Raw genomic sequence first — 56229 nt, 5'->3', positions numbered from 1 at the left:
TTACCTGGGAATTGACGGATCGTTTGGAAGTGAGCGGTCGTTTCAATTATGCATGGTCAAGCCGCAATAACGATCCGGCCTCGGTACTGGAGGCGAACAGTGTTCAGCCAGGCGAGGCCTTGCATAGCAATCTGGCGGTCTCTTACGCCGTCTCTGAGCGCTGGCGGGTAGGCGTGGCGGGGTATCAACTCAAACAGATCAGCGATGACCGGATCGATGGCCACCGCCAAGATGACTCCAGGGAGCAGGTGCTGGGCATCGGTCCCGGCGTGATGTACCAGCAGGGGAAGCAGACATTCTTCGCCAATCTTTACTTTGAAAGCGGTGCTGAAAACCGCTCCCAGGGCACCCAGTTGACGCTACGTTACCTTCATGGGTTTTAGTGCTTGCCGGCTTGTTGACTGCCGATCATTTCTGAACCACGACCCAGGGGAACACTCAAGTTATGTACCGCCCAGTCTCAGTGCCTTTTGCGTTTATAGCGATGACGATGCTCTCTGCGTGCTCAACCCAGTTGACCGAGCAGGGCCAGGGCGTCAACTTGGTCACGGCATCATCGTCGAGTCAATGCGACCTGATCAAAATGTTCTCCGTGCAGGGCTCTGGCCCGGACGAAACGTTACGCCTGGCGTTCAACGCGGCGGGAGCCCTGGGGGCTGACAGCATGGCGGTGGCCGATGGCAAGGAAACTCCCGATGGCGCCCAGATAACAGGAGCCGCCTTGCTTTGCCACAAGTCAGCGCCTGCTGAGTTCTAAACCCCGGATGACAAGCCGTTGATAAAGATCGATGTGGTTTCGTTGATAAGGTGCTCGCGTGCGGCTTTTCCAGGGCTTTTGCAAAGCCCGAGCAGGCAGCGCAACTGCATGTCGCCGGTCAGGGCATCGAGGAAGATCTTCGCACGGGTCTGCGGATCGCCCGGGATAATCAGCGAGGCTTCCTCGGCCCAGGTGAAGTACTCGGCCAGGCAGGCGTAGGCCGTGGCGGGCGCCGCCTCGAAGAACGACTTTGCAGCCTCCGGTGCCCGCGGGGCCTCGGCCACAATCAGGCGATGCAGGGCAAGGGTGCGGGACGACAGCACCACGTCGAGAAAGACCCGGGCAATACTCGTCAGCGCTTCCTGTAGCGGCTTGTGGGTGAGATCGATGTGGGTCAGCGGGCTGACGTTCTCTGCACAGAGCTCCTCGATAATCGCGGAGAACAGGCCTTCCTTGCCGCCGAAATAGGCGTAGATCGTGCGCTTGGAGCCGCCAATGTTGGCAATGATCCCGTCAACGCTGACCCCGGAATAGCCTTCTGCGAGAAACATCTCGGTTGCCGCCTGGAGAATACTTTGACGTTTTGCTGCTTGCCTCGGGGTAGGGGTTTGCATGTGGCTCGGCTATTCCTGAAAAGAACAATTCGACAGTCCGCCTAGCCTACGCGGCTCTGCATCAGCCTTCCAGCCACACAGTGGGACGAGTCAGACATTTGTCCCGGGAATTTTTTTGTAAAAAACACTTCGATCACCCTTGACGAGTTTTTGATTTGGGTGCATTTTCGGCAAAAGGGTACGGTAACGTACCGTACCATTTCATAAAAACAATAGAGGTACTGATCATGCGTTTCGTGCATTTTCTGGAAGGCTCCAGCAAAGGCCTGGCTGTCGAGCAAGCAGGCGTCCTGCGGGGCTTGAACGAACAGGAAAACGGCTATCCAGGCACCCTGGAGAGCCTGCTCAACGCCGGCCCCGCAGCGCTGCAAGCGGCTCATCAGCGCTTGAGCGACGCTCGCTTGCTGGACACCTCGACGCTGCGCTACCTGCCACCACTGGAGCGTCCGGGCAAGATCGTGTGTGTCGGCTTGAACTACGCCGATCACACCAAAGAGAGCCCCTACGAACAGCCGGCCTATCCGACCTTCTTCCCGCGTTTTTCCACCAGCCTGATCGGCCATGGCGAGCCCATCCTGCGCCCGCGTGTGTCCGAGCAACTGGATTACGAAGGGGAGCTGGCGGTGGTGATCGGCACCGGTGGCCGGCATATCGCCCGTGCGCAGGCCCTGGCGCATGTCGCAGGCTACGCGGTCTTCAATGAGGCGTCGGTGCGTGATTACCAGTTCAAATCGCCGCAATGGACCATCGGCAAGAACTTCGACGCCACCGGCGCATTTGGCCCGACCTTTGTCAGCGCCGATGAGTTGCCACCGGGGGCCGCCGGCCTGAACCTGGTGACACGCCTCAACGGCACGGTGGTGCAGCAGGGCAATACCGCCGACATGATCTTTGGCGTCGCCGAACTGATTGCGGTGCTCAGTGAAGCGGTGACCCTGGAGCCCGGTGACGTGATTGTCACCGGCACCCCGGCCGGGATTGGCTGGGCGCGGCGCCCGCCACTGTTCATGAAGCCCGGCGACCTCTGCACCGTAGAGATCGAAGGCCTTGGCACCTTGAGCAACCTGATCGCCGACGAGCCGCCTGCGGCCTGAGTTCACGCGTCAGTTTTTCACGAGTGCGGAACAACCGACCGTCACCACGGTGGGCAGCGATCCCGGCTGCCCTGGTTTCGACTACCGGTTGTCCTGCCCATTGAATGCCGAGGAGTCACTACCGTGCTGCAGATCAAAGACATCAACCATGTGCTCTACCGTCATCCCGACCTTGGGGTGGTCGAACGCTTCCTGAGCGATTTCGGCCTGGTGGTCATGCACCGTACCGAGCAACGCCTGTATTTTCGCGGCACCTGCTCGCTGCCCTATGTGTATATCGCCGAGAAGGCCGCAAAAGCCAGCTTTGGCAGCATCGCGTTCGCCGTCGAAAGCCTCGACGACCTGCACCAGGCCTGCCGTCTGCCGGGGGCCTCGGCTATCCAGCCGATGGAAGGTCCGGGAGGAGGGCAGTACGTTGCCTTGCATGATCCCTCGGGACGGCGGATTGAGTTGGTACATGGCATCCAAGCCGTGGGCGCGCTGCCCCATCGCCCTGCGCTGACCCTCAACTCGGCCCAACACAAGCAGCGCTTCGGCGATGTGCAGCGCCCCGGCAAGGGCCCGGCACAGGTCCTGCGCCTGGGCCATGCGGCGATTGGTGTACAGGACATGGCCCTGCACCTGGCCTGGTACCAGCACATGCTCGGCATGTTGCCTTCAGACCTGGTGGTCGAGGAACCGCATCGCGACCGCCCAAGTGCGGCTTTCCTGCGTTTGAACCGTGGCAGCGCCTGGACCGACCATCACACCATCGCGCTGTTCCAGGCGCCACGGGACTTCGTTCATCACGTGTCCTTCGAGGTCCAGGATTTTGATGCGCAGTGCCTGGGCCACGAGTGGATGACCCTGCAAGGCTGGTCGCCGTTCTGGGGGGTTGGCCGGCACATGCTGGGCAGCCAGATCTTCGATTACTGGCGCGACCCGTCCGGCAACCTGATCGAGCACTTCACCGATGGCGACCTGTTCAACCAGGAGTCGCCCTCGGGCTACACCCAGGCGTGCGACGCCAGCCTCTACCAATGGGGCCCGCCGATGTCGGTGGAGTTTTTCCTGGGCGGGGAGTGTGCCGCGGAACAGACCGCGCCCCGGTCGACTTCAGACCGTCAGCGACGCAGTTGAGGACAAATGCTATGAGTCAGGTAATCAGCGAGCAGGTGCTCGATAGGTTGTTTCGCCAGGCCCGCAGCCAGAATGGCTGGCTGGACAAACCGGTGGCTGAGCACACCTTGAGGGCGCTATACGATCTGGTGCGTTGGGGCCCGACCAGCGCCAACGGCTGCCCGGCGCGCATTGTGTTCTTGCGCAGTGCCCAAGCCCGGCAACGCTTACTGCCGGCCTTGAGCGCGGGCAATGTCGAAAAGACCCTGAGCGCCCCGGTGACGGCGATCATCGGCTACGACACGCAGTTCCATACGCAGTTGCCCAGGTTGTTTGCACACAACCCCACGGTAAGTGACTGGTTTGCCGGCCAGCCGGAGTTGCTCGAATCCACCGCCTTTCGCAACAGCTCGCTGCAGGGCGGCTACTTGATCCTCGCGGCCCGGGCCCTGGGCCTGGACTGCGGACCGATGTCCGGGTTTGACCACGCACAGGTCGACCAGGCGTTTTTCGCCCCCGGGGCCGATGGCATGCAGGCGTTTGCCGGTATGCACATCAAGTCGAACTTCCTGTGCAACCTCGGCTATGGCGACCCCGAGAAACTCTTTGCCCGTAACCCGCGCCTGGACTTCGACGAGGCCTGCGCGCTGTTGTAACTGACTGCACCTGTACGTAAATCCTCCAGACCGATCGGGCGTGCTGCGACGCATCACGCCTGTCTGTCAGCCTGGCAAAACAACAACAATAAGGAAAATCCAGCAATGAGACCTCTTTCCAAGTGGCATGTGCTTGTCGGCGGTTTTCTCGCGTACCTGTTTGACGCGATGGAAATTATCTTGCTCACCCTCGCACTCCCGGTAATCCGCCAGGACCTGGGCCTGACATTCAATGAAGCCGGCATGCTCGCCTCGGCGACCCTGCTGGGTATCGGTTTTAGCAGCATCACCACGGGCTGGTACTCCGACAACTACGGTCGCCGCAAAGCTTTACTGATTTCGTTGAGCGTATTCGGCCTGTTGACCACGCTGGTGGCTGTCACGCACAACTGGGCCTTGCTCCTGCTGCTGCGGTTTCTATCCGGGCTGGGCTTGGGCGGGGTGTGGGGGATTGTCTCGGCCTATGTGACGGAAACCTGGCCGGCCCACCAGCGGGCGCGAGCGATCGGGTTTGTGCTCAGTTCATTCCCGATTGGCGCGGCCATTGCCGCCATGGCGGCGGCCCGCTATCTGCCAGACTGGCCGACCTTGTTCATGGTGGCCGGGATCTCCACCCTGATTCCACTGGCGTACCTGTTTTTCTTCGTGCCCGAGTCGCCGGAATGGACCGCGCAGAGAGCCCTTTGCGGAGGGCACAAGCATGTTTCGGTGCGCGAAATATTTTCCCCCGAACTGCTGCGCCTGACCCTGTTGGGCACCCTGGCGGCGAGTTTTGCGGTGATTGGTTTCTGGGGTGCAAGCACCTGGTTGCCCACTTACTTGATCCAGGAGCGTGGCCTGGGCCTCGACACGATGGCCAACTTCATGGCGATCCTCAACGTCGGCGCCTTTATCGGCATCAATGCCTTCGGTTTTATCGCCGACCGCATCGGCAAGCGCAACGCCACGCTCCTGTCATTGCTCGGCAGTGCGGTGATGTTGTCGATTTATGCACTCACCACGCAGAACGCCATCCTGTTCTGGCTGGGGCCGATCTACGCCTTCTTCTATGCCTTTGCCAGCCTGTTTGCCTCCTACTTCAGTGCGCTGTACCCCACCCGGGTGCGCACCCTCGGCGCGGGTTTTTGCTTCAACTTTGGTCGCGGGCTGGCGGCCTTTGCGCCGCTGCTGTTGAGCGCAATCGCCACTCACTACAGCCTGGCGTGGGGCCTGTTGGTGTGCGCCGGGTTCTTTGCCCTGGCCACCCTTACCCTGTGGTTCATGCCCCAGGCGGAATCGGACCGGCCCGCGATGGCGGGCATACCACTCAACACCATGGATTCCCGATAGTCGAGACCCACCTGGAGCTTCAAGACATGTCACAGCAAACCGTAGAACAACAGATCCAGGCCCTGGAAATGCGCCGCCGCCAGGCCATGGTCGAAGGCGATCTGGACTTCCTGGAAAGCCTCTATCCCCGCGACTTGACCTACAGCCACTCGGACGGCAAGAGCGACAGCAAGCGCAGTTACCTGCAAGGCATGCGCGAGGGCGTCTGGCGCTACCGGGGGTTCGCCAGCCGCGACGAGCAGATGCGCAGGGCCGGGGACTGTGTGGTCGTCACCGGGTTGATCGACATGGACGTGGTGATCCGTGGCGAGCCCATGCTGCTGAACTCGCGCTACATCAGCGTGTGGAAAGCCGGCAATAACGGCTGGCAAATGATGGCCTGGCAATCGACGCGTTACACGCCGCACCCCTGAATCCCGGTAAGACCCTCAACAACCGGCAACTGGAACCCGGCCCTCGTGGTTGTCCGGGCAGGGCGTGCGCATGCCTGGAAACCGCGATGGCTGGAACTTTGACTTGATGGAAACCTGAACATGTACGTACAACAATTACAAAAAACGTATTGCAAGGCCCTTCTGATAACTGCAGGTGCGATAAGCCTGGGCTCAAGCCCGCTGCAGGCCAAGGATTGGAGCGACACCTTTATCGGGTTTCGCTACGGCACCGACTTCACCGAACCCAGTGTCCACGGCAAGGTGCAGAAGGAGATCTATCAACTGGGCCATGCCAGCGGCAATCAGGCGGGGTCCAATTTCTTTAACCTGGATGTGCTCAAGTCCGACAGCAACGACCCGAAGAAAGACAGCGACTCGGGCGCGACCGAGGCCTACCTGGTCTATCGCCATCAACTGTTCCTCAGCCAGGTGTTCGAGCGCTCGATGGCGTTCGGTCCGGTCAAGGAAGTGGCCCTGAGCAGCGGGGTTGAACTCAACTACAAAAACACCGAGTTTGCCACCCGCAAACGCATGCTGGTGGCCGGGCCGACGCTCAAGTTCGACGTGCCCGGTTACCTGGATATCAGCCTGCTGTATGCCATGGAGTGGAACCACTGCGGGCTGAATGCGTGCCACACCGAAAACATCCAGTTCGACCCGTACTACGTGTTGCACATGGTCTGGGGCATTCCGTTCCAGGTGGGCAGCGTGCCCCTCAAGTTCCAGGGTTTTGCCAGCTACAAGACTGCGAAGGGCAAGGATTACTTCAAGCAGGACACGGCCGAGGAAAGCCTGGTTCGCGCCTCATTGATGGTCGATGTCGGGCAACTGGCGTTTGCTCGCAAAAACACCCTGCTGATCGGCCCGGGCTATGAGTACTGGAAGCACAAGTACGGCGCGATCCATAAACCCGGCACCGACACCTATGCCCCCACTGTGCACCTTGAGTGGCATTTCTAAAGCCCCTGGGTGAGCCGCATCAGCGGCTCACCGCTGCAGCCGGCGTTTATTTCACCGCCGGTTGGCCCACCGGCACGCGCCGCTCCTCGCTCGTCAGCAGGCGGATCAGCGGCGAGGCGATAAAGGTACTGATAATGGCCATGATCACCAGCATGGTGAAGTACTCCTTGGGCAGCACGCCCAGGTCATAGCCCACGTTAAGCACTACCAGTTCCATCAGCGCCCGGGTGTTCATGCACACGCCGATCAACGCGCTGTTGCGCGGTGTCTCGCCCAGCCAGCGGCTGGCGCCATAGGCCCCGAAGAATTTACTGGCGAACGCCACCAGGCACACCAAAAAGCAATTGAGCAGCGCCGTGTCGCCATTGAGCGAGCCGATATCGGTGCGCAGCCCGGTGTAGGCAAAGAACACCGGCAGGAAAAACGCATTGACCAGGCCGCTGACCTTGGCATTCCACTGGGTGACAAAAGGCCGGTGGGTGTGCAGGGCGACGCCGATGATAAAGCCGCCAATAATCGAAAAAACGCCGATCAGGTTGGTGATCACCGCGCTGCCAAACAGCACGATCAGCATCAGGGAAATGCCCTGGGCCGACAGGGGTTTGCGCGCAAGGTCGCCGATGATCCAGCGCAGCACCAACGGCCGCACCACCCACAGCACCAGCACGATAAACAGCGCCAGGGCGAGGATCCTGCCGAGGGAGGCCCATACGCTGAAGTTGGAGGCGATGATCGAGGTCACGCCGCCGAGGATCAGCCAGCCGCACACATCATCGATGGCCGCCGCGCCAATCGTCAGGGTGGCTACGCGAGAGCGGGACAGCCCCAGCTCCATGAAGATCCGCCCGAGGATCGGCAGGGCGGTGATCGACAGCGCCGTGGCAAAAAACAGCTGGAAGGCCAGCAGCGGTGGCTTGTCGCCGGCGATCTGTTGCCAGAAATACTCGGCCACCAGGAAGCCACTGGCAAACGGCACCAGCAACCCGCCCAGGCTGATCGCCATGATCGAGCGTTTACGCCCCTTGAGGTGGGCGCCGAATTCAAATTCCAGGCCCACCTGGAACATCAACAGAATCAGGCCGACCTGGGCCGTGGCGACAAAGGCGGTGGAGGTTTGCGGCACAAAGATACTGCTGAGCAGTTCCGGGAAAAAATAGCCCAGCAGGCTCGGCCCCAGGACCAGCCCGGCGAGAATTTCCCCGGCCACCGGGGTTTGCCCCAGGCAGCGGGTGCTGAGCCAGGAGATCAGGCGGCTGGCGCTGAAAATCACGATCAGTTGGATCAGGAACAACAGGGTCAAATGCTCGGCCTGGGAACCCACGGCCGATTGCCCGCCCGCAGGCGCAGGGGGTTGTAGCGTGATAGCGCTGGTGTTGGTTTGCATGGGGGTGTCCTAGTACTTGAGGTGTCAGAGCGGGGGCTTGCGCCAGCCGCCGAATTCCATTTCCAGAAAGCGCGCGGCTTCCAGTAACAACGCGTCCTGTCCCAGCCCGGCCACCAGTTGCACGGCCACCGGGCAGCCCTGGTCGAGGCGCCCCATGGGCACGCAAAGGGCCGGGAAGCCGAGCACATTGAACAGCGCGCAATAGCCGATATCGAACGGGTGCTTCAGGGCGCTGCCATGGGCCGGCGCCACGCCCGGCGTGGCCGGCAGCACCAGAATGCTCTGGCCGTCGAACAGCCCGGCCAGGGCCTGCTGCATGTGATCGCGTTGCTTGAGGAAGCGCGAGAGCCCCGGGTTGCCCAGCCGATCACCGCCGCTGTCCATCAGGCTGGCGAGCAGCGGCCCCCGGGAAAACTGCGGCTTGCCGGCCAGGGCGGCATACAACGCCCGTGGATAATTGAGCGGCTGCCCATCCCCGAGGTAGTCGGCCAGGTGCAGGTGGGTCTCGCACTTGAGCACGGCCAGCCAGATAAAAAACGCGTTGGCAAAGCCGCCGTCATTCCAGGCTTGCACGTCCACGCCCCGGTCTGCATAGCGCTGGCCGGTCTCGATCACCGCCGCTGTCACGGCAGGCGAGAGTGGCGTGCCCCACTTGAGTGGCGTTGGCACGCATACCAAGACACGCTTGAGCGCCGGCGCCCGGGCCGGCTGTTGGTAGCCTGAGTGGATATTGCGGTCGATCCCGTCGCTGCCGGCGATGATCTCCAGCACGGCGCCCAGGTCCTCGGCATGCCGGCACAAGGGGCCGGCCGCAAAGTGGCTGGCGACGGCTTGGGAGGCCGGCAGCGATACACGCTGTTCGTCCAGCGGCAGATGCCCGCTCAGCGGCACCAGCCCCCGCGACGGCTTCAAGCCAAAGATGCCATTGAACGCCGCCGGAATACGGATCGAACCACCGCCGTCGGTGCCCAGGGCAAAGGGCACGCAGCCACTGGCGACCATCACCGAATCACCGCCACTGCTGCCGCCGGCGGTGCGTGAGGCGTCGTAGGGGTTGAGTGTGCGGCCATACACCAGGTTGTCTGTCTCGGGCCACAGGGCCATTTCAGCCTGATTGCCCAGCGCCAGCGGAATGGCCCCGGCCGCCAGCAGCCGCGTGGCCACCGTGGCGGTGCTCAGCGCCCGGGTATTGCTGCGCAGGCGCGACCCACAGGTCTTGGGCTGCCCCGCCAGGCCCAGGCCTTCCTTCATGGAGAACGGCACACCGTGCAGGCGTCCCAGGGGCCGGCCCTTGAGCACCGCCTCTTCGGCATGGCGCGCGGCGCGCCGGGCATCGTCGAACAGGTCGACCGCCATCGCGTTGCAGAGCGGCTGGACGACCTCCAGGCGCGCAATGCACTGCTCGATCAGCTCCACCGGGGAGATCTGCTTGTCACGGATCAACCGCGCCAGGTGGACGGCACTCAGGGCCAGCAGGTCTGTATGGACCTGCGCCATGCCGTTCATCCGCGACGTACCAGGTCGAGAAAGCCACCTTCCTTGCCAAACGGCGATTTAAGCAGCTCCGGCGACTCGCCATATTTGTAGAACAACGAAGGCCGCAGGCGCAGGACCGCCGCCCGTGCCAGGTCCTGCACGGCGCCACAGCCATGGCGCAGCAGCAACGTGAGGTGACGTGCCGACAGCGACCATTTGACCATCTTCATCAGCCGCACCCGCAGCAGGGCCGAGCGCAGGTAATAGTTGGAGGCGTAGATCGGTCGTGCGCGGTTTTCGGCCTTGTACAAGTCGAAGTTGATGGTGCGCGAGTAGAGGTTGGGCATCATCGTCGGGCTCAAGCCCGGGTTGGAGCGGCGGATCTCTTGCAGCAGGCAGGCAAACGGCAGCGGCGACGGTTGCATCTCGCGGGTGTAGCGTGGCAGCAGGTCGGCAAATTGCTGGGCCTGGTGACCATCGAGAAAATCCCCGGTCATGTACATCGGCAGCACCACATGGAAGTACGCCATATTGGCGAACAGCAACGTCCAGCCCATCATGAACGGGTCGTCCATCACCTCGTACCACTTGCTCCAGGTGTCCTGCAGGGCCAGTTGCGCCTGGATATGCGACTCCAGGCAATTGACGTAGGCGGGTGTCAGGCTGCCATGGATGTCTTTCTCGATCATCGCCGCGACCTGCGGGATCTGCTGCGCCACATAGGCCAGCCCGGCGCTGTTGGCCGGGTCGAAGGTAAAGGCCGCGTCGCCCAGCAGGAACCAGCCTTCGGTCGAGTAGTACTGCCGCGCCTCGTACATGTAGTTGTGCATGGCTTGGGTATCGACCAACTGGCCCGACTCGATCAGCTCGGTGATCACCGGGTGGTCGGCCATGACCTTGTCCTTGAAGGCGTCCAAGGTGCTGATTTTCTCCTCGATCATGTCCGGCCGGTAGGTGATGCCGATGCTGATCATCTCGTTACCGTCATCGCTGCGCATCGGGATCATCCAGATCCAGTAGCCCTTGCCGTAGAAATGGTGGGTCACGTAGTACGGGTCGTAGCAGTGATGCTTGTCCTTGTGTGCCGTGATGCTGGACAAGATGCCGCGGTCGAAGTCCTTGAGCCGCAGCCAGAAGGTGCTGCGCTGGTAGGTCGCTTCTTTGTGCAGCTTGAGCTTCTTGGCCATGAAGCGATTGCGGCCGGTGGCGTCCACCACCCAGTCGGCGGTCAGTTGCTGTGGCTCATCGGCGGCGTTGCGCAGGGTCAGCAGATGGGTGGCGTGCTCGCCGGCATGGAGGTCGACGGCGGTGACGTCAGCCTCGATCATGTGCACCTGGTGATCGCCCACGATCTGGCGCAGGTCCTTGTCGAAACTGAAGCGGTTGAGGTTGTAGGCGGGCATGCGGATTACGCCGGGCGCCTCGTGGACCACGTAGTTGCGGCACTCGGGGTTGTTGCGCAGTTTCAGGTAATAGGTCAGGCCGTACTTGTGGTAGTGCTTTTCTTCCAGCAGGCGCCCCAGGCCCAGGCCCTTGAAGAAGTGGGTGGTCAACTCGACCGTGGACTCGCCGACAATCGGGCGCTTGCGGTCCGGGCGCCCGATCAGGATGACGTCGACCCCCGGTAACCTTTTTTTGAAGTACAGCGCGGCCAGGTGACCGGCGACGCCGGCCCCCATGATTGCGATTCGTTTCATGTCGTCAGTCCCTGAACAAGTGGGTTCGCCGAAGGCAGGCGTGCCTTCGGCGAGAGTTGTCGGTTATGCGCCGCTGGCGGCGGCGATCAAATCCTGTGGTTCTACCCGTTGCGAGTAGTCCACGTTGACGAAGGCGGCGCGGATCAGCCCGTCCTGGCCGATCACAAAGGCGCTGGCCATGGGCAGGGTCAGGGCGTCGGAGCCGTTGAACTGCTTGAGATCGGCGCCCAGTGAGCGGTAGACCTCATCCAGTTCGTCTTCGAGCTTGAACACGATGCCGTACTGGCGCGCCAGCTGGTTGTCGGTATCGCTGAGCAACAGGTACTTGATGCCGAGGGCTTCGCGGGTCTTGCGCGAGTACTCCGGGGTTTGCGCCGACACCGCCACCAGGGTGGCGCCCGAGGCCGCCAGGTCCGCGACCATCTGCTGGTAGGCCGTCAATGCCTGGCCGCAGAAGGGGCACCACAGGCCTCGGTAGAACACCAGCACCAACGGGCCTTTTTTCAGCAGTTGACTGAGGTCCACCGCCTGATCGTCAGCATCCTTGAGCACCGCCAGGGGCGCCTTGTCGTTGGCCTTCAGGGCCTTGTCGCCCAGATGGCTGTCGATCAGTGTCTGCAACGAGGCCTGGAACTTGTGCTGGATCTCGGCCGGCAACTGGGCCATCTGGTCCTTGACGGTTTGAAGCTTTTCCTTGAGCGACATGGGTGACTCCTGTTCACTTCTGTTGAGAAAGGCTGCGGGTAGCCCGGGTAAAAATCCTGGTGGCGGCCTTGCCGTTGGGTGGGTAGCGCTCGAACAAATCCAGCACCCAGTCTGGCCGGGTCTTGCTGGCGTCGTTGATCCAGTTGGCCACCGAGTCCTGGGCGTATTTGTCGCTTTCATCGAGCCTGGCAATCAGCAGGGGTTCGGCGATTTGCGGCTCGGCCTTGAGTCGGGCGATGTGTTCGCACCAGACCCCGCGCGGGCGCAGGATTTCAACGCAGAAACGGCGGATCAGCGGGTCTGCGCTACCGGCATGGCTGCACAGCAGCGCCAGGGCGGCCGTCAGGTCCTGGGCCAGCAGGGGGCGCAAGGCAATCCAGGCCCATTCACGCACGCCAAAGTGGCTGTCGGTGGCGAACTTGAACTGGCTCACCAGCGCGGTTTCCAGGGCGCTGTCGCGTTGACAGTAGGCATTGGCGAAGGCCGCCCAACTGCGCACGGTGTCCGAAGGATGCTCCAGCAGTCGCTGCCAGGTCTGCTCGCGCAGGGGCTGGGCGGCGGCTTCCAGCCATTGCCCCAGCGCGAGGCCCAGGCCGGCGACTTTCTTCGAGATGCCCAGCGCCTGGCCGGCCTGGGCTGCGTTCAACAGGGCCTGGGCCAGGGACGGCTCCCACTGCGGGGCGATGGCCGTCGCCAGCGCCACCGGGTCGACTGCCAGGCACTCCGCCAGGTTGCGGGTGGCGAGGCGGCCCTGGTCAATCAGGTGTTTGCGTTCTTCACTCATCTCGATACCACCGATGCGGTCATGGGCTGCTCAGGCATTGGGCTGGCGATGCAGTAGCGCCCGGGTGAAAGCAGGTTGTCGGGATCCAGTGCCGCCTTGAGCCGCGCCCCGAGCTGCCAGGCCGGCCCCTGGGCGTCGGTCAACAGGTGCATGAAGCGGGCGGGCACACGGTAGGGCAAGACGCCCAGCGCCTTGCCTTGGGCGAACAGCTGGCGATAGCACTCATGGGCCCGGTTCGAGGCCGGGGCATCCGTGCGATCGAACAGCAGGGGTACGGTGCAGTCGATGGCACGGCTTGACAGGCTGGTCAGCGTGACCGGGCACGGCAGTTGCTGCTGGCGGCAACGACGCTCCATGGCCCGCACAAAGTCGGCCACGGGCTGGGTCTTGAGCGGCAGGATCGGCGCGTACCAGATCAGCCCGCAGTTATCCCGCGCCGGGTCCAGGGGCGCGCCGGGCAGCGGCTTGGCGCCGGCGGTGTAGGCCAGCGGCAACGCCACTTCGCTGGGCTGGCCTTCCATCAGGGCGATGCCTTGCAGCATCTTGTCCAGGGTGCGCTGCCAGCGCCGGGACCAGCCGCCGGGCAGATACCCCAGCAGGCGGCGGGCGCTCGTCAATTGGCCACCGGTCTTGAACAGCGATTTACTGGCGAAGGCTTCAAGCTCAAGGCTGATCATGCGCTTGAGCGAGGCGTGCTGTGCCTTCTGGCAATAGATCGAGCCTACGCCCATCCACGCGGGCAGCCCCAGGGCATCGGCGGCGGCCCGTTGCTGCGCCTCGTTCATGCCCACCACCTGGGTGTCTTCGCTGGCCATGGTCAACAGCCGTGTGCGATTCATCAGGTTGATGCCGCCGATCTGCCCGGGGGCCAGGTCGAGCATGCGCTTGATGCCCGCCAGGGCCGCTTCCAGCCCTTGTTCCTCCTCCACCCAGAAGTAAAACGGCTGGATAACCTCGGGCTTGCGCACCAGGGCAATCGACATCTGCGTCACCACCCCCAGCCCGCTCTGGCTGAACAGACCGTCCAGGTACGGCCCCACCCCCCATTTGAAACAGGGCGCGCTGACCCCCAGGGACATCGGCGAGCGGTACAGCGTACCGTCAGCCAGCACCGCTTCGAGGCCGAGCACCGCCTGGAAGTGGTCGGTATGGGGGGTGATGCCAAAACCACGCTCCAGGGCATTGCCCAGCACGCTGCAGGTCGGGCCCGCGCCGGTGACCGGGGTCAAGAAGGCCAGGTTGTGCTCCTGCAGATAGCGGGCGAGGGCGCCCTGGGTCACCCCCGGTTCCAGGGTGACCACCGACAGCTCTTCATCGAACGACAGGATCCGGTCCATCCCCGACAGGTCCATCAGCACACAATGGGCGCCAGGGGTCGAGGCCGTGCCGTAGCCCCAGTTGTGCCCGGTGCTGATCGGCTGCACGGCAACCCCATAGCGCCGCGCAATGACCATGCACGCCGAGACGTGTTCGGTGCAGCGCGGTGCAATCACCACCCTGGCATACGCGGGGGAGCACATGGTGTCTTGCTGGAAACGTTCGAGGGTGGCCGGGTCGATGCGCACCCCCGCATCGCCGAGCACCTCACGCCATTGTTGCTGGGCGAGCATCAGGTTGGCGGGTTCAAAAGGCACTGGCCAGGCCTCCCAGGCGCAGGAACAGACGCAACTGGTTCACATCCGCCTGGCGGCTGGCGGGCAGGGCGTTGTAGCGGCGGCGGAATTCGGGCTTCATCACGTTCACGCAACGCCGCTTGGGGGTGCGGATGACCATCATCAACGGGCTGAACGCCGTGCTGTAGACCTTGGCACACGGCCCCAGGTAACTGGCCGCGAGGGTCTGGAATTCTTCCAGGGAGAATGCCGCCAGCAGGGAGTTGCGGTAGTCCAACAGGGTTTCCGCGTCGGCCCCGTCGCTGGCGCGCTCGACAAAATAGTCGACCGACTCGATGGTTTTCAGGCGCCCGAAATCATTCAGGTAAATCGCCCGGTCATTGCGCAGCACCCGCGAGATATTGCGAAAGGTCGCCTCCAGTTGGCCGAGGTTTTCCAGGTGGTGCAGGGCCATCGACGAGATCACCACATCCACGCTGCGGTCGGCGATCGTGGTGAGGCGGGTCATGTCGTCGGCCACCAGTTGCACGTTATCGATGCCTTGCAGGTGGCAGGCTTCACGGGCCACCTCCAGCATGCTCTGGGACAAGTCCATGCCAATGAATTCGGCCCGCGGGTTGAGCCGCGCGACTTGCAGCAACAGGGCCGCCGGGCCGCAGCCGATGTCCAGCACCACGTCGCCGGGTTTGATCAGCGCGCACATCTGCGCACAGTGATACAGGTGGGTGCCGGACAAGGCCTGGCCCTGGGCGGCGCTGTCGGCATAAGACGCCACACTCTGTTGTTCTTCCATAACCAGGGCCGGTTCGGGTATACGCTCGAAGGGCTGCTTGATCGTTATTTCTCTGACTATCGCGCGCAGCAATCCGCTGTCCATACTGCTTCCTCCATGAAATGACGTTTGAGCTTGCTTACGCCAGGGCCAGCGCCCGCTGGACCCGTGGCGACAGGTTTCGGCCATGCACGCCACAGCGGGCCATATGGGTCAGCACTTCGTGCGTGTCCCAGGGCCGCAGCGCACCGGTGGCGGGCAGGCCAATATGGGCGTAGTCACGGCGGCAGAAAAAATCGAAGAAGTGCGTGCGCTGGCCCTCGACGGCAAACTCCAGGTCGGGGCGCTGATAAGCCCGCTGGAAAATCGCCGGCGCATCGCCCAGGTCCAAAGACAGGGGCAGCGACAAGGCATTGTTGAGCTTGGTGTAGGGTTGCACCCGGCCCATGGGGGAGAAGAACAACACGTTGCGATAAAACGCCCCGGCGCGTGGATGCACGGCGATCAGCAGCCGCTGCACCCCGCGAAAATTCATGGCCCAACGGAACATCGCGTTGTAGAGCATCAACGGCACCCCCTTGCCGCGATACCCGGCGGCCACGGCCAGGGTGCCGACCTCGGCCAGCCGGGCCCCGGCCAGGCGTTGCAACACCACCTCGTTGCCATGCACCTCTTCCAGGGGCAGGCCGAGCATGGAGTCTTCGATCAGTGACACGGTGCCGACGATCTGCTGGTCCTTGATCGCGATGAAGGTGGTGGTGCCCGCCAGCAGATGAAACGCGGAAAAGCGCATACCGGCCCGGCACACCGTGGAGATACCGCGTCGCGCATAGCTGTCGTTGACCAGGCGCAAGGCCGCCTCCAGTTCAAACAGGCTTTGCACCGGGCGAAACTCAAAGCCTTCGATGGCCAGGGGGTGGCGGGCGATCCGCTGGATAAACAGGCGCCGATACAGCGCCGGGGGAATGTAGCGCTCCAGGGAGACCATGCTGTGGCGGATGACATCGACGCCACTGTGAATGCGTGGCTTCCTGCCGAAGTTGGTCATCACTCGTTGACTGTGCAGCATCAAACACCTCCTTGTGTGACTACCGCGATTGACGCAATTGAAGCCTGGGCCTAATGCCCATCCGGCAGTGGCTGGGACAGTGCATGACTGGCCGAAATGCAATAGATCGACTCGGACAACGCCTGGCGCTGCTCGGGGCTCAGCCCCTGGATAATGCCGCTGATCCAGTCGGTGTGCTCGACGAACACCTCATCGACCACGCGCCTACCGTCGGCAGTCAGGGTGATGATCAATTTGCGCCGGTCGGTGGGGTCGGTCTTGCGCTTGATAAACCCGTCGCCCTGCAGGCCATCGAGCAAGCCGGTCACCGTGCCGGTGGTAATCGACAAGCGTGTTGCCAGTTCCAGGGGCGAGAGCTTCCCGCCGGCGCTCTTGAGGGTGAGCATGATGACAAAGCGGCCTTCCGACAGGTTGTAGCGGGCCAGGCGGATGGCACACACGCGATTGATCGCGGCGGCCGCCGACAGCAGCTCGAAGCACAGCTTGACACTGTCCCTGACCTCGGCCGGCACCCCGTCAAGCTCGCGCAGCATGATGTGGTGTTTGTTCTCTAAAATATTCATAAGGCGCAGTTTATCTTGGCGCCTTACTAAGTCAACATTTTGTTTAATGCTCCCGCCGCGGGTGGCGGTGGCATCAGGGGCGCGGGGTGCTCACCGACCGGCTGGCCAGCAGCCCCAGCTCGAACAGAATCCACATTGGCACCGCCAGCATGGTTTGCGAAAACACATCCGGCGGAGTCAGCAGCATGCCCACCACAAAGCAGCCGACGATCACATACGGGCGGCTTTTTTGCAGGGTCTGCACATCGGTGATGCCGGCCCAGATCACCAGGAAAGTCGCCACCGGGATTTCAAAGGCCAGGCCGAACGCCAGCAACAGCGCGAGGATGAAATCCAGGTACAGGGCGATATCGGTCATCATCGCCACGCCGTCCGGGGTCACGCTGGTAAAGAAGCCGAACATCATCGGGAACACCAGGAAAAACGCAAACGCCATGCCCGCGTAAAACAGCACCACGCTGGCGGCCAGCAACCAGGCGGCGGTGCGGCGCTCCTGGCGGTACACCGCCGGCGCGATCATGCCCCAGGCCTGGTGCAGCAACAGCGGCATGCTGATGAACAGGGCGATCATCAGGGTCAGCTTGAGCGGTGCCAGGAACGGTGAGGTCACCCCGGTGGCGATCATGGTGGCGCCGCTGGGCAAGAAGTCGCGCAACGGTTGCGAGACGAAGCTGTAGAGCTTTTGGGCAAAGGGGAACAGCGCGCAAAACACCAGGACGATCGCCAGGACGCAGCGCACCAGGCGCGAACGCAACCGGGTCAGGTGGCCGGTCACCGACAGGCGCGGGGCAGGCAGGGGCAGGTCGCTCATGGGGCAGGGTGTCCTGGGGAAGGGGTGGTGGTTGGCGGCAGCGGGGCGTCCAGGCGGATGCCGTCGCGCAGTTGCTGCTCCAGTTGCCGCAAGGGTTGCTGGTCGATGCCCTTGAGCAAATGCTCGTTGTCCAGTTCCTGGGTGACCTGGGCCTTGAGCGTGTTCATCGCCCGCTTGGCCCGGCCCAGCCATAGCCCGGCATTGCGCGCGGCAATCGGCAGGCGTTCGGGGCCCAGCACCAGCAGGGCCACCAGGCCCACCAGCAGCAGTTCGCTAAAACCGATATCGAACATCAGCGTTGGCTGTCAGCAGGGCGCTGAGGTTCGGCGTGTACCTCAAGGCTGGTCTTGTCCGCCGCCTGGGCGCCGGGTTCGTTGCCCATGGAGGAGCGAAAGCCCTTGATGGCCTCGCCCACATCGCTGCCCAGGCCCTTGAGGCGCCGGGTGCCGAACAGCATGACCACGATCAGCAGCACGATGACCAGTTGCCAAATCCCTATACCACCCATAACGCCACTCCAAGCCATTGATTTGAAATATGAAGGCGCAGTTTGCCGAGGCTTTATGACGGCGCGGTGACGTTTTTGCGGGAATTGTGTGAGCCTGCCACCTGGTTGAAACATCCACTGTGTTGACTGTCGCCAGGATCGACATAAAAGGTGGCAGGGCAATGGACAGAAAACGGCAGCAGGGGGCGGCATTGTTGATGGTGCTGGTGGCCCTGGCGATGCTGGCGGGCGGCATGGCCTGGATGGTCGAGCAGGGGCGCCAGCAGGTCGACAGCGTGCGCCTGGTGCAACAGCGGGTGCAGGCGCGGGCCATCGAGCGGGCGGCGCTGGCCTTTACCGAACAGGCCCTGCAAGACCCGCTGTGGCGCGCCAGCCCGTTGTTCTGGCAGGCCATGCGTGGGCAGCCGTTGAGCTACGACTTCAAGGGGGGCAAGGCGAGCATCCAGATTCGCGACCTGCACACCTGCTTCAACGTCAACGCCCTGATCGGCCCCGAAGCCGAGCGAGCCCAGCGCCAGTTGGTGCATCTGCTGGGCGCCGACATGGCCGCCGAACGCCTGGCCCAGACCCTGGCCGACTGGCTCGACGCCGACCAACAGACCCGCCTGCAAGGTGCCGAAAGCAACGAATACCTGCGTCAATCACCACCACGCCTGGCGGCCAATCAACGCATGCGCGATATCAGCGAGCTGAACCTGCTGGCGCTGCCCGACCCGCTGCGGGCGTTGCGCTACCCGCAGTTATGCAGCCTGGACGAGACCGCTGGCTGGCGCCTGAATGCCAATGCGTTGAGCCTGGACATGCTACCGCTGCTGGATGCGTTGTATGAGGGTGAGGTGTCGCGTTCGCTGCTGACCCGGCTGGTCAGTGCGCGCCCGGCAGGGGGCTATCGCGATGCCGGCGAACTGCGCCAGGCTTTGGGGGCGGTGGATGACGCACTGTTCGAGCGCTTGAGCGAAGGACTGCAGCTCAATGGTGACCACTTCCTGCTGCAACTGGATATCGACCTGGATGGCCAACGGTTTCGCAGCCAGTACCGTGTCGAAGCCCAGGGGGTGGTGAAGTGGCATGCGCGGGTGCCGGCGCAGGGCATGCTGCTGCGCTCGCGGGAGCCGTTGCCGTTATAGAAAAGACAGTGGGGCCGCGGGCTTGTGTGGGAGCGGGCTTGCCCGCGATGACGGTGGTGAAGTCAGCATTTTTTGCCGGCTGCTAGACCGCTATCGCAGGCAAGCCAGCTCCCACATTTGCTTTGTGGTGTGGCAGTGATCCCACAGGTTGATTTTGAGTGCACCCCAAAGCAACTGTGGGAGCTGTCGAGCCCCGGCGAGGCTGCGATAGCGGTGGGTCAGCCAACATCAATGCTGGCCATGACCTCGTCATCGCAGCCCCGCCGGAACTCGACAGCTCCCACAAGGCCAGTGAGGCGGGAACCAGGCCGGCTCCTGCCTCGCTATCAGATCGCCAATTCCCCCCCATCGGCCCGCTGGATTACCACGGTGGATGCCCGCGCCCGCACCTTGCCCACGGTGACGTCGGTCGCCACATTGGTGGATGGCCAGTTGCTTGGATGCTGGATGTTGATAAACACCGTCTTGTTGTCCGGCGTAAAGGTCACCCCGGTCACTTCCGAACCATTGGGCCCTACGAAGAAGCGCCGCAGGTCCGCCTGGTTCTGTGCATTGACCGGCACTTGCTTGCCCTGGGCATCGACCATATTGGTGGGGATCACCACCAGCATCTGGTCGTTGGTGTAGTCGGTCAGGGTTTTTTCGCCGTTGTCGGTCTGGATCCACATCACGCCGCGGCTGTCGAAGGTCATGCCGTCGGGGCTGGCGAACTGGTTCAGTGTGGTCAGGCCCGAGCGGTTGAGGTCCGGGGCGCCGGCGGCGTTGGCGCCAAACACAAAGATGTCCCAGGTGAAGGCCACCTGGTTATCGGCGTCATGCCAGCGAATGATGTGCCCGTGCTTGTTGTTTACGCGCGGGTTGGCGGCGTTGGCCACGGTGCGGCTGGTGTTGTTGGTGAGCGTCAGGTACACGTCGCCATTGAGTGGGTTGACCGAGGTCCATTCCGGGCGGTCCATCGGCGTCGCGCCCACGGCGTCGGCTGCGCCACGGGTGTTGAGGATGATCCCCGGCAGGTCGGTGAACTTCGCGCCCAGGGTGCTGCCATCCACGGTCGGGCTGGCCACGTCGAGCAGCAACCAGTTGCCGCTGCCGTCGGCATTGAAGCGCGCCACGTAGAGTTTGCCGCTGTCCATGTACTTGGCGCCGGTGGCCAGGCGATCGCTGGGGTTGGCGTCTGCCGGATCCCACAAGGCGGTGGAGACGAATTTGTACAGGTACTCGTTCTGCGAGTCGTCGCCGCTGTAGAACACCACTGGCTTGCCGGCGGTGGTCAGGCCCGGCCAGCAACCTTCGTGACGGAAACGGCCGAGCGCGGTGCGTTTCACGGCGCGGGTCGCGGCGTTGTACGGGTCGATCTCGACGATGTAGCCATAGGTGCTGGCTTCGTTGCGGTAGTCGTCGGTGGCCGTGGCGCCGCTTGGGGTGACGTTGAAACGGCTGAACTCGCCATTCACTTCGCTGGGGTCACCTGCGACGCTCTCCCAGCGATAGTTGCCGTTGCTGGTGCCCACGCCGATGCGTACCTGGTCGGCCGGGCGGTTGCCGCTGCGGTTGACGAAAATCCCAGGCCAGTTTTCTTCGCAGGTGAGGTAGGTGCCCCACGGCGTGTAGCCATTGCCGCAGTTGTTGTTGGTGCCACGGGTCTGGGTGCCGGTTGGCGAAAACTTGGTCTTGACGTGTTCGGTGCCTTTCATCGGCCCCGCCAGATCCATCAGCGTGGCCGAGGTGAAGCGACGGTTCAGCGGATCATTTTCCATCACCTGCCAGCGGCCATTGACCTTAGTCACACGCATCACACCCGCGCCGTGGGCGTTGATTTCCTTGCGCACTTCTTCCACCGGGCGCACGCCGCCGATCAGGGTGGCGCCATTGGGGTGCAGTTCGGCCTGTTCGATGTATTCGTGGTTGATCGCAATCAGGCCGTCAGTGGAGCTGCCATTGATCGGGAAGAAGCGCATGCCATCGTGGTTCATGCCGACCGAGTTGGCCTGGTCGGTGGAGGTATTGGTGCCATCGCTTTTCCACGCAGCCGCATTGCTGTTGAGCGGTGTGCCCCAGGGCGCGAGGATGTGCGCGGTGTAGCCGGCCGCCACGGTGCAGCCATCGGTGCGCGAGCCGGGGATCGAGTTGAAGCCCAGTTTCAATGCCGGCTTGCCGGGTTCGGTCGGGGTGTCGTGGTCAGAGCCACCGCCGCTGTCAAAGCAGCCTGTCAGGCCGGTGCCGGCAATCATGGCGATCGCGGCGCCGAGCCCGCCCCGGACCACACTGCGGCGGCTCAGGTAGGCCGTGAGTACCGATTCCATCGGCTCATTGAGGCTCAGGTTGCGATTCTGGTTGTCGCCAGTCTCTCGACTCATTTCTCAGGTCCTTTGTAGATCACGATTTTTGAAAGGAGCCCGAACTCTAAGAGCCGAATATGATGATTCGCGGTCGGTTTTGTTAAAAATGTATTTAAGTTTAATTTTTTTATTTCTTTTTGTTGCAGGTTTGCATATTTCACTCCTGTTAAAAAACTGACATTAAACCGTCATTAATTGACCCCCACTATGCCGCCCTTAAAGCAGTTAGCCTCAGGGTGAGAGAACAATGGCTTCAATGGTGCGGCGCGATGTATTGGGATGGATGACGCTGGGCGCCTGTGCGCCGTGGCTGGCCGGCTGCTCTAGCCGGGGGGCTGCGGCGGGGCCTGCGGACAGCCAGCCGGTCGACCTGCTGTACATTGCCGACACCCTCGATGCCCGCCTGCCGGGTCGCCCGGTCGTGCCCGCCACCCGCCTGGGGCCGGCGACACGGATCGGCCAGGCGCCGTGGATTACCGGGGCCAATGCGCGTTTTCGCCAGGCTGATGGCAGCTCGTTGGATGGCCTGCTGGATGCCTCCTTAAGTGACGGTGTGCAAACCGGTGGCTATGCGGTACTCGGTGCCGTGTTGCAACGCCTGCGCGATGAAGCCGGGCCTGAGAATAGCCTGACCCTGGAAAACGGCCAGTGCTGGAACGGCAGCGGCCTGGCGTACCTGACCCGTGGCTTGTCCGGGGTCCAGGGCAGCCAGTTGCTCGGTAGCGAGGTGCGGGTCAGCAGCGATGAGCGCGTGCTGTGGCCCGAACAATGCCAGGGCCTGTACCAGCAATTCGGTCAGCCGGTGCTGGGCGCCGGGCTGGCCAGCAACCAGGCGCAACGCCTGGCCACCCCGGGTATGCAGGTGTTCCGCCGGGGCGGCGTGCGCATCGCCGTGGTCGGCATTACCGACCCTTATGCACGGGACCAGCAAGCCTCCTTGAAACAATGGTTGCACAGCCTGCAACCGGTGCTCGCCCAGGCCCGCGAAGAAGCCGACCTGGTGGTGGCCCTGGCCGATGTCGGCACCGGGCCGGGGTTCTGGCTGGCCGAGCGCCTGAGCCAGGTGGACCTGATGCTGTGTGCCCGTGGCCAGGACCTGTGGCCGCAACCGGTAGAGATCCTGCAAAGCTCCGGCAAGCGTGTCCCGGTGGTGCTGGGCGGAACCCGGGCCAGCGGCGCCTTCCGCATCCGCTGCCAGGCGCAGGCGGGGCAATGGCGCTTTGAGGCGCGCTTCTTTGCGGCCCAGGCCAGCGCGTTGGACGCTACCGCCCAGGCCCACGCCCAGCGCCTGCAACCACGCTTGCAGCAACAGCGCGCCGCCCATGCCGCCTGGCTCGACCAACCCCTGGCCAAGGCCCCGGAAAACCTCTGGCGCCGCGATGTGCGCGCCGGCAGTTGGGACCGCCTGTTGCACCAGGCCCTGGCCCGCGAGCCCAAGAGCGCGGTGCTGCTGCCGGGCCTGCGCTACGACAGCCCCCTGGCCCGTGGCCAGATGATTACCCGCGAACACCTGATCAGCCTGAGTGCCAGTTACCCGGCGCCGGTGGTGGATGTCCCGGCGCAGCAGGTGCGCCAGGTCCTGGAAAACGGCGCCGAGCAACTGTTTGGCGAGCCACTGCTGCTGGATAACAGCCAGGACTTGCCGCGCTGGCTCGGCCAGCCCTGGCAGGTCACCTATAGCCCGGGCGGCAAGCGGGTCAGTGAGTTTGCCGAACCGGTCGGCACCTGCCGCACCTTTGGCCTGGGTTTTGCCGCCGAGGCTGGGCAACCGCTGTGGCAACACCTTGAAGGCTGGTTGCGCGAGCAGCCGGCGGATTGGCAACTGGCGCCGCTGCAACTGCCCGAAGTGCGCTATGTGCAGGGGCACCCGGGGTGGCATCCACGGAGCCTGGCCACTTGAGCCGTGCAAGCAACCTGTTGTTGGCAACGCTGCTGGCCTGGCTGGCGGCGCAATGTGTGCTGCAACTGTGGCACGGCATCGCCCAGCCGGTCGTGCCCTACGCGCCAGCGGCGCCGGTCGCCGACCTGTTGAGCAACCACTGGACGCCACGCCAGGCACCCAGCGACGACCTGCCGTTGACCACGCTCAAGGTCGATTACCTGGGCAGCCTCAAGGCCACGCCGTTACGCGCCACGGTGTTGGTGCTGCGCTATCAGCAACAAGAACGCACGCTGACCCTGGGTCAGCGCCTGGCCCCGGGCATCGTCTTGCAGGACATCGATGAACGCGGGCTGATTTTCGACAATCAAGGGCAGCGCGAGCGCTTGCCATGGCCGACTGAGCGACCGGTGATCGGCCTCAAGCGCAAGGAATGAACCGACGATGCACATGATCAATAAATACCTGGGCCTGAGCGCCTTGTGCCTGGCCTTGAGCGTGACCCCGGCCCACGCCGAAGACGCGCCGGCCTTGTATGAAGTGAATTTCATCGACACCGAACTCAGTGACTTTATCGACAGCGTGTCGCGCATCACCAACACCACCTTCATCATCGACCCACGGGTCAAGGGCAAGGTCACGGTGCGCAGCCTGGATATGCTCGGCAGCGAGGCCATCTATGACATCTTCCTCGCCCAATTGCGCGCCCAGGGTTTTGCCGCCGTCAACCTGCCCAATGGCAGTGTGAAGATCGTGCCGGACCAGGCCGCGCGCCTGGAGCCGGTGCCGGTGGAATCTACGCGTCAGGCTGCGCAAGCCAACGACGGCATGGCCACCCGGGTATTCAGCGTGCGCAATGCTGCCAGCGAACAGATGCTCAACATCCTCAAGCCGCTGATCGACCCCCGGGTCGGGGTGATCAGCCCATACCCGTCGGCCAACCTGCTGGTGATCACCGACTGGCGCAGCAACCTCGACCGTATCGACAGCCTGTTGCAACAACTCGATCAGGTCAGCCAGGAACCCCTGGAAGTGCTGCCCCTGGTCAATGCCAGCGCCAACGACACCGCGCAACTGATGACCCGTCTGCTGGCCCGCGAGCAGGGCGCCGATGGTGCGCAGGTGGTGGCCGACCCGCGCAGCAATGCGTTGCTGGTGCGCGGCAGTGCCGATAGCCGCCAGCGGGTGCGCGCGCTGCTCAAGCAATTGGACCAGCCGCAAAATGCCTTGCGCCCGTCGAACACTGTGGTGATGTACCTGCGCCATGCCAATGCGGCTGAGGTGGTCAAGGTGCTGCGCGGCTTGAGCCAGGACACCCCTGGCGCCGCTGGCGAAGGCGTGCCCACGGAAGGCGCGCCCAAGCAGATGGCGGCCAGCGCCTCGGGGATCCGCATGGAATCGGAGGAGGGCACCAATGCCGTGGTGATGGTCGGCCCGGACAGCGAAATCGCCGCCTACCGCACCATCGTCGAACAACTGGATATCCGCCGCGCCCAGGTGGTGGTGGAGGCAATCATCGCCGAAGTCTCCGACACCCGCGCCCAGGAGCTGGGGGTGCAATGGCTGTTTCTGGGCGACTCGTTTGGTGGCGGCGCGGTGAACTTTACCAATGGCGGGACGAGTATCGCCGGCCTGGCGGGGGCCGCAGCCAGCGGCGACACCGCAGGCCTGGGCAAGCTGTTGGCCAATGTGCCGGGGGCGACCGCAGGCTTCGGTAAGCTCAATGGCGGCGGGCTGAACTTTATTGCGCTGCTCAATGCGCTGAAAAGCGAAAGCGGTTTCAACCTGCTCTCGACCCCGACCCTGCTGACCCTGGACAACGCCGAGGCATCGATCCTGGTGGGCCAGGAAGTGCCGTTTGTGACGGGCTCGGTAACGCAGAACAACACCAACCCCTACCAGACCATCGAGCGCAAGGAAGTGGGGATCAAGTTGCGGATCAAGCCGCAGATCAATATCGACAACACCGTGCGCCTGGACATTGTGCAAGAAGTCTCGTCGATTGCCGACAGCACCGGCGCCAGCGATGTGATCACCAACAAGCGCGAGATCAAGACCAAGGTCATGGTCGAAGACAACGGCCTGGTGGTGCTCGGCGGGCTGATCGGCGACGAGGCCAAGAACAGTGACCAGCGGGTGCCGTGGCTCGGCGATATCCCCGGGGTCGGGCGGCTGTTCCGCTCCAACGCCAGCCAGCGTACCAAGCAGAACCTGATGGTGTTTATCCGCCCGCGGATCATGCGCGACGGCGAGACCCTGGCCCAATTGAGCAGCGAGAAATACCGCAACCTCAAGGCCAACTCGAACCTGGCATTGCCCGCCATCTCGGACAACAACGCCTTGCTGCGCCTGTTCCCGGCCAGCCGCGAGCGCCTCGACGAGGGCGTGTGGTGAGCACGTTGTTGCCGTATCGACTGGCACGCCAGGCGGGGCTGGCGCGGGCGCCTGGCGCGCAAGGCTGGACTTTGTGCCTGCGCGAGGATGTCGACACCGACGCCTTGCAGGAAGTGTTGCGCGTGCATGGCTTGCCATCGGCGGTCGAGCACCTTGACCCGGCCCAGTACGAACGGCGCCTGGGCGCCTTGTACCAGGCCGGCGAGTCGGCCACGGCGGCGTTGATCGAGGGCATCGGCGAGCAGGTCGATCTCGACAGCCTGATCAGCGAACTGCCGCGTATCGAAGACCTGCTGGAGAGCGACAACGAGGCGCCGGTGATCCGCCTGATCAACGGTCTGTTCGCCGAAGGCCTGCGCCTGCGGGCCTCGGATATCCATATCGAGACCTTCGAGCAGAGCCTGGTGGTGCGCCTGCGGGTCGATGGCCATCTGCGCGAAATCCTGCGCCCGCCACGGGCCTTGTCGGCCATGCTGGTGTCGCGGATCAAGGTCATGGCGCGCCTGGATATCGCCGAAAAACGCCAGCCCCAGGACGGGCGCATCACCCTGCGCTCCGGCGGGCGCGAGGTGGATATCCGCGTCTCGACCTTGCCTGGCATCCATGGCGAGCGCGTGGTGATGCGCGTGCTGGACAAGCAGGCCAACCTGCTGGACCTGAATAACCTGGGCATGCCCGCCGATGTGGAGCAGGCGTTGCGCGCCTGCCTGTCGCGGCCCAACGGGATCTTGCTGAGCACCGGGCCCACCGGCTCGGGCAAGACCACCACGCTGTATGCCAGCCTCAATGCGCTGAACGATGGCTCGTGCAATATCCTCACCGTCGAAGACCCGGTGGAATACGCGATTACCGGCATCGGCCAGACCGCGATCAACCCCCGTGCCGGCATGACCTTCGCCAGCGGCCTGCGGGCGATCCTGCGCCAGGACCCGGACGTAATCATGCTCGGCGAAATCCGCGACCAGGAGACCGCGCAAATTGCCGTGCAAGCCAGCCTCACCGGGCACCTGGTGCTGTCGACGCTGCACACTAACAGCGCGGTGGGCGCGGTCACCCGGCTGCGCGACATGGGCATCGAACCGTTCCTGATCGCCTCCAGCCTCAAGGGCGTGATGGCCCAGCGTCTGGTGCGGCGCCTGTGCCATTGCGCAACGCCGGCGCCCTTGCAGGCCGCCGAGCGTCAGCTGTGGCCGGAGTTGGCCACCCTCGAACAAAGCTTTCACCCCCAGGGCTGCGACGACTGCCAGGGCAGTGGCTACCACGGGCGGATCGGCCTCTACGAATTCATCACCCTGGATGCCGGGTTGATCAGCCTGCTGTACGACGGCGCCAGCGAAGCGGCCATGCACGAATACCTCGCCGACAAACGCCAGAGCCTGACCGCCATGGCCACCGACTGCCTGCGCCGTGGCGACACCAGCCTGGAGCAGGTCTTGCGTGCGGTGCGTGACTGATGCCGACCTATCGCTACCAGGCGCTGGACCTGCGCGGCAATCGCCGCAAAGCCAGCATCCAGGCCGAAAGCGAGCGCCATGCCCGGCAACTGCTGCGTGAGCAGGGCCTGTTTGCCCGTGAGTTGCAGGTGCAGGGCGCAAGCCTGTCGAGCCCGCGTGGGCAACGCTTGAACCATGGCCAGCTGTGCGAGTTGACCCGCCAGTTGGCCACGCTGTTGAGTGCCGGCATCCCCCTGGTGGATGCCCTGGCCACCCTGGAACGCCAACTGGCGGAACCGGCGATTCGCAACCTGCTGGTGGCGGTGCGCGGCGCCCTGGGCGAGGGCTTGAGCCTGGCCCAGAGCCTGCGGCGCCAGGGCGGGCAGTTCAACACCCTGTATTGCGCACTGGTGGAGGCTGGCGAGCGCTCGGGCAAGCTGGCGCCGGTCCTGGAGCGCCTGGCCGAGCACCTGGAGCAAGTGCAGAAGCAGCGGCACAAGGCGCGCACGGCGTTGATCTACCCGGCGGTGCTGATCCTGGTGTCGCTGGCGGTGGTGATCGGCCTGATGACTTTTGTGGTGCCCAAGCTCACCGAGCAGTTCAGCCACACCGGGCAAAGCCTGCCGCTGATTACCCGGGTGCTGATCGGCGCCAGCGAGGGCCTGGTGATGCTTGGCCCGTGGTTGCTGGGGCTGGGCTTGCTGCTGGCGCTGGGCGCGCGGCTGTTGTTGCGCCAGGCGGTATGGCGTTTGCGCCGCGACCGCCTGGCGTTGCGCCTGCCGCGCATCGGCGTGCTGTTGGCGGTGCTGGAAAGCGCCCGGGTCTCGCGCAGCCTGGCGATTTTGCTGGGCAGTGGCGTGCCGTTGCTTGAGTCCCTGGAGGTGGCCACCGCCACGGTCGGCAACCGGCAGATCCACCAGGCCCTGGAGGCGGTGCGTGAGCAGGTCGAAGGCGGCGTGACCCTGTACCGCGCCCTGAGTGCCAGCGGGCACTTCCCGCCGATGCTGTTGAACATGGTCGCCAGCGGCGAGGCCAGCGGCACCTTGCCCGACATGCTGGAGCGCGTGGCCGACAACCAGGAGCGTGGGTTTGCACGCCAGGTCGACCTGCTGCTGGCGTTATTTGAACCCCTGATGATTCTGCTGATGGGCGCGGTGGTGTTGTTCATCGTGCTGGCCGTGCTGCTGCCGATCATGCAGCTCAATCAGGGCCTGAGTTTTTGAACCTAGACAACCTGAAAATGGAGAAGCACGCCATGAGTGGCATTCCTGTAGTCAAGCGTCGCGAGCGCGGTTTCACCCTGATGGAAATCATGGTGGTGATTTTTATCATCGGCCTGCTGATCGCTGTGGTCGCCCCCAGTGTGCTCGGCAGCCAGGACAAAGCCATGCGCCAGAAGGCCCTGGCCGACCTGGCGACCCTGGAGCAGGCGCTGGATATGTACCGCCTCGACAACCTGCGGTTTCCCACCGCCGAGCAGGGTTTGCAAGCCCTGGTCAGCAAGCCGAGCCTGGAGCCGCTGCCGCGCAGTTGGCGCGCCGACGGCTACATCCGTCGCCTGCCCCAGGACCCATGGGGCAATGCCTATGGCTACCGCACACCCGGGCAGCATGGCCGGGTGGATCTGTTTTCCCTGGGCGCCGATGGCCAGGAAGGCGGCGAAGGCACCGATGCCGATATTGGTAACTGGGACCTCTAGGCATGCCGCGCAGTCGTGGGTTTTCGCTTCTGGAAATGCTGGTGGTGTTGTTGATCGTCGGCTTGTTCAGTGCCCTGGGCGTGGCCTACCTGGATGCCGGCCAGGCGCCGATGCGCCAGGCCCTGGCCCAGTTGGCCAATGAGGCGCGCAGCCAGGCCGCCCAGGCCCGGCATGCCGGGCAGTTGCTGGGCTTGCGCTGGAATGGCCGCAGCCCTGAATTCGTGCGCTGGCAGGCGGGGCAGGGCGCGCCTGGGTGGCAGGTCGCACCGTCGCGCGCCGCGCCGTGGCCGGCCGGCTTGCAACCGGACTGGCCGGTGAGCCGCGAGCCTCAGGTGATGTTCACCCCCTCGGGGCTGGCGCGCCCGGTGTCACTCACCTGGCGCTGGGCCGAGGGCCGCGAGCGCTGGCAATGGCAAACGGACAACACCTTGCATATCGCGACCCTGCCATGAAGCGCCAACAGGGGTTTACCTTGCTCGAAGTCATGGTCGCCCTGGGGATTGCCGCGTTGATGGCGGTGATGGTCAGCCAGTTGCTGCGCCAGCGCATCGCGACCCACCAGGCCGTCGCCCAACACCGCCTGGGCAGTTTGTGCGCACGGGAGCTGGAGGCGCGGTTTGGCGTGGAGCAGTACTGGCCGCAGATCAATGCGGTGAGCGGCGAGTTGCGCCAGGGGCATGCCACCTGTCATTGGCAACTGACCCTGGGCAATACCGGGGTCAAGCGCTTGCGCCGGGGTGAGTTGAGCTTATTTGCCGATCCCCAGCAGCGTCAGCCCCTGGGCCAGTTCAGCCTGTTTCTGGTGCGCCCATGAAGGCGGCGCAGCGCGGCTTGACCCTGGTCGAGCTGTTGGTGGCCATGGCCCTCACGGCGGTGGTCGGGGTGTTACTGGCGGCCTTGGTCAATGGCTGGGTCAAAGTGCGTGAGCGTCTGGAGGAGCCGGGCAGCGAACCTCAGGTATTGGAGTTCTGCATGGCCCTGGAGCGCCGCTTCGACGCCCTGGTGTTGCGCCAGTTGTACGAGCAGCGCCTGCCCCTGGACCTGGCCTGGCTGGAGTGGCAGCCGGGCCTTGGACAATTGCAGTGGGTGGCCCTGGGCGCCTGGCCGCCGGCCGAGGGCGCATCGCGGGTGCAACGCCAGCGCCTGGTGTTCGATGGGCGCCAGCAGCGCCTGGAGCTGTGGGCCTCGGCCGACCTGTACGCCGCCGACAAGCCGCGCTGGGAGCTCAAGGCGGCACTGGCGCCGGTCGAGCGCGCCACATTCAGTTTTTACCAGGGCACGCGCTGGCTGGCCTTTCCTTCTACTGTCGCCGCCCAGCCCAATCGCGGCGTGCGGATCGAGTTCGAGCACCATGGAGCCCCTTATGTCTGTACTTTTGCCTTTCCCGATACCCAGCCATGAGCCGGAGCGCAGGCATGTTTGAACGTCTGCGCGCCAAGCCACGGGAATGGTTGCTGGTGCGCCCGCCGGCCACCGCCGAGGGCCGTTGGCAGTGGTTGCACTACAGCGCGCAACAGGCTTGCGCAAGCGGCACCTGGCCTCCACCGTCCGCGCTGCTGCAACTGCCGGGCGCCTTGATTATTCCAGCGCTCGATTGCAGCCATTTCTGCCTGCCGGCGCCGCCGGGGCTCAAGCGCCACGAGTGGCCGCAATTGTTTGAAGAATATGCGCAGCAGCCCGCCGAAGCATTGCTGGTCAGTTGCCTGTCCCGCGAGGCCGGGCAGCTGGAGTTGCTGGTGATGCAGCGCCAGCAGGTCCAGCAATGGCTGGCCGAGTGCGCCGCGCTTGGGCTGCAGATTATCCACGGCTGGGCGGAGTTGCAGTTGTTGCCGCCACCCGAGTCGGGGCAAGTGGTGGAGTGGCGGCGTGCGCAGGTGCGCTGCCTTAAAGCGCACTCCCGGCAATGGCTGGTGTGGCCGCCGGTGTTGGGTGAACGCCTGCCCCAGGCCTGGCGCGACTTGCTTGCCGAGACGCTTGAGGGTGACTGGCCGTCGCGTCTGGCGCGCCTGGAACAGGTGCCCAGCGTGTTGGAGAACACGCGGCCGGCCCGCCCGCAGCGGGCCCCATTGATGAGTGGGATGCAGCGCCGTTTGCTGCTGGGTTGCGTGCTACTGGCCGCCTGTTGGAGTGCGCTGTATCTGGTGCAGAGCCTGCGCCAGATCGAGGGCTGGAAGGCGCAGGTCAGGGCGGTGACCGGGCCTGCGAACAGCCCGCAACAGGCGCGTGCGGCGCTGGCGCGGGTGCAGGGTGAGGCGAGCGACTGGCAGGTGCGTCAGCAAAAAATCGTAGCCCTGGAGCAGGCATTCTCGGCCTGGTTGCAGCAGCAGCCGGGCTGGTCGGTGGCGCGCATCGAACTGGACGGCAGCCATTGGCGCCTGGCCTTGCGCGGCAATGGTCCCCAGCCGCTGCCCGCCGAATGGCAGGCCATGGCCCAGGCTGCTGGCGCCCAATGGCTTGACGAGGCGCAAAGCGCCGCCGGTCAATTGCACCTGACTTTTGAGCTGGGAGAACAACCATGAAGGCACGGATGCAGGCGTACCTGGCCCACTTCAACCAACTGCCGGCCAAGCGGCGCTATGGCTTGCTGGCCGGCTGGTCAACGGTGCTGCTGTTATTACTGGTGCTGTTGACACGCCCGCTGCTGGCGACTTGGCAGGAGGCACGTCAGTGGCAGGCGCTGGCGCAACAGGCCGGCGCACTGCCGCCGCCAGCGGTGTTTTCCAACGAGCAATGGCAGGCCCTGGCCGTGTCGCGCCAATGGGTGCTGACCCGGGTCGAACAACAGGGCGATCGCTGGCAATTGCAGGGCGAACTGCCCGGCCCCCAGGCCCTGCAGCAACTGTTGCGCACCGTGCAGGAGCAAGGGGGGCGACCCGTGCAGTGGAGCCTGGAGCAGGGCGGCGGCCAGGGTTATGCCTTTAGCCTGGACGTGGCGGCGCGGCCATGAGTCGCGCGCTCATCCTCTGGGGCGTTTTGGTGTTCAGCCTGACCGTGCTGCTGGAGTTGCCGGCGGCCTTCGTTGCCCGTCAGTTGCCATGGCCGACCGGCTGGCAGCCCAGCGGCGTCGCGGGTAGCCTGTGGGCTGGCCGTGCGGCACGTGTCGGTGCGCTGGGACCGGTGGAGTGGAAAATCCGGCCGTGGGCGGCGCAGATCAACCTGGGCTTTCAACAGCGCATCTGGGCGTTGTCGGTTCACGGCTGGCCATGGAACTGGCAGGCGCAGTTGGCACCGCGCGCAGTCAGCGCCTGGCCCGCGCCGATGTTTGTGCTGGATGGGCGTTGGGAAGGGCAATTGCAGGTCGAGGGCGCGGGAATGAGTTGCGTCCATACCCAAGGCCAGTTGCTGGGGCACGACCTGGCAGTGTTGAGCCCGTGGCAGGTCAACCTGGGCGACACCCGGATCGCGCTGCAATGCCGGGATGGGCTGCGGCTGTTGGCGGATGTGCAACGGCCTGGCGAGCACCATTTCAAGGTTGAGGCCGCCTCGCAGCGTTTGCAGGTGGACGGGCAGGTCGAACCGGGTGCTGCGGTAACCCCATTGCTGGTGCAGGCGCGCTGGTTGCAACCGGCTGCTCAGCGTTTCAGCAAGGTGCTGGGTAAACCCTGAACTTCGATGGAACACAAAAAATTGTCTATTGTCTATGGGCAGGTAGTCGCGCACCCCGGGGTGCGTGGTGTGATTTTCGGTGCGGGTTCTTAGGTCGCTACGGTGCCTGGAGCGCTATGGAAAAGCTCAACATTGATCCCAAGTCGTCGCTCAAAGGCAAAGTTTCCAATCTCTCCACCGCACGGGCCTATCTGCTCGCCTGTTCGCTGCTGTTACTGGCCATGTTTCTGCTGGTCGGGGTGTTGCTGGTCTCGATTGCCGCTCACCTGAACCACGATGCCGGCGAGCACACTCGGATCGATATCGAAAACGCCCTGCAGTCTGTTGAAAAGGTCGCTGCCTCTACGGTCAAGGACTATGCGTTCTGGGGGGATGCCTACATCCACCTGCATCAGCAGGTGGATGTGGACTGGGCATTTGCCCGGCAAAACCTGGGCTCGACGCTATTTACCGACTTGGGCTTCGAGGGGGTCTTTGTGGTCGATGCCAGCGGCCGCACGGTGTATTCGGTGATTGAAGGCCAGTTGCAGGCCGTTGCGGTGCAGGACTGGTTGCCGATGCCGATCGAGCCCCTGCTGGCCCAGGCCCGGGAAGCCGCCGTCAACGGTCAAGCGCTGAGCCGCCTGGTTCAGGCAGACGGCACGCTGGCGGTGCTGGCCGCCGCAGCGCTTACGCCGGGCATCGATCCGAACGTGAAGGCCGAGGCGGGGCCCGCCGCGGTGTTGATCTTCATTGCCAAGCTTGCGCCGCAACGGCTGGCTGCACTGGGCCAGGAGTTTGGTGTGCAGGATTTGCGGGTTGTCCCGGCTGGTGGGGTAGCTGCGGGCGTGTCGAGTTTGAGCCTCAGGGACAATGCAGGCGTTGTGCAATGGACCGCGGATGATCCAGGGCACCAGTTGCTGGTGCTGGTCGTGCCACTGGTGATTGTTGCCGGCCTGATCTTTACCCTGATGGCCTGGGTTATCCAGCGCCGCAGCACCGCCGCCGCGCGGGTCATGGACAGTAACTACGCGACCCTGCAGGCCAGTCGCGCCGCGCTGGCGGTGAGCGAGGAGCGCTTTCGCGATGTGGCCGAGGCGGCCTCCGACTGGATCTGGGAGGTGGATACCCAACTGCGGTTTACCTACCTGTCGGAACGTTTTGACGTGATCACCGGCCTTGTCGGGGCCAAATGGCTGGGGCTGGTGGCGGATGACCTGCTGACGTCGGATCAGGGCCTGTTGTCCGCCTGGTTCAAGGACCATGCCCGTCGCCCGAATGCCATCGTACAGTGCAGTTACCTGTGTGGCGGCGGGGAACTGCGCATCTGCCGGCTGTCGGTGCGTGAGATCCCGGGCCAGGGCTATCGGGGCACGGCCAGCGATATCACCGAAGAGGTCGAGGCACGGCGACGCATTGAATACCTGTCGCAACACGATGCCTTGACCGGCCTGGCCAACCGCACGCGCATGCAAGAGTTCCTGGAAGGCAAACTCAAGGCGGTGCCGACCCTGGAAAGGCCGTTGGTGATGCTCAGTATCGACCTTGATCGCTTCAAGCCGGTCAATGACCTGCTGGGGCACGCCGCCGGTGATGATGTGCTCAACCAGGTATCCCGGCGCTTGCAGGGCTGCCTGCGCGGTGACGACCTGGTGGCGCGCATAGGCGGTGATGAATTTATGTTGGTGGTGGCCGACATGAGCTCGCCGCTGGAGGTGGAAAGCTTGTGCCGGCGCCTGATCGATGGTATCGAGCAGCCGTTTTACCTCGCCGAGCACGAAGTATTTATCAGTGCCAGTATTGGGATTGCCATGGCGCCGGCCGATGCGATCCAGGCCGAAGAACTGCTGCGCTATGCCGATATCGCGCTCTACGAGGCCAAGGACGGAGGACGCAATACCTGGCGTTTTTATGCGGGCGACATGAACGCACGCATCATCGAGCGGCGCCAGTTGGAAGCCGATTTGCGTCATGCAATCAAGAACGGCGAGCTGCGCCTGGATTACCAGCCGCGCTACCGCATTGAAGACAAGCGCCTGGCCGGCGCCGAGGCCTTGGTGCGTTGGCAGCACCCAAGGCGCGGGTTGCTGGGGCCTGATGTGTTTATCCCCATCGCCGAGGAAACCGGGCTGATCCTGCCGTTGAGCAATTGGGTGCTGTACACGGCCTGCCGGGCGGCCGCTGGCTGGCCTGAGGAGGTGATGATCTCGGTCAACCTGTCCTCCACCGAGTTCCAGCGCGGGCACTTGGTGGCGCGGGTCAAGGCGGTGCTGGTCGAGACCGGCTTGAACCCGGCGCGGCTGGAGCTGGAGTTGACTGAAAGCGTGATGCTCAACGACGAAAAAGTGGCCTTGAACATCATGCAAGGCCTCAAGGCCCTGGGCGTGCGCTTGCTGATGGATGACTTTGGCACCGGCTACTCATCACTGAGTTACCTGCGTTCATTCCCCTTCGACGGGCTGAAGATCGACCGCAGCTTTGTCGGTGGCCTGACGGCCAGCGGTGGCGATCAGTCGATCATCCAGGCGATTGTCGGCCTGGGCCGCGCGCTGTCGCTGACGGTGACCGCCGAAGGCGTGGAAACCATCGACCAGCTCAAGGCGTTGAAGGATGTGCAGTGCGATGAAGCGCAGGGCTTTTACCTCAGTGTGCCGATGAATGCCCAGGCGATCGGTGAGTTGATCGCGGGCTGCACGGATTAGGTCGCAGGCGCTGACAAGCGATCGTGCAAGACTCATTGCTGGGCCAGAATACTCTCCAGCAACCCGGGAAACCGCGCGGCCAGCACATCCGCCCGCAACGAATTCATATGGCTGGTGCCAACGCTGCGGGTATGCACCAGCCCGGCATCGCGCAGCACCCGGAAGTGGTGAGACATGCTGGACTTCGGCCGCCCGCCGTCCAGCTCGCCGCAACTGGCCTCTTCCACGTCGGCCAGGCAGCGCACAATGTCCAGGCGCACCGGGTCACTCAACGCATAGAGCAGGCGTTCGAGGGTCAGGTCTTCGGGGGCGGGGTGTTTGAATGCTCGCATGCGGCGAATCATAACAGGGCTGGCATTGATTACCATAGTTCGATTAAGATCGAACTATCGAATCAAACATCACCCTCGTTTCAGGAGCATTCCCATGGCTGCATTATTTGAACCCTTCACGCTCAAAGACGTGACGTTGCGCAATCGCATCGCCATTCCGCCGATGTGCCAATACATGGCCGAAGACGGCCTGGTCAACGACTGGCATCATGTCCACCTCGCCGGCCTGGCCCGTGGCGGTGCCGGCCTGGTGGTAGTCGAGGCGACCGCCGTGGCCCCTGAAGGCCGTATCACCCCTGGTTGCGCCGGTATCTGGAGCGATGCCCATGCCCAGGCCTTTGTGCCCATGGTGCAAGCGATCAAGGCGGCAGGTTCGGTGCCCGGCATCCAGATCGCCCACGCCGGGCGCAAGGCCAGCGCCAACCGCCCGTGGGAAGGTGACGACCATATCCCCGCCGGTGACGCCCGTGGCTGGCAAACCCTGGCCCCCTCGGCGATCGCGTTTGGCGCGAACCTGCCGACGGTTCCCCAGGCCATGACCCTGGACGATATCGCCCGGGTGCAGCAGGACTTCGTCGAGGCCGCACGGCGTGCCCGCGACGCCGGTTTTGAATGGATCGAACTGCATTTTGCCCACGGTTACCTGGGCCAGAGCTTTTTCTCCGAACACTCCAACCAGCGCACCGATGCCTACGGTGGCAGCTTCGATAACCGCAGCCGTTTCCTGCTGGAAACCCTCGCGGCGGTGCGTGAAGTCTGGCCGGAAAACCTGCCGCTGACCGCGCGTTTCGGGGTTCTCGAATATGACGGGCGCGACGAGCAGACCCTGGAGGAATCCATCGAACTGGCCCGGCGCTTCAAGGCCGGCGGCCTGGATTTGTTGAGCGTCAGTGTCGGCTTTACCATCCCCGACACCGCGATCCCCTGGGGCCCGGCCTTTATGGGGCCGATTGCCGAGCGCGTCCGCCGCGAAGCCGGTTTGCCGGTCACCTCGGCCTGGGGTTTTGGTACGCCGCAACTGGCCGAAGGCGCGCTGCAGGCCGGTCAACTGGACCTGGTCTCCGTGGGCCGTGCACACCTGGCCGACCCACACTGGGCATACTTCGCCGCCAAGGAACTGGGCGTGGACAAAGCCTCCTGGACCCTGCCGGCGCCGTACGCGCACTGGCTTGAGCGCTATCGCTAAGGCCCGCGGGCTCTTGTGGGAACTGTCGAGCTTTAGCGAGGCTGCGATGCGGGCACCTCGATTTTGCAGGTGGACCGAGTCGATCCTATCGCAGCCTCGCCGGGGCTCGACAGCTCCCACAGGGATTCGGACCGACAAGGGACAGTGCACTGAGCCCTGGGTGTCACCCGGGTCAAATGTGGGAGCTGTCGAGCTTTAGCGAGGCTGCGATGCAGGCACCTCGATTTTGCAGGTGGACCGAGTCGATCCTATCGCAGCCTCGCCGGGGCTCGACAGCTCCCACAGGGATTCGGCTCGACAAGGGACAGTGCACTGAGCCCTGGGTGTTACCCGGGTCAAATGTGGGAGCTGTCGAGCTTTAGCGAGGCTGCGATGCAGGCACCTCGATTTTGCAGGTGGACCGAGTCGATCCCATCGCAGCCTCGCCGGGGCTCGACAGCTCCCACAGGGATTTGGCTCGACAAGGGACAGTGCACTGAGCCCTGGGTGTCACCCGGGTCAAATGTGGGAACTGTCGAGCTTTAGCGAGGCGGCGATGCAGGCACCTCGATTTTGCAGGTGGACCGAGTCGATCCTATCGCAGCCTCGCCGGGGCTCGACAGCTCCCACAGGGATTCGGCTCGACAAGATCATGCGCTGAGTCCTGGTGTCACCCGGATCAAATGTGGGAGCTGTCGAGCCCCAGCGAGGCTGCGATGGCGGCAGATCAGTCAATATCAATATTGGTCGTACCGACGCTATCGCAGTTCAAGCCAGCTCCCATATTGGATCTTCGGTGGTTGAGCGCGAAATGTTCCACCCCGGCCAAGCCGTCGCAGTTTTTGCGGCGGCTTTTCTGTGGGCCATGAAAAGTACCATCTTCCATCTGGAACGTGCATTTTGCGCTGCGACCAAGCGCCACATACTGGGCCCGTCATTACGAACGTTCCCGGTTGTTTTAAGCCTCCTGTCGAGTGAACAGGGCACAGGCCGGCCAGGAATGGGGATATCCAATAATAAAGAGACCGCCCATGAAAAAGCCAAATCCTCTGCTCGAAGACCTCAAGTCGGTCTTGCCCGCCATCGCTGCCAATGCCTTCGCCGCCGAGAAAGACCGCAGCGTGCCTGCCGAGAATATCGCGTTGCTCAAGGGCATCGGCATGCACCGGGCGTTCTTGCCGAAAAAGTACGGCGGCATGGAAATCTCCCTGCCACAGTTTGCCCAGTGCATTGCCCTGTTGGCCGGTTCTTGTGCGAGCACCGCGTGGGCCATGAGCCTGCTGTGTACCCACAGTCATCAGATGGCGATGTTTGCGGCAAAGTTGCAGGATGAAGTCTGGGGCAACGACCCCGACGCCACGGCCAGCAGCAGCATCGCGCCGTTCGGCCGTACCGAAGAAGTGCCGGGTGGCGTGACCTTCAGCGGCGAGATGGGCTGGAGTTCGGGCTGTGACCATGCCGAGTGGGCGATCATGGGTTTTCGCCGCAAAAACGCCGAAGGCACCCAGGATTATTGCTTCGCCGTGCTCCCGCGCAGTGACTATCAGATTCGTGACGACTGGTATGCGGTAGGCATGCGTGGCAGCGGCAGCAAGACCTTGCTCGTTGACCAGGCCTTTGTGCCCGAGCACCGTATCCAGAAGGCCAAGGACATGATGGAAGGCCAGTCGGCGGGCTTTGGCCTGTATCCCGACAGCAGGATTTTCTTCGCGCCGTACCGTCCGTATTTTGCCAGCGGTTTTTCCACGGTCAGCCTGGGGATCGCCGAGCGCATGCTTGAGGTGTTCCGCGAAAAAACCAGAAACCGCGTGCGGGCCTATACCGGTGCGGCCGTCGGTGCTGCGACCCCGGCGTTGATGCGCCTGGCCGAATCCACTCACCAGGTGGCCGCTGCACGGGCCTTGCTGGAAAAAAGCTGGGACGAGATCGCCGAGCACAGCGCGCGCCATGAATACCCAAGCCGCGGCACCCTGGCGTTCTGGCGGACTAACCAGGGCTACGCCACCAAGATGTGCATCCAGGCGGTGGATCGGCTGATGGAGGCGGCGGGCGGTGGCGCCTGGTTTGAAACCAACGAACTGCAACGCCTGTTCCGCGACGTTCACCTCGCCGGGGCCCATGCCTACACCGACTATGACGTTTGCGCACAGATCCTGGGCCGTGAACTGATGGGCCTGGAGCCGGACCCGGCAATGGTCTGAGCAGGCCACGCTTACCTATAAGAACAATCAGGGTGGGGCCATCGGCCCGCCCGGGAGCCTTGCATGTCTACTGAAAACAAAATCGATAGCCGCGCGTTTCGCCGCGCCCTGGGCAATTTCGCCACCGGTGTCACCGTGGTCACCGCCGCCGACGCCAGCGGGCGCAAGGTCGGTGTGACCGCCAACAGCTTCAATTCGGTGTCTTTGGACCCGCCGCTGATCCTCTGGAGCATCGACAAACGCTCCACCAGCCACGTTGTGTTTGAAAGCGCTACGCACTTTGCGGTGAATGTGCTGGCGGCCGATCAGATCGAGCTGTCGAACAACTTTGCCCGGCCCAGGGAAGACCGCTTTGCCGATGTCGAGTACCAGGCCGGTGAGGGTGGGGCGCCGGTGCTGGCTGACTGCTCGGCCCGTTTTGAGTGTGAGAAGTACCAGCAGGTAGACGGGGGTGACCACTGGATCATGATTGGCAAAGTGGTGGCCTTCGACGACTGCGGCCGCTCGCCGTTGTTGTATCACCAGGGTGCCTATTCCATGGTGCTGCCGCACACCCGCATGACCCGGCGCGAGGAAGGCCAGCCCCCCAGCAGCCATTTCCAGGGCCGCCTGAGCCATAACCTCTACTACCTGATGACTCAGGCGCTGCGGGCCTATCAGGCCAGTTACCAACCGCGCCAACTGTCCACCGGCCTGCGCACCAGTGAAGCGCGCATGCTGATGGTGCTGGAGAACGATGCCGGCCTGAGCCTGGCAGAACTACAGCGCGAAGTGGCAATGCCGGTGCGTGAGATCGAAGAGGCGGTGAACAACCTCAAGCGCAAGGCGTTGGTCCGCGACGATCAGGATCGGGTCAAACTCACCACCAAGGGCATCGACGAAACCGAGGCGTTGTGGACCATCGCCCGTGAGCAGCAGGACACAGTCTTCAGCCAATTCAGCGCTGAGCAACTGGAGACCTTCAAGACGGTACTCAAAGCAGTGATCCAACACTGAGCGCGACGGTTCAATCCAGGTGCTGGAACTCCTTGACGATAAAATCGATAAACACCCGGGTCTTGGCCGGCAAGTGGCGTCGCGAGGGGTAGACGAGGTTGATTTCCAGGCGGGGCAGGTTCCACTCGCTGAGGATCGGCACCAGGCGCCCGGCGACGATATCGTCGTGGATCACATAGGTGGGTTGCGCGAGGATGCCCAGGCCCTGCAACGCAACCGCGCGCAACAGATAGCCGTCGTTGGATTCCAGCGCCGGAGTGGCGGGCACCGTGATGGTCTGGTCTTCGCGCTGGAACGTCAGCTCATAGGGATCGGTGGCGTAGGTGTAGAGCAACAGTTGATGCTCGGCCAACGCCTGCGGATGTAGCGGGCGACCGCAACGCTCGAGGTAGTCCGGCGAAGCAGCCAGTATGCGTCGGGTATCGGTCAGGCGGCGGATCACCAGGCTGGAGTCCGGCTCACTGTCGCGGGTGCGCAGGGCGACGTCGATGTTGTCGTCAATGATGTCGTGGTAGCGGTTCTCGGCCACGATCTCCAGGCGCACATCCGGGTACTGCTCCTTGAACTTGGGCACCAGCGGTAGGATATGTTGCAGGCACAGGGATAAGGATGCGGTCACACGCAACACCCCATGCGGATGGTTTTTGCTCGCGCTGACGGCCTCGGTCGCGCCTTGCATCGCCGTGAGGGCGGCCTTGGAATTGGTGTAGAACACCTTGCCGACTTCGGTGACGAACAAGCGCCGGGTGCTGCGCTCGATCAGCCTCACGCCCAGGCGATTCTCCAGTGCCGCCAAGTGCCGGCTGGCCGCCGCACTGGACAGGTCCAGGGCGTCTGCGGCCTTGGTCACGCTGCCCAGTTCCGCGACCTTTACAAACAACTCATATTCGGTCCAGCGATCCATCAGCATTGCTCCACTGCGCGCAAGGGTGTTTTCCAGTTACAGCATTTTTCAGGTTTATGCCGACCGTTAAGCTTTTTTTGCCTCTGCCAGTCTAGCCGTTGAGTGCAGGGAAAACCTTGATTGGAGTCGAAATGAGCAAGCATCTGGATGTGGTGAAAAAGTACTTCAAGTATTGCGTCGACGGTAAGGATGTTGAGCGCGTAGCGGAATTTTTTGCCGACGATGTGGTGGTTCATCGCCCCGATTGTCCGGCGCCTATCGTCGGTGTCGAACCGTTCAAACAGGCCTTGCGCCTGAACGTGACCGAGCGCTACGAGTCGATCGAGACAACCTTCCAAAAAGAAGTGGTGGCCGCTGATGTGGTGGTGGTTGCGTTGATGCATCACGCCAAGGGCTCCAACACCTGGCATGGGTTTGATGTGAGCGGCAAAGACCTGGCCTGGAGCGCGTTGACGTACTTCCGGTTCAATGCCGAAGGCAAAGTGGTCGAGGAAATCGTCGAGCGCAATGAGCTGTTCATGGCCAAGCAACTGGGGATTGTCGAGTACGACTGACCCGGGCTATTACCCTGCAGGGACGCAGGGGCAGAGCGCACTTGCACTGTGCCAGTGAAACGCTGTTGGAACGCCTGCGCAACAGCCCGTCTTCTGTCAGCTCACCGGTGCCAGCCACCCGCGCAGAATCTGCGGATGCCGCGCCAGCCACTCCCTGGCTGCCTCATCCGCCGAGCGTTCACCCCGGTTGAATGCATTATCCAGCTCGGCAACGACCGGGTTCGACAGACGAATATTATCCAGCACCTGAATCTCTGCACGGGTCAGCAACGCCAGGCGATCTTCCCGCGCCAGCAGCACCGCCCGATCCACATTGCCGAGCAAACCCCTGGGGTCCTTCAATTCGCGGATACGATAGCGGTGGTGCAGGAACTGCGGATGCCACAACGGCACGATACCCCAGTGCCCTTGGCGGTACAGGGCCTCAAAGGCGTCGATGCAATCGTCCTGAGTGCCCGTGCGAAATTGATAGCCGGCGTTGCTCAAGCCGTATTCGTCCATGATTTTCAGGGAAAACCGGGTAATCCCTGCGCCCAGCCCGATCCCCTGGATCAGCGGGTGCATGCGCGCGCGAACCTCGGGCTTGAGCAGGTCGTCGATGGATGCCACATCTGCCTCGCTCACATAGTCGGGCACGCCCCACATGGCATAGGGCTGGTAATGCAGGCCCAGTTCACGGACGGGCATGGCCTGTCGGTACACACCATGGCTGCATGGCAGCCAGGCCGAGGCCAACATGTCGATGGCGCCTTCGCGCAAGCGCTCGAAATTCACTTCGTGCAGGGCATATTGCCGTTCGACAGTCAGGCCCATGCGCTGCAGGACCAGCGCCACCACGGCGGCGGTGGCGCGATGGAAGGACAGATCGGTGACGCCCAGGCGCACCACACGCGAGCCGCTGGCGATATTGGCCAGGGAAAAGTCCTGGTGGGTCACGGTCAGCGTTTTCGCCGGGCGCCGGGGTGGGTGTCTGCGCATGTTGCTTCCTCCAAGAGGTACGGCTGATCACGGGGCTAGAGGGTGGGTGCCGGCGCCGCATCAATCTTCACGCGCAGCAGGCTGTAGGGCTTCTGGCGCAAGTCGCGACCTGCGTGGAAGATGCCCTGGCGATGCAACTGGTTGGCCATGAAATACAGGTAACCGTCCGGCCCGATGGACAGGGTATCGGGCCAGAGCACACGTGGGTCGTGGACGATGGTCTGCCACTGTCCGTCCGCCAGGCGTTTGCGCACGCTGTTGTGTTCGTAGTCGCCGGCATACAGGGCGCCGGAGGCATCGGCTTCGAGGCCATCGGAAGCGCCTTTTTCCCCCAGGTCCTTGACCGCCATATCCAGCTGCGCTTCGCTGACCGAGGTGTCGCGCAGCAACGCGGTGGGTACCGAGTACAGATGGCGGCTGGACAGCGGGCAGAAGTACAGCGTCTGGCCGTCGGCGGACAGGGCGATGCCATCGGACGCTACCGCAAACGGACGGGTGCTGCCGTCGGTGTTGCGAACCTGCAAGACCTGGCCTTCGACCTTGGGCACGAAATTCGGGTCTACCGAGGTCGAGGTGGCACCGCTGAGGCGGCGTAGGGCGGTGCCGCTGGCAATGTCCATGACGATGATCGCCCCGGGACCGCTCAGGGCCGAGTCGGTGATGTAGATCACCCCTTCATCGCCCACCCGGAAGTCAAAACGCATATCGTTGACGTAGGTGCTGGGCAGCATCACGTTTTTCGGGAACACCAGGGTCTTGACCACTTTGTTGGTGGCCAGATCGACGGCCACCAACTTGGCACCGCCGGGCGTTGGCGAGGCGAAACCGGGGGCGGCAGTATCCAGTATCCAGATCCGCCCGCGACCATCGGCCACCACACTTTGCACACTGATAAAACCCTTGGCCGGGTCTTTCGGGTCGGCCTGGTTCATAGCCAGGTCAGGGTAAGGCACGACCTGGCCATCGCGCAGCTCACCCACGGTGAAGGGCACCGCGTCGCCCCAGCGTGGAAAATTGACAAAGATCCGCCCGTTTTCGGCAACGCTGACGCCGGTGGGCATGGCGTCATGGAAGGCGAACACCTGCTCGATGGTGCCAATAGTTTGCTCGCTGGGTATCGGTTGGGCCTGAGCCGCCTGGCTGTTGATGGCAATCGACAAGGCCAGGGCAGGCCAGATAAAGGCGTGCTTGAGGTGCATGAAAAGCTCCGGGAATCGGCAGGAAAGGGCGTGTTGCGGCCCATGGTGTGCGTTCCCTGCCCATGGAAAAACCCACGAATGGCGCTAACAGTTTCATCGCAATCGAGAAAGTGTGGGGTTCTCCATCTTGGCGTAACTCGTGCAACGGAGCGCGCCTGGCTATATAACTAACGCAGCCACGTCGCTCTGAACGCGGGTTTACGCTGGCGCAGGCGATGGGCATAAGCATTATTCGGGCAACCAGTAAGGGCATATTTGCATGAGTGAAACCGAACGTGGACAGGCGACAAAGGCCATCTGCAACGCCGATGTGCTGATCATCGGCGGGGGGCTGAGCGGTACGCTGCTGGCCGTGCAGTTGCTGCGTTTGCCCGGCACGCGAAAGATTCTGGTGATCGAGCCGCGTGCAGAGCTTGGACGGGGCGAAGCCTATAGTGCGGTGGAGCTGGGGCACACCCTCAATGGCAATGCGGCACGCATGAGTGTGGACCCGGACAACGCCGACGACTTGACCCACTGGTTGACCGACTACATCGCCGCTGGCGGCTGGCCGGAATCGGATCAGCAACACGTCCCCGTCAGCGAGCTGTTCCCACCCCGGGGGATCTTTGGCCTGTATGCGCAACAGCGGCTGGCGCAGGCCCGGGAGGGGTCGGCGTCAACGCTCACGCACATCCGCGCCGAGGTCATCGATGCGCAGGTGGGACCGGACGGCGTACACCTGACCCTGGATGACGGCCAACCACTGCACGGTGCCCAGGCCGTACTGGCCACGGGCATGTTCCCAGCGGCGCGCACGCCGCAAACCCACTCCAGCGGCTTGAATGCGGCGGCGCTTGACCCGTGGGATGTGCGCGCCATGACGCAACTGGACCCACACTCCACGGTGTTGATCATCGGCTCCGGCCTGACCATGGTCGATGCTGTGGTGTCACTGGAACAGGCCGGGCATCGCGGGCCGATCGAGATTTTTTCACGCCATGGCTTGCTGCCCCATGTGCGCCGGCAACCCCCGGCCTGGGTGGACTTTCTCGCTGAAGATCAGTGCCTGCGCAGCCCGCGGCAACTACTGCGGGCAGTGCGCGGCCAATGCCAGAGCGCCCTGGCCCAGGGCATCGACTGGCAAGCTCCCCTGGACACTGTGCGCGCCCATATCGGCCGCCTGTGGAGCCAGGCCAGCGAGCGCGAGAAGCGCCAGTTCGTGCGCCATGTACGGCCCTGGTGGGAGAGCCATCACCACCGCTCGCCACCGTTGAGCGCCGAGCTGGTGGCGCGGCTGCACGGGGAAGGGCGCCTGCGGATCCAGGCCGCTTCGTTCCTGGGCCTGGAGCCCACGGTAAACGGCGAAGTGACCCTGCGCTTGCGCCGTCGTGGCGAACAGCACACCTCCTTCGTCAGTGGCGCGGCCTTGATCAACTCCAGCGGGATCGAATACGACTGGCGCTGCGTGGCCCGCCCGTTGCCCAGGCAATTGCTGGCGCGCGGCTTGATCAAGCCCGGGCCATTGGCGCTAGGGATAGCGGCGGATGCCTCGGGGGCGGTGCTGGATAAACAGGGGGTGGCCAGTGAACGGCTCTTTGCCATGGGCCCGCCGCTGCGCGGCATGTGGTGGGAGAGCACGGCGGTGACGGATGTGGCGATCCAGGCCAAGGCGTTGGCATGCCGATTAGGAACCTCGTAATTTTTTCAGATTTTTAGCTTCTTCAGGATTGCGATGCAGATGCACGCGTCCTGAAAAGCAGTCCCTACCGAAGAAAAGATCGTGGTCTTGCCTTGGTGAACTGCATAATGGCTGTTCAGCATGTCAGCAATGGATATTGAGTGTTGGTGATAATCCCCGGCCTCTTCAATTGCAGCTTTTCTATCTTCCACCATTAAGATAGCCCGATGCAGAAGCTCCAACGGGAACTCACGCGACAACAGCGTATGCTTGCCTACCGCGTTTATATGGGCACCCTTTGCTACGTCGCAGGCAGAGAACAAGGGGGTTGCGCAGGTGGTTGCCGTGCAGATGATGTCGGCGCCTGAGACCGCCTGGCGGGCGCTATGATGGCTGATGTATTCAATCTCCCGACTGAACCGGCTTTTGGCGTCAGCTATAAACTGTTCTGCGCTTGCCTGGCTTGTCGAGCAGACGGCCACCTGGTTTACCTGTCTGACACTCAACACAGCCTCAAATACGGCCATTGCCTGAGCACCTGCACCGATGACGGCAACTTTTTTGGCGTGGGCCATTGCCAGCAAATCAGTCGCCAATCCTGCAGTGGCGCCTGTGCGTAGAGCGGTAATGGCTGCTGCATCCATTTGAGCTTTTATCTGCCCTGTGGCGCCATCCTGTATAACAATCACGCCACTTATAGATGTTCGTCCATGGGCTTTGTTGAATAAGTGATGGGAAACAACCTTGACCATAAATAAATTGTGAGAGTGAGAGTAGTAGGGCATTACCCCAAACGTTGCATGTTTTTCCTGGACTCTCACGATAGTTCGCGCAGGGTTATTGTCGTTTGAACTGCTGTATTGACGATAGTTTTCACGAAGTACGTCAATCGCTTCTTCCATACTAATAATATTTTTTATCAAGGCCTCATCTAAAATTTTCATAGGCTACTCAAACCGCGGGTACTTGGTCGAGAGCAATCAGAAAACTACGCTCGTAGGACAAACATACTTGCCCGTTTGCCTTGAGTCCTTTGGTTAGGACCGTTACTATGCCTTGCCCGGGGCGACTGGCAGAGGGGCGCTTATGGATGACTTCGCTTTCGGCATACAATGTATCGCCAACAAATACAGGGGCAACCAGGCGTACTTTATCCCAGCCTAAATTGGCAATTGCTTTTGCGCTCGTGCTCGCCAGGCTCATCCCACCGACAATCGAAAAGGTCACCAGACTCGATACCAGTACTTGCCCAAATTCGGTTTGCTTTGCATATTCTGCATTGATATGGACAGGGTGGTTATTCATACAGATTAACGACATCCAGACGTTATCCGCTTCTGTTACCGTACGGCCTGGACGATGTTCAAATATATCGCCAATAATGAAGTCATCGAAGCCAAGCCCATGATCCTCACGATAGCGTCCGGGCCCTACTTTGCTTAGTTTGCTTAATGCCTTGCTGCCGGGGAGCGGTTGATTGATGTTCATGCTGGCTTCCTATTGGTTCTTGAGAGCGATTCGTTAATTGCCAAAAGCCTGCGGGCCATGATTTCAAAAGGAGGTCCCAGCATTTCTCCATCCAAGGTGGATATGGCTGTTAATGGTTCTGATGCTTCGAGGCATTTGATAATTGCTCGTGCTTTTTTCAGTTCGATTGCTGTCGGGGTAAATAATTTATTTATCAGTTCTACTTGAGCTGGATGAATAGCAATTTTCCCCGAATAGCCAAACTCTTTCGCCATCTCGATTTCTGTTCTAAGCGCCTTTTCGTTGTTCAATTTAAAACAGGGCGAGTCAATGACCATTAGTCCCGTGCTGAGGGCGGCGATGGCTATATCGCACTTGATCTGGGTCAGTGCACGCTCTGCGATTTTGAAATTGATCTCTGATGAGATGTCCGCGCTGCCTAAAATCAAGCCGCGCAAGCTTGTTTTTTCATTGATAATGGAGTCGATGCAGCGCAATCCTTTTAACGTTTCGATGATTGCAAAGGTTTTTACTCGTTGGCCAGTAGCGCATGTCAATTCATTAAGGACTTTTAGTTCGCCGGCTGACTCTACTTTGGGGACGATTAAATATTCGGGAACGATGTTGTGGTCTAACAAAAAAACCAGATCTCTGATGCCTTCGGACTTGGTGAGTGTATTGACTCTTATCGCTAGATTGCGCCGGTTGTGGATAGAGTGCTCTAGTGTCAGCAGTTGCTCGCGTGCAAATTGTTTTTTGCACATTGGGACTGAGTCTTCCAGATCCAATAATACGATATCGGCGTTAGACTCAATAATTTTCCGCGCTATGTGTTTTTGGCTGGCGGGCATGCACAGCCAACTTCTAGTCAATATGTCCATATCAAGCCTCTCTTTTCAGAATGAGAAGTGCCGTGACTACACCAAGTCCACCCAGGCATGCCGTGAGCAGTGCCACAGTTTGAATGCCGTAAGGGATAAAAAAAGTCGCAAGAGTACCAAATGTTAACGCCACCAATTGCTGTAGAAAACTAAACAGCATCATTGGGTTGGCGCCGGGCAATTTGTTTACTGCCATGGCTGCTGTGCATGGGTAGAGCGTTGCCTGGGCGTACCAAATAACCAAATAGGTTCCAACAATCAAGTGGATTGACATATTTTGCCAGGCGGCCAAAAACAAAACGCTGGTTGAGGCGACTAAGAGGGATGCGCCAAAAAATGATAATTGGCAAACACTGACAACACTCAAGGCTCGCCTTACAGTGAATGCACCTAAGTAATAAGCTAGGCCCAACCACAAGCCGAACGTGCCATAATCGGTGCTGCTCCAACGGAAATTGGAGTGAAATACATACGCTCCGATACCTTGATAGACAATAAAAATGCCATAGCCACATCCTCCTAAAATGACCGGCAGATAAAAGCTGGGCTGGATTGCAATAGCGTAGTAGTTTGGCGTGAGTGTGAATTTTTTTGCCAAAGTGTCTAGTTTGTAAAGGCGCGCACGTATTATAAAAGCTAGTGTGCTGGTGAGTATCAAGCCGATAATCAGTAGGCATGGCAGAGCGACCCAGTTAAGACTTGCTACCAGAAAACCGCCCGCTACCTGCCCGCCGATAAGTGCAAGAATAAATGAATAGGATAATACCGACAGGTTTTTCGCAAGTGCCGCTCCTGATGAGATATCCGTTAACAGTGCCCTGCCGACCAGAGCCCCTCCGCCAGCACCTATGCCTTGCATGAACCGGGAGAAAAAGAACACCTCGGGGCCAAAGCTAAGTAAAGACAGTAAGCTACCAACGAATAAAATTGCACTGCAAACGAGAATTGCAGTGTGGCGCCCGAAACTGCGAATCAGGCGTGACATAAAAACTATCGGTAGTACAGCACCACCCAAATAAAAGAGTAGAATTTTATAACCTTCTGCCTCTTCTATATTTAGTTTCGAGGCGAGCTGGGTTGTTGCAGGTATGTACAGTGTTATACCAAGCTGGGCGATTATGGTCGTGCAACACGCGAGAAGGAGCACCCGTTGAGGGGATAATGACATGTAAGTTCCTTTTATCACGGCGTCCTAAGGGGTGGGGTTGCATCTACAGCATTGAATTTACCGCTGTACAAAACTGTTTTAAGTCGTCTGAGGCCAGGTTTGCTCTTAGCATGACGCGCAGGCCCGGAGTTGATTTGGGAACGACAGGGTAAAATAACGGCGATGTATAAAATCCAAGCTTCATGAGTTTTGTTGCGGTGGTGATTGCATGTTGCTCATCACCCATGGGAATCAACCTGATAGGTAATCCATCTCCTGCCAAGGGGGTCTTGATGTGCATGTCGAATAATTGGATGTTGGTCGTCAACCTGTTTTGCAGGCGTTGCAGTTCTGTGGATTTATGTATTTTTGCAGCAGCGATAATTGCGCCTAAACCTGCTGTATTAATTCGTTGGGACCAAGATAGAGGGCCGCCAAACCGCAATAAATTTGCTTTGTTAATCGACGAATCAAAGAAGATCGCCCCGCCGGAAGCACCAAAACCCTTGTTCAATGATGCGATTATCATGGTGTTGTTGTTTAGTGTGCCCATTGTATTGAGAACTAATCCGCAGCCATTTGCACCCTGTGCCGATAGGCCATGAGCCTCGTCGTATAAAACAAATAAACCGTACTTGTCTTGGAGGGTCATCAATTCCGATATGTTGGCGCATCCTCCCGTGCTATAGACGCCGTCCGCGATGTAAGCGACCCGCTGCTTTTTCTTGCAGCAGTCTTCCAGGAAGTTTAAGTCATTGTGCGGTGCTGTCACCACTTCGGATTCGTCTGCGCAAACGGCTTTCATCAAGCTCAAGCAGAAGTGTGCGCATTGATCAAAAACCATGAGTGGCGGGATATTTTGTGTAAATACACCTGCGGCGAGTAATGGAAGCATTGCAGCGGCGGCTGAAGCGCATGAAACTGTAGTCAGCACGTCTACGGAAAACAGATCTGATAGTGCAAGTTCTGCCTCTTCCAATAGCGGTAAACAAATTCGTACACGGGACGTGGAGGAATTTAAGGTTCGCGACGAGTCGAGTGCAGTTATTGCGCCATTCAAGATTTCGATATTGGAGTCCAGGCCAAGGTAGGAGTAAGAGCACATGTTTATGAATTTGTCGTCATTGACTTGCATGAAGCCGTCACCGAGATTGTCGGCGACAATTCCGCTCATTCGGGCCTCTTGTGTTCGGCTCCAAAATAAATCACCGCCGGCCACCATTTTCTTGATATTTGAATAACGATTCATATTGCGCACCTGTCGCCCGAGGCAAAACGGATGACAATACTTTTCTAAGGCGTATTTTTTTACAATATCTTATGATGTAGTAAGTTTCCTGTATTTGTGTAGGTAAGCTCTTCAAGTGCTTTTCGGACACGCTGCAAAGGGCGTCACAAGTCAGTTTTGATAAACCCAGGCTTGAGCCCAAACACTTCCACGCCTTGGGCCGTCGATTGTCCCGTGGTGATGTTCACCCGCTCCACCGGCTTGTCCATGGCTGCCCGATACGCCACCCAAAGCCCATCTTCCCCATGGCTGATCGCCTGGGCCGGCACGATGATCGCCTGGGCATTGTTGTAGGTCACGATAGTCAGGCGCGCGCTCATGCCCAGGCGGACCCTTTGCAGCTGTTTGTCGGTCAATTTGGGAATGGACAAGGTCACCGGGAATTGCGCGCTGCCCTGGTTGTCATTGGCAATCGCCAGGCTGCTGACCACGCTGACCGAACCGCTCAGGTGCTCGCCGTCGAAGCCGTCGCCCATGACCTCCACCGGCTGGCCCTGGTGCAACTGGTTGATATCCAGTTCCGAGACTTTGGCGACGATCTTCAGGCGTTCGATATTGGCCAACCCGAACAGCACCTGGCCCTGACCGACCTTGCTCCCCGCCTGTACTGGCGGGGTGTTGTTACCGCCCTGCGGGGTGCTGCTGCCGGGTGGGGGCACGACGATCCCGGAAAACGGTGCCTTGACCTCCTGGCCGTCAAGCAGCTTGCGCAAGGCGTCGTACTTGACCGTGGCGTTGGTCAATTCCATGTCTGCAATCTGCCGGTATTCGCCTTTACCCTGGTTCAGGGCCTGTTGCAGTTCGCTGCGGGCGGCGGCCAGGTCCAATTGTTGCTGCTGGGCCTGCTGTTTAAGGTCGTCCAGTTCGTTGCGCGGGATGATGCCGCGCTTGAACAGGTTTTCGCTTTCGACCAGTTTGCGCTGGGTGTTGTCGGCGCTCATTTGCGAGGTACGCAGGCTGCGTCGGGCGCGACTGACGGTGGGGCCGCTGTCCCAGTCCTGCATTTCCTGCACGGTACGCCGGGCCTTGAGCTGTGCGGAGAGCGCTTCGCGCAGTTGCACTTGCAGGGTGGCCGGGTCCATGCGCAACAGGACCTGGCCGGCTTCGACCCGTTGGCCCTGTTCTACCAGATTGGCCTGCACATTGCCGTCGAACGGGGCGGTCAGGGTGATGGTGGTATCCGGTTCGATCCTGCCGACCAGGCCGATCTGGTGCACCAGGGCATCGCTCTTGACCTCCTGCCATTGCTCGGCCGTACCGAATTGGTTGGCGGCAGGCGTTGGGCGACTGAGCAGCGCAAATCCACCAGCGCCCAGCAGCATCAGCAGTGCAGCGCCCAGCAGGGCTTTTCTAGTAGTCATTGAGGGCGATTTCCCAACTTTCCAAGGTCATTCCCAGCGTCAGGTCGAGCTGGGTCTGGGCATTTAAATAAGCAATCAGGGCATTGAGGCGGGCGTTTTCGGCACTGCGCAAGTCGGCTTCAAAACTCAGCACCTGGAAGTTGGTGGAGCGTCCGGCACTGAGTTTGTCCCGTTCGATCTCAAGCTTGCGCCGGGACAGCTCCACAGCCCGCTGGGCAATTTCATACTGGCGCCAGCGGGTGCCAAGGTCGCGCACCACGTTATTGACGCTGCGCTCCAGTTCCTGGCGTGCGTCGGTGATCAGGATGGCCTGGTTCTCTACATCCACGCGTGCACGGACTTCGGCCTGGCGGGTACTGATATCGCCGATGGGAATGCGCACCTGGACACCGGCATAACTGTTCCAGCGCCGGCTGCTGGTACTGCCCACATCGTTGTCGGTGTTGGCGCGGATCTGGTTGGCACCGCCCACCAGGTCGACCTGCCAGCGCCCGGAGTCCTTGGCCAGCACCAGGTTGAGGTCGGCCTGCTGGCTGCCCAGCAGTGCCGAAAGGTATTCGGGCTGCTGGTTCTGCGCCAGGTTGAAGGCCTCGCGCTTGTCGATGTCCATGCGCGTGGCTTCCAGGGCTTCGGTGGCACGCAGCGGTGTCGCCAGGTCCAGGGCCAGCAGGCGCAGCAACGACAGGCGACTCATATCCAATTGGTTCTGGGCTTCCTCGACGCCCAGTTGCTGTGAGGCGATGTCAGCTTCGGTCTGGACGATTTCAAATTCGGCCATGCGCCCGGCATTGATCAGCGCCTTGTTGACGTCCAGCAGGGTATTGGAACGCTTGAGGGCCTCCTGGGCGATGCTCAGTTGCTCCTGGGCCCGCAGCAGCTCGCGGTAGGTGGCGATGATCTGGCTGATGGTCTGCGCGACGCTGGCCTTGAGGTTCAAGCGGTTGGCCTGTTCGGACAGGCGTGACAAGCGCAGTGGCGCAGTAGTGGCGTCCCAGCCGGCGCCGCGCATCAGCGGCTGGATGATGGCCAGGTCCAGGCCATCGCTGCGGTAGCGCCCGGCACGGTTGGCGTTGTTCAGTTGCTGGGTCCAGCCCATGCTCAGGCGGGTACCGTACTCGCCGAGCAAGCTGCTGGTCGGTGACAGGGTGGCATTGCGGGCGCGGTCGTCGCTGCCCTGGGTAGTACGGTAGGCGCTGTTGAGCACCAGCTTGGGGTTGAAGGCATCTTCGGCCACCCGCAGGTCGAACTTCTGCGCCACCCGCTGCAGGTAGGCGCTGCGGATTGCCGGGTTGTTGCGCAGGCCCAGGTACACCGCGTCGCCCAGGGTCAGGGTGGTGAGCTGGGCGTTGAGCGAGACACTGCGCTCATAGCCGCTGCGCGTGGTGGTCGGCGCCGAAGGGCGGATCACCATATCGGCGGCCACACAGGGCAGGCTCACCAGGGCGATCAGCCACAGCAGGGGTTTATTCATCGCGCAGGGCCTCCACCGGCTGCAAGCGTGACGCCGAGACGGCCGGGTAGATCCCGAAAAACAACCCCACCAGCAACGTACTGCCCACGCCCAGGGGCAGGGCCGATACGGCCAGGGCAAACTGCCAGCCCGACAGCCAGGCGTAGAGATAGGCCGCCCCCATGCCCAGCATTGCGCCACACAGCGCGCCGACGGCCGTGAGGGTGACGGCTTCGAGCAGGAACAGGTTGCGGATATCCCGCTGGCGAGCGCCCAGGGCCATGCGGATGCCGATTTCCCGGCGGCGTTCCGAGACGTTCATCAGCATCACATTCATCACGCCGACCCCGCCACCCACCAGGGAGATGGCGCCCAGGGCCAGCAACAGATAGGCGAATGTGCGGCTTTGCCGAGTCATGCCGTCGATCATTTGCTGGGGGATCTGGATCTCGACGATATGGTCCGGGAGTTGCGCGCCCAAGGCCTGGGTGGCCTGGGCCGCGATGCGCTCCATGTCCTGGCCGACCGCTGCACGCAGGACCACGCTGCCTACCTGGGGTGTGGAATAGATACGGCGCATGCCGGCAGCCGGGATGAACAGTGATTCGTTGCTTTGCACCGGAATCAGCATCGAGCGCGGCTGGTCCTGCAGGATGCCGATGACGAGGAACAGATAGTCGTTGACCCGCACCCGATCGCCCAGGCGCAGCGGGTCGCCGGGCGCGCTTAACGCCTGGGCGATCTGGTCGCCGACCACCGCGTAGGTTTCGCCGCTGTCGAACTCGGACAGGAAGCGACCTTCGCGCAGAACCAGGCGCATGGCGTCCTTGAGGCCCGGGGTGCTGCCAATCAAGCCGGCGTTGGTGGTGCGACCATGAAAGACGATCGGCCCGCTGAACGAGGAAATCGCGCCGATGTGGAGGATGCCAGGCACCGCCTGGCGTACGGCTTGCAGGTCCAGGCTGGTGGGCATCGGCACGCTGCTGTTGCCCTTGGGCGGGAACTGCGCCACCAGGGTGTCGGTGCCCATGTCCTTGAAAATCATCGCCGCATCTTCGGCGGCGTTATGCCCGATATTGATCAGTGCGACTACCGATGAGCTGCCGATGACAATCCCCAGCAGGGCCAGGATGGAGCGCTTGCCCAGGGTTCGCAGGCTGACAAACGCTTCGTGCAGCAACTGGCTCAGGCTCTGTTCGACCCGCAGGCTCATACGCATTCTGCCTCATGGACCACGCCGTTGCGCACCAGGATCTGGCGGTTCAGGCGCTCGGCGATATGCGGGTCGTGGGTGACGATGATCAACGTGACGCCCTGCTCGTGGTTCAGGGCCAGCAGCAGGTCCATGATGTCCTGGGCGGTGTGGCTGTCGAGGTTGCCGGTGGGTTCGTCGGCCAGAATCACCGCCGGCGCGCCGACCAGCGCGCGGGCAATCGCCACCCGCTGGCGCTGGCCGCCGGACAGGTCGGCGGGGCGATGGTGGGCCCGTTCGGCCAGACCGACCTGCTCCAGCATATGCAGGGCCCGCGCCACCGACTCCTGGCGCGACACACCGCGATAACCCAGGGGCAGGGCCACGTTGTCCAGGGCGCTGAGGCGCGGCAGCAGGTTGAAGCTCTGGAACACAAAGCCGATCTGCTGGTTGCGGATCGCGGCCAGTTGATCCGGCGTGGCGTGGAAAATGTCATGGCCGGCGAAGTGATAGGCGCCGCAGTCGGGCAGGTCCAGCAGGCCGAGGATATTGAGCAGGGTACTTTTACCGGAGCCCGAAGCCCCGAGGATGCCGCAGCTTTCTCCACGGGCGATGGACAGGCTGACGTCATTGAGAATGGCCAAGTGTTGTCCGGCCAATTGATAGCTTTTGCCGATGCCTTGCAGAGAAATAAAGCCTGGGAGCGTTGGGGTATCTGTCATCATGACTACGCCTTGCGCTTCGGCAATCCGGCTTGTTCCTGAAAAGCGTTGTAACATCTTCAGGGCCTGCGTGACGGCTGCCAACAGCGGGTTTTTATTCTTGTTTTAAAAACATTGTTTGAATAGTAACTGCGATCCAGCCGCTTCGCCAGCCACAGAGATAGAGCGGTTTTTCTTGTGGCAGAGCCGCTACCGCTGGCCGGAAAATGCCGGGTCCTGCCCTGGGGAAGCCGTTTGCGGGGCGGGCGGCAACGCGTTTGGAGAGTAGGGTGCAGTGTCACTACTTGCTTTCGGGCACTCGCCCCGGTATAAAAAATCAAATTTATTTTTAAAACATATTTCCCCCGTGGAACTTATATGGTCGCGAAGAAACTCAGCGCTCCAAATGTAACCAAGACTCGACTGCTGGATGCGACAGAGGCTCTTTTTATCAAGTACGGCTACGATGCCGTGTTGTTGCGGCAAATCACCGAGAAGGCCCAGGTCAACCTCGCCGCAGTAAATTATCACTTCGGGGACAAGGACTCCCTGATGAAAACATTACTGATGCAGCGCCTGGAGCCGCTCAACGAGCAGCGCCTGGAATTGCTTGCCCGGTGCGAGGCGGAGTCTGACGGCCCGCTGGATTGCGATACCTTGCTCGGCGTGCTGTTTGCCCCGGCCATGGGCCTGGAGCGCAGTGATCCGGCCAGCGGTGAAGGGCGCTCCTTCATTCGCTTCCTCGGCCGGGTGTACAGCGATACTTCGCCGTTTATCCAGGAATACCTCAAGGTGCACTACCAGCCCGTGTTCCAGCGTTTCTTCGAGGCCTTCGCCCTGGCGTTGCCCGACCTGCCGCGCAATGAGCTGGGGGTGCGCCTGCAATTTGCCCTGAAGGCTATTTCCGGGGTGATGGCCGGCACCGAGTTGCGCCTGCTGATGAACTCCATGAGCCTGGGGCGCCCGGCCACGGACGCGGAAGTCATGGCCAAGCTGATCACGCTGGTCTCGGCGGCCATTCGTGTGCCGCAGCAAAGCCCGGAGGCCGAAACGGCACTGGCGCGGGTACTGGATACCCAGCGCGCGATTCGTGGCCAGCCGGCGTTGCCGGCCACGGGCAAGGTCGCGCGCTGATCAAATGACGCGATCGAGTAGGAGGCGGATTCACATCCGCCGTCCTCTCACACCACCGTACGTACGGTTCCGTATACGGCGGTTCAGGTTATACGGTTAAGTCGGTTTATCGTATCCAGTATCGAGACCAGCCCGAG

At 62.1% G+C, this 56229-nt stretch carries 55 protein-coding genes (1 of these 55 only partly in view); 28 read left to right on the top strand and 27 right to left on the bottom strand.

Annotated features, from left to right (window positions below; genetic code table 11):
* Both BLL38_RS17830 and BLL38_RS17825 read left to right on the top strand, forming a co-directional pair.
* On the top strand, positions 1–383 hold the final stretch of the coding sequence (locus tag BLL38_RS17830; protein WP_076963729.1) for a SphA family protein. 541 nt of this gene lie to the left of the window's left edge; only the last 383 of its 924 coding nucleotides appear in the window; the start codon falls outside the window, past its left edge; it ends in the stop codon at positions 381–383.
* Between the two features lie 62 nt (positions 384–445).
* The gene (locus BLL38_RS17825) at positions 446–757 is read left to right on the top strand and encodes a hypothetical protein (RefSeq protein WP_076963728.1); all 312 of its coding nucleotides are present in this window, start codon (positions 446–448) and stop codon (positions 755–757) included.
* Here BLL38_RS17825 and BLL38_RS17820 read toward each other — a convergent pair.
* Complete coding sequence (locus BLL38_RS17820; RefSeq protein WP_076963727.1) at positions 754–1371, bottom strand: TetR/AcrR family transcriptional regulator; 618 nt, start codon at positions 1369–1371, stop codon at positions 754–756. The genes BLL38_RS17825 and BLL38_RS17820 overlap by 4 nt on opposite strands.
* 227 nt (positions 1372–1598) lie before the next feature.
* On the opposite strand from BLL38_RS17820, the gene BLL38_RS17815 reads away from it, so the two are divergent.
* From BLL38_RS17815 to BLL38_RS17790, 6 genes are all read left to right on the top strand, one after another.
* Positions 1599–2465, top strand: a complete 867-nt coding sequence (locus BLL38_RS17815) for a fumarylacetoacetate hydrolase family protein (RefSeq protein WP_076963726.1) — start codon at positions 1599–1601, stop codon at positions 2463–2465.
* Between the two features lie 123 nt (positions 2466–2588).
* Positions 2589–3584: a 2,4,5-trihydroxytoluene oxygenase gene (locus BLL38_RS17810; RefSeq protein WP_076963725.1), complete on the top strand. Its 996-nt coding sequence runs from the start codon at positions 2589–2591 to the stop codon at positions 3582–3584.
* An 11-nt stretch (positions 3585–3595) separates the two neighbouring features.
* Entirely contained in the window at positions 3596–4219 is a 624-nt protein-coding gene (locus tag BLL38_RS17805; RefSeq protein WP_076963724.1) for a malonic semialdehyde reductase, read from the top strand.
* Positions 4220–4324: 105 nt separating this feature from the next.
* Positions 4325–5548, top strand: a complete 1224-nt coding sequence (locus BLL38_RS17800; RefSeq protein ID WP_076963723.1) for an MFS transporter — start codon at positions 4325–4327, stop codon at positions 5546–5548.
* 26 nt (positions 5549–5574) lie between these two features.
* A complete protein-coding gene (locus tag BLL38_RS17795; RefSeq protein ID WP_076963722.1) occupies positions 5575–5961 on the top strand; it encodes a nuclear transport factor 2 family protein in 387 nt (128 codons plus the stop codon).
* A 120-nt stretch (positions 5962–6081) separates the two neighbouring features.
* Positions 6082–6942 carry a hypothetical protein gene (locus BLL38_RS17790; RefSeq protein ID WP_076963721.1) on the top strand — a complete coding sequence of 287 codons (861 nt, stop codon included), beginning with the start codon at positions 6082–6084 and terminating at the stop codon, positions 6940–6942.
* Positions 6943–6988: 46 nt separating this feature from the next.
* On the opposite strand, the gene BLL38_RS17785 is transcribed toward BLL38_RS17790, so the two are convergent.
* The 12 genes from BLL38_RS17785 to tatA all read right to left on the bottom strand — a co-directional run bounded on the left by BLL38_RS17785 (position 6989) and on the right by tatA (position 18324).
* Complete coding sequence (locus BLL38_RS17785) at positions 6989–8326, bottom strand: cation:proton antiporter (RefSeq protein ID WP_076963720.1); 1338 nt, start codon at positions 8324–8326, stop codon at positions 6989–6991.
* Positions 8327–8350: 24 nt separating this feature from the next.
* Positions 8351–9823, bottom strand: a complete 1473-nt coding sequence (locus BLL38_RS17780) for an amidase (RefSeq protein ID WP_232243934.1) — start codon at positions 9821–9823, stop codon at positions 8351–8353.
* Between the two features lie 5 nt (positions 9824–9828).
* Entirely contained in the window at positions 9829–11499 is a 1671-nt protein-coding gene (locus BLL38_RS17775; RefSeq protein WP_076963718.1) for an NAD(P)/FAD-dependent oxidoreductase, read from the bottom strand.
* Between the two features lie 63 nt (positions 11500–11562).
* Positions 11563–12204, bottom strand: coding sequence for a peroxiredoxin-like family protein (locus BLL38_RS17770; protein ID WP_076963717.1), 642 nt, complete (start codon positions 12202–12204; stop codon positions 11563–11565).
* A gap of 13 nt (positions 12205–12217) precedes the next feature.
* Positions 12218–12988, bottom strand: coding sequence for a hypothetical protein (locus tag BLL38_RS17765; RefSeq protein ID WP_076963716.1), 771 nt, complete (start codon positions 12986–12988; stop codon positions 12218–12220).
* On the bottom strand, positions 12985–14622 hold the full coding sequence (locus BLL38_RS17760; RefSeq protein ID WP_169922483.1) for an FAD-binding oxidoreductase: 1638 nt from the start codon (positions 14620–14622) through the stop codon (positions 12985–12987). Before BLL38_RS17760 ends, BLL38_RS17765 begins: the two co-directional genes overlap by 4 nt.
* Positions 14612–15478 carry a class I SAM-dependent methyltransferase gene (locus tag BLL38_RS17755; RefSeq protein ID WP_076963715.1) on the bottom strand — a complete coding sequence of 289 codons (867 nt, stop codon included), beginning with the start codon at positions 15476–15478 and terminating at the stop codon, positions 14612–14614. The genes BLL38_RS17760 and BLL38_RS17755 overlap by 11 nt, the downstream gene beginning before the upstream one ends.
* A gap of 34 nt (positions 15479–15512) precedes the next feature.
* Entirely contained in the window at positions 15513–16442 is a 930-nt protein-coding gene (locus tag BLL38_RS17750) for a GNAT family N-acetyltransferase (protein ID WP_076963714.1), read from the bottom strand.
* Positions 16443–16492: 50 nt separating this feature from the next.
* Positions 16493–17005: a MarR family winged helix-turn-helix transcriptional regulator gene (locus tag BLL38_RS17745; RefSeq protein WP_076963713.1), complete on the bottom strand. Its 513-nt coding sequence runs from the start codon at positions 17003–17005 to the stop codon at positions 16493–16495.
* Positions 17006–17078: 73 nt separating this feature from the next.
* Positions 17079–17816 (bottom strand): twin-arginine translocase subunit TatC, encoded by a 738-nt coding sequence (gene tatC / locus BLL38_RS17740; RefSeq protein ID WP_076963712.1) that lies wholly within the window; start codon positions 17814–17816, stop codon positions 17079–17081.
* Positions 17813–18109, bottom strand: coding sequence for a Sec-independent protein translocase protein TatB (tatB, locus tag BLL38_RS17735; protein WP_076963711.1), 297 nt, complete (start codon positions 18107–18109; stop codon positions 17813–17815). The genes tatC and tatB overlap by 4 nt, the downstream gene beginning before the upstream one ends.
* On the bottom strand, positions 18109–18324 hold the full coding sequence (gene tatA / locus BLL38_RS17730) for a twin-arginine translocase TatA/TatE family subunit (RefSeq protein ID WP_076963710.1): 216 nt from the start codon (positions 18322–18324) through the stop codon (positions 18109–18111). Before tatA ends, tatB begins: the two co-directional genes overlap by 1 nt.
* A 161-nt stretch (positions 18325–18485) precedes the next feature.
* Here tatA and gspK point away from each other — a divergent pair, with 161 nt between their 5' ends.
* Positions 18486–19451, top strand: coding sequence for a type II secretion system minor pseudopilin GspK (gene gspK, locus BLL38_RS17725; RefSeq protein ID WP_076963709.1), 966 nt, complete (start codon positions 18486–18488; stop codon positions 19449–19451).
* A 326-nt stretch (positions 19452–19777) separates the two neighbouring features.
* Here the strand turns inward: gspK and BLL38_RS17720 are convergent, their stop codons facing one another.
* On the bottom strand, positions 19778–21808 hold the full coding sequence (locus tag BLL38_RS17720) for a PhoX family protein (RefSeq protein WP_076963708.1): 2031 nt from the start codon (positions 21806–21808) through the stop codon (positions 19778–19780).
* Positions 21809–22037: 229 nt separating this feature from the next.
* On the opposite strand from BLL38_RS17720, the gene BLL38_RS17715 reads away from it, so the two are divergent.
* The 13 genes from BLL38_RS17715 (at position 22038) to BLL38_RS17655 (ending at position 35482) form a co-directional block, all read left to right on the top strand.
* Positions 22038–23690 (top strand): bifunctional UDP-sugar hydrolase/5'-nucleotidase, encoded by a 1653-nt coding sequence (locus tag BLL38_RS17715; RefSeq protein ID WP_076963707.1) that lies wholly within the window; start codon positions 22038–22040, stop codon positions 23688–23690.
* Positions 23687–24106: a hypothetical protein gene (locus tag BLL38_RS17710; RefSeq protein ID WP_076963706.1), complete on the top strand. Its 420-nt coding sequence runs from the start codon at positions 23687–23689 to the stop codon at positions 24104–24106. The genes BLL38_RS17715 and BLL38_RS17710 overlap by 4 nt, the downstream gene beginning before the upstream one ends.
* A 13-nt stretch (positions 24107–24119) precedes the next feature.
* Complete coding sequence (gspD, locus tag BLL38_RS17705; RefSeq protein WP_076963749.1) at positions 24120–26063, top strand: type II secretion system secretin GspD; 1944 nt, start codon at positions 24120–24122, stop codon at positions 26061–26063.
* Between the two features lie 5 nt (positions 26064–26068).
* Positions 26069–27517: a GspE/PulE family protein gene (locus BLL38_RS17700; protein ID WP_083743079.1), complete on the top strand. Its 1449-nt coding sequence runs from the start codon at positions 26069–26071 to the stop codon at positions 27515–27517.
* The gene (gene gspF, locus BLL38_RS17695; RefSeq protein WP_076963705.1) at positions 27517–28719 is read left to right on the top strand and encodes a type II secretion system inner membrane protein GspF; all 1203 of its coding nucleotides are present in this window, start codon (positions 27517–27519) and stop codon (positions 28717–28719) included. The genes BLL38_RS17700 and gspF overlap by 1 nt, the downstream gene beginning before the upstream one ends.
* Positions 28720–28751: 32 nt before the next feature.
* A complete protein-coding gene (gspG, locus tag BLL38_RS17690) occupies positions 28752–29195 on the top strand; it encodes a type II secretion system major pseudopilin GspG (protein WP_076963704.1) in 444 nt (147 codons plus the stop codon).
* A 2-nt stretch (positions 29196–29197) separates the two neighbouring features.
* Positions 29198–29647, top strand: a complete 450-nt coding sequence (gspH, locus tag BLL38_RS17685; protein WP_076963703.1) for a type II secretion system minor pseudopilin GspH — start codon at positions 29198–29200, stop codon at positions 29645–29647.
* Positions 29644–30009: a type II secretion system protein gene (locus BLL38_RS17680; RefSeq protein WP_076963702.1), complete on the top strand. Its 366-nt coding sequence runs from the start codon at positions 29644–29646 to the stop codon at positions 30007–30009. The genes gspH and BLL38_RS17680 overlap by 4 nt, the downstream gene beginning before the upstream one ends.
* Positions 30006–30596, top strand: a complete 591-nt coding sequence (locus BLL38_RS17675) for a PulJ/GspJ family protein (protein ID WP_076963701.1) — start codon at positions 30006–30008, stop codon at positions 30594–30596. The genes BLL38_RS17680 and BLL38_RS17675 overlap by 4 nt, the downstream gene beginning before the upstream one ends.
* Positions 30597–30610: 14 nt before the next feature.
* Entirely contained in the window at positions 30611–31714 is a 1104-nt protein-coding gene (locus BLL38_RS17670) for a hypothetical protein (RefSeq protein ID WP_076963700.1), read from the top strand.
* Complete coding sequence (gene gspM, locus BLL38_RS17665; RefSeq protein WP_083743077.1) at positions 31711–32142, top strand: type II secretion system protein GspM; 432 nt, start codon at positions 31711–31713, stop codon at positions 32140–32142. The genes BLL38_RS17670 and gspM overlap by 4 nt, the downstream gene beginning before the upstream one ends.
* Positions 32139–32801, top strand: coding sequence for a type II secretion system protein N (gene gspN, locus BLL38_RS17660; protein WP_076963698.1), 663 nt, complete (start codon positions 32139–32141; stop codon positions 32799–32801). Before gspM ends, gspN begins: the two co-directional genes overlap by 4 nt.
* Positions 32802–32917: 116 nt before the next feature.
* Complete coding sequence (locus tag BLL38_RS17655) at positions 32918–35482, top strand: bifunctional diguanylate cyclase/phosphodiesterase (protein WP_076963697.1); 2565 nt, start codon at positions 32918–32920, stop codon at positions 35480–35482.
* A 32-nt stretch (positions 35483–35514) separates the two neighbouring features.
* On the opposite strand, the gene BLL38_RS17650 is transcribed toward BLL38_RS17655, so the two are convergent.
* A complete protein-coding gene (locus BLL38_RS17650; RefSeq protein ID WP_076963696.1) occupies positions 35515–35850 on the bottom strand; it encodes an ArsR/SmtB family transcription factor in 336 nt (111 codons plus the stop codon).
* Between the two features lie 58 nt (positions 35851–35908).
* On the opposite strand from BLL38_RS17650, the gene BLL38_RS17645 reads away from it, so the two are divergent.
* From BLL38_RS17645 to BLL38_RS17635, 3 genes are all read left to right on the top strand, one after another.
* Positions 35909–37000 carry an NADH:flavin oxidoreductase/NADH oxidase gene (locus BLL38_RS17645; RefSeq protein WP_076963695.1) on the top strand — a complete coding sequence of 364 codons (1092 nt, stop codon included), beginning with the start codon at positions 35909–35911 and terminating at the stop codon, positions 36998–37000.
* 1010 nt (positions 37001–38010) lie between these two features.
* Positions 38011–39180: a p-hydroxyphenylacetate 3-hydroxylase oxygenase component gene (locus BLL38_RS17640; protein WP_076963694.1), complete on the top strand. Its 1170-nt coding sequence runs from the start codon at positions 38011–38013 to the stop codon at positions 39178–39180.
* Positions 39181–39243: 63 nt separating this feature from the next.
* Positions 39244–40176 (top strand): p-hydroxyphenylacetate 3-hydroxylase reductase component, encoded by a 933-nt coding sequence (locus tag BLL38_RS17635; protein WP_076963693.1) that lies wholly within the window; start codon positions 39244–39246, stop codon positions 40174–40176.
* Positions 40177–40186: 10 nt separating this feature from the next.
* On the opposite strand, the gene BLL38_RS17630 is transcribed toward BLL38_RS17635, so the two are convergent.
* Positions 40187–41080 (bottom strand): LysR family transcriptional regulator, encoded by an 894-nt coding sequence (locus BLL38_RS17630; RefSeq protein WP_076963748.1) that lies wholly within the window; start codon positions 41078–41080, stop codon positions 40187–40189.
* Positions 41081–41211: 131 nt separating this feature from the next.
* Between BLL38_RS17630 and BLL38_RS17625 the strand changes: the two genes are divergently transcribed.
* Positions 41212–41634 (top strand): ester cyclase, encoded by a 423-nt coding sequence (locus tag BLL38_RS17625; RefSeq protein WP_076963692.1) that lies wholly within the window; start codon positions 41212–41214, stop codon positions 41632–41634.
* Positions 41635–41730: 96 nt separating this feature from the next.
* Here BLL38_RS17625 and BLL38_RS17620 read toward each other — a convergent pair whose 3' ends face one another.
* Both BLL38_RS17620 and BLL38_RS17615 read right to left on the bottom strand, forming a co-directional pair.
* Positions 41731–42612, bottom strand: coding sequence for a glycine betaine ABC transporter substrate-binding protein (locus BLL38_RS17620; protein WP_083743076.1), 882 nt, complete (start codon positions 42610–42612; stop codon positions 41731–41733).
* A gap of 35 nt (positions 42613–42647) precedes the next feature.
* Positions 42648–43811 (bottom strand): L-dopachrome tautomerase-related protein, encoded by a 1164-nt coding sequence (locus BLL38_RS17615; protein WP_076963691.1) that lies wholly within the window; start codon positions 43809–43811, stop codon positions 42648–42650.
* Between the two features lie 259 nt (positions 43812–44070).
* Here BLL38_RS17615 and BLL38_RS17610 point away from each other — a divergent pair, with 259 nt between their 5' ends.
* Positions 44071–45492 (top strand): FAD/NAD(P)-binding protein, encoded by a 1422-nt coding sequence (locus BLL38_RS17610; protein ID WP_076963690.1) that lies wholly within the window; start codon positions 44071–44073, stop codon positions 45490–45492.
* Between the two features lie 5 nt (positions 45493–45497).
* Here BLL38_RS17610 and BLL38_RS17605 read toward each other — a convergent pair whose 3' ends face one another.
* The 9 genes from BLL38_RS17605 to BLL38_RS17565 all read right to left on the bottom strand — a co-directional run bounded on the left by BLL38_RS17605 (position 45498) and on the right by BLL38_RS17565 (position 54982).
* Positions 45498–46415 (bottom strand): ornithine cyclodeaminase family protein, encoded by a 918-nt coding sequence (locus BLL38_RS17605; RefSeq protein ID WP_076963689.1) that lies wholly within the window; start codon positions 46413–46415, stop codon positions 45498–45500.
* Positions 46416–46422: 7 nt separating this feature from the next.
* Positions 46423–46959 (bottom strand): MaoC family dehydratase, encoded by a 537-nt coding sequence (locus BLL38_RS17600; protein WP_076963688.1) that lies wholly within the window; start codon positions 46957–46959, stop codon positions 46423–46425.
* Complete coding sequence (locus tag BLL38_RS17595; protein ID WP_076963687.1) at positions 46956–47819, bottom strand: HpcH/HpaI aldolase/citrate lyase family protein; 864 nt, start codon at positions 47817–47819, stop codon at positions 46956–46958. Before BLL38_RS17595 ends, BLL38_RS17600 begins: the two co-directional genes overlap by 4 nt.
* 1 nt (position 47820) lies before the next feature.
* Positions 47821–48987 (bottom strand): MFS transporter, encoded by a 1167-nt coding sequence (locus BLL38_RS17590; protein WP_076963686.1) that lies wholly within the window; start codon positions 48985–48987, stop codon positions 47821–47823.
* A gap of 43 nt (positions 48988–49030) precedes the next feature.
* Entirely contained in the window at positions 49031–50215 is a 1185-nt protein-coding gene (locus tag BLL38_RS17585; protein ID WP_076963685.1) for an aminotransferase class I/II-fold pyridoxal phosphate-dependent enzyme, read from the bottom strand.
* Positions 50216–50358: 143 nt separating this feature from the next.
* Complete coding sequence (locus BLL38_RS17580) at positions 50359–51615, bottom strand: efflux RND transporter periplasmic adaptor subunit (RefSeq protein WP_076963684.1); 1257 nt, start codon at positions 51613–51615, stop codon at positions 50359–50361.
* The gene (locus BLL38_RS17575; protein WP_076963683.1) at positions 51605–53086 is read right to left on the bottom strand and encodes a TolC family protein; all 1482 of its coding nucleotides are present in this window, start codon (positions 53084–53086) and stop codon (positions 51605–51607) included. The genes BLL38_RS17580 and BLL38_RS17575 overlap by 11 nt, the downstream gene beginning before the upstream one ends.
* A complete protein-coding gene (locus tag BLL38_RS17570) occupies positions 53079–54278 on the bottom strand; it encodes an ABC transporter permease (protein ID WP_076963682.1) in 1200 nt (399 codons plus the stop codon). Before BLL38_RS17570 ends, BLL38_RS17575 begins: the two co-directional genes overlap by 8 nt.
* A complete protein-coding gene (locus BLL38_RS17565; protein ID WP_076963681.1) occupies positions 54275–54982 on the bottom strand; it encodes an ABC transporter ATP-binding protein in 708 nt (235 codons plus the stop codon). The genes BLL38_RS17570 and BLL38_RS17565 overlap by 4 nt, the downstream gene beginning before the upstream one ends.
* 354 nt (positions 54983–55336) lie before the next feature.
* Between BLL38_RS17565 and BLL38_RS17560 the strand changes: the two genes are divergently transcribed.
* Positions 55337–56092, top strand: a complete 756-nt coding sequence (locus tag BLL38_RS17560; protein ID WP_076963680.1) for a TetR/AcrR family transcriptional regulator — start codon at positions 55337–55339, stop codon at positions 56090–56092.
* Positions 56093–56229 lie beyond the last annotated feature (137 nt).

The sequence above is a fragment of the Pseudomonas gessardii genome (assembly GCF_001983165.1).
GTDB lineage: Bacteria > Pseudomonadota > Gammaproteobacteria > Pseudomonadales > Pseudomonadaceae > Aquipseudomonas > Aquipseudomonas gessardii.
The sequence above is the reverse complement of the archived record's forward strand: the minus strand, read 5'-3'. Positions and strand labels throughout refer to the sequence as shown.

Coding starts and splice junctions, on each gene's coding strand:
- BLL38_RS17825 (WP_076963728.1), top strand. CDS start 446: ATGTACCGCCCAGTCTCAGTGCCTTTTGCGTTTATAGCGATGACGATG.
- BLL38_RS17820 (WP_076963727.1), bottom strand. CDS start 1,371: ATGCAAACCCCTACCCCGAGGCAAGCAGCAAAACGTCAAAGTATTCTC.
- BLL38_RS17815 (WP_076963726.1), top strand. CDS start 1,599: ATGCGTTTCGTGCATTTTCTGGAAGGCTCCAGCAAAGGCCTGGCTGTC.
- BLL38_RS17805 (WP_076963724.1), top strand. CDS start 3,596: ATGAGTCAGGTAATCAGCGAGCAGGTGCTCGATAGGTTGTTTCGCCAG.
- BLL38_RS17800 (WP_076963723.1), top strand. CDS start 4,325: ATGAGACCTCTTTCCAAGTGGCATGTGCTTGTCGGCGGTTTTCTCGCG.
- BLL38_RS17795 (WP_076963722.1), top strand. CDS start 5,575: ATGTCACAGCAAACCGTAGAACAACAGATCCAGGCCCTGGAAATGCGC.
- BLL38_RS17790 (WP_076963721.1), top strand. CDS start 6,082: ATGTACGTACAACAATTACAAAAAACGTATTGCAAGGCCCTTCTGATA.
- BLL38_RS17785 (WP_076963720.1), bottom strand. CDS start 8,326: ATGCAAACCAACACCAGCGCTATCACGCTACAACCCCCTGCGCCTGCG.
- BLL38_RS17780 (WP_232243934.1), bottom strand. CDS start 9,823: ATGGCGCAGGTCCATACAGACCTGCTGGCCCTGAGTGCCGTCCACCTG.
- BLL38_RS17775 (WP_076963718.1), bottom strand. CDS start 11,499: ATGAAACGAATCGCAATCATGGGGGCCGGCGTCGCCGGTCACCTGGCC.
- BLL38_RS17770 (WP_076963717.1), bottom strand. CDS start 12,204: ATGTCGCTCAAGGAAAAGCTTCAAACCGTCAAGGACCAGATGGCCCAG.
- BLL38_RS17765 (WP_076963716.1), bottom strand. CDS start 12,988: ATGAGTGAAGAACGCAAACACCTGATTGACCAGGGCCGCCTCGCCACC.
- BLL38_RS17755 (WP_076963715.1), bottom strand. CDS start 15,478: ATGGACAGCGGATTGCTGCGCGCGATAGTCAGAGAAATAACGATCAAG.
- BLL38_RS17750 (WP_076963714.1), bottom strand. CDS start 16,442: ATGCTGCACAGTCAACGAGTGATGACCAACTTCGGCAGGAAGCCACGC.
- BLL38_RS17745 (WP_076963713.1), bottom strand. CDS start 17,005: ATGAATATTTTAGAGAACAAACACCACATCATGCTGCGCGAGCTTGAC.
- tatC (WP_076963712.1), bottom strand. CDS start 17,816: ATGAGCGACCTGCCCCTGCCTGCCCCGCGCCTGTCGGTGACCGGCCAC.
- tatB (WP_076963711.1), bottom strand. CDS start 18,109: ATGTTCGATATCGGTTTTAGCGAACTGCTGCTGGTGGGCCTGGTGGCC.
- tatA (WP_076963710.1), bottom strand. CDS start 18,324: ATGGGTGGTATAGGGATTTGGCAACTGGTCATCGTGCTGCTGATCGTG.
- gspK (WP_076963709.1), top strand. CDS start 18,486: ATGGACAGAAAACGGCAGCAGGGGGCGGCATTGTTGATGGTGCTGGTG.
- BLL38_RS17720 (WP_076963708.1), bottom strand. CDS start 21,808: ATGAGTCGAGAGACTGGCGACAACCAGAATCGCAACCTGAGCCTCAAT.
- BLL38_RS17715 (WP_076963707.1), top strand. CDS start 22,038: ATGGCTTCAATGGTGCGGCGCGATGTATTGGGATGGATGACGCTGGGC.
- gspD (WP_076963749.1), top strand. CDS start 24,120: ATGATCAATAAATACCTGGGCCTGAGCGCCTTGTGCCTGGCCTTGAGC.
- gspF (WP_076963705.1), top strand. CDS start 27,517: ATGCCGACCTATCGCTACCAGGCGCTGGACCTGCGCGGCAATCGCCGC.
- gspG (WP_076963704.1), top strand. CDS start 28,752: ATGAGTGGCATTCCTGTAGTCAAGCGTCGCGAGCGCGGTTTCACCCTG.
- gspH (WP_076963703.1), top strand. CDS start 29,198: ATGCCGCGCAGTCGTGGGTTTTCGCTTCTGGAAATGCTGGTGGTGTTG.
- BLL38_RS17680 (WP_076963702.1), top strand. CDS start 29,644: ATGAAGCGCCAACAGGGGTTTACCTTGCTCGAAGTCATGGTCGCCCTG.
- BLL38_RS17675 (WP_076963701.1), top strand. CDS start 30,006: ATGAAGGCGGCGCAGCGCGGCTTGACCCTGGTCGAGCTGTTGGTGGCC.
- BLL38_RS17670 (WP_076963700.1), top strand. CDS start 30,611: ATGTTTGAACGTCTGCGCGCCAAGCCACGGGAATGGTTGCTGGTGCGC.
- gspM (WP_083743077.1), top strand. CDS start 31,711: ATGAAGGCACGGATGCAGGCGTACCTGGCCCACTTCAACCAACTGCCG.
- gspN (WP_076963698.1), top strand. CDS start 32,139: ATGAGTCGCGCGCTCATCCTCTGGGGCGTTTTGGTGTTCAGCCTGACC.
- BLL38_RS17655 (WP_076963697.1), top strand. CDS start 32,918: ATGGAAAAGCTCAACATTGATCCCAAGTCGTCGCTCAAAGGCAAAGTT.
- BLL38_RS17650 (WP_076963696.1), bottom strand. CDS start 35,850: ATGGTAATCAATGCCAGCCCTGTTATGATTCGCCGCATGCGAGCATTC.
- BLL38_RS17645 (WP_076963695.1), top strand. CDS start 35,909: ATGGCTGCATTATTTGAACCCTTCACGCTCAAAGACGTGACGTTGCGC.
- BLL38_RS17640 (WP_076963694.1), top strand. CDS start 38,011: ATGAAAAAGCCAAATCCTCTGCTCGAAGACCTCAAGTCGGTCTTGCCC.
- BLL38_RS17635 (WP_076963693.1), top strand. CDS start 39,244: ATGTCTACTGAAAACAAAATCGATAGCCGCGCGTTTCGCCGCGCCCTG.
- BLL38_RS17630 (WP_076963748.1), bottom strand. CDS start 41,080: ATGGATCGCTGGACCGAATATGAGTTGTTTGTAAAGGTCGCGGAACTG.
- BLL38_RS17625 (WP_076963692.1), top strand. CDS start 41,212: ATGAGCAAGCATCTGGATGTGGTGAAAAAGTACTTCAAGTATTGCGTC.
- BLL38_RS17620 (WP_083743076.1), bottom strand. CDS start 42,612: ATGCGCAGACACCCACCCCGGCGCCCGGCGAAAACGCTGACCGTGACC.
- BLL38_RS17615 (WP_076963691.1), bottom strand. CDS start 43,811: ATGCACCTCAAGCACGCCTTTATCTGGCCTGCCCTGGCCTTGTCGATT.
- BLL38_RS17610 (WP_076963690.1), top strand. CDS start 44,071: ATGAGTGAAACCGAACGTGGACAGGCGACAAAGGCCATCTGCAACGCC.
- BLL38_RS17605 (WP_076963689.1), bottom strand. CDS start 46,415: ATGAAAATTTTAGATGAGGCCTTGATAAAAAATATTATTAGTATGGAA.
- BLL38_RS17600 (WP_076963688.1), bottom strand. CDS start 46,959: ATGAACATCAATCAACCGCTCCCCGGCAGCAAGGCATTAAGCAAACTA.
- BLL38_RS17595 (WP_076963687.1), bottom strand. CDS start 47,819: ATGGACATATTGACTAGAAGTTGGCTGTGCATGCCCGCCAGCCAAAAA.
- BLL38_RS17590 (WP_076963686.1), bottom strand. CDS start 48,987: ATGTCATTATCCCCTCAACGGGTGCTCCTTCTCGCGTGTTGCACGACC.
- BLL38_RS17585 (WP_076963685.1), bottom strand. CDS start 50,215: ATGAATCGTTATTCAAATATCAAGAAAATGGTGGCCGGCGGTGATTTA.
- BLL38_RS17580 (WP_076963684.1), bottom strand. CDS start 51,615: ATGACTACTAGAAAAGCCCTGCTGGGCGCTGCACTGCTGATGCTGCTG.
- BLL38_RS17575 (WP_076963683.1), bottom strand. CDS start 53,086: ATGAATAAACCCCTGCTGTGGCTGATCGCCCTGGTGAGCCTGCCCTGT.
- BLL38_RS17570 (WP_076963682.1), bottom strand. CDS start 54,278: ATGAGCCTGCGGGTCGAACAGAGCCTGAGCCAGTTGCTGCACGAAGCG.
- BLL38_RS17565 (WP_076963681.1), bottom strand. CDS start 54,982: ATGATGACAGATACCCCAACGCTCCCAGGCTTTATTTCTCTGCAAGGC.
- BLL38_RS17560 (WP_076963680.1), top strand. CDS start 55,337: ATGGTCGCGAAGAAACTCAGCGCTCCAAATGTAACCAAGACTCGACTG.